Origin of the sequence: Stenotrophomonas sp. RS-48 (assembly GCF_030053245.1) — a bacterium.
Classification (GTDB): Bacteria; Pseudomonadota; Gammaproteobacteria; order Xanthomonadales; family Xanthomonadaceae; genus Stenotrophomonas; species Stenotrophomonas maltophilia_P.
On record NZ_JASGBV010000046.1, the window covers coordinates 1 to 53970 of the forward strand.

Below are 53970 nucleotides of genomic sequence, written 5' to 3' on the forward strand. Positions count from 1 at the left end.
TCTGTTGAGGGTATGGATCTCACTGACTTCAGTTCTTCAATGGTAGAGGATTACCTGCAGTCAATTGGGGCTGAAATTCTCGAATCTTCCACGCTTGTCGATCTTGCTCAAGTGCAAGACATGTATTTTGAGCGTCGTCCTCCATTTGAAGATAAGAAAAAGCATGAGTTCCCCGACGCCTTTGCACTGAATGCACTAGAAAGGTGGTCAGAGACGAACTCTACTGATGTCCTGCTCTTGTCCGAGGATAAGGGGTGGATCACGTACTCGGAGACTAGTTCCCGCCTTCATCACGGCGTCGAGGTGGCAGAGGCTCTTGCGGCCACCCAAGAGGCTGATCCAGTCTTCCTAGCAGCCCTAGCTGCTTCGCTCCGCGCAAGCACTGGGGAGCTAAAGGAGCTAATAGCGGACGATGTTGCAAGGCTTAGCGTGGAAGCGGATGGCAATGGCTCTTGGCCAGTAGACCTAACTGTGACCAGCGTGAGTTTGCAGGACGTTTCGCTCGAATACCTGCGCGACGGCGACTTAGAAATAGTGAGTCGGGAAGCAGGAGAGTGCGTAGTTCAGTGCATGCTGCATTGCGTGATCGGTGTCGATGCATCGATAACGGTACACCTTTTTGACCGATTTGACCGCACGTCAATGCGTGTGTCCGGCGGTTCGATGCACGCTGCAAAGAGAGTGAATCTGAATTGCTTGATTAAGCTGGTGTCTCCGTCTAGGTCGGAGGCGTTTCGCGTCGAGGCGGCAGATCTCATAGATCGCGATCTGCAGGTGGACGTTGGCGAAGTGCAAGTTGACTTCTCACTCGATTAGCCTTTGATAATTGCAAGAGGTTAGAAGGGGCCTTGCATCCCGGCAGCAACGCCTGTCGCTGCTGCGGCTGCCATCAGCCGTGCTGGTCCAGCAGTTCCCGCGCAATCATCGCCGTGGCATCCAACAGGTCGTGGCCGCTACCGGCCTGCACTACAACCGCCAGCAGATTGCGGCCCACCTCGGCATTGCCGCTGGTCAGTTCCATCTCGCCTTCAAAGCACAGATCGGCCAGCCATTCGTGGGCCTGTTGAAGCCCGCGCTTGCGGATGCGGCGAAATTCCGCCAGCAGCTTCGCCTGGCCGGCCTCCTGCTCACCCTCGGCCAGCAGGCCGATGGCACCGCCGTGCGCTGCGCGCCAGATGGCCGGCAGCGGGCGGCCGTTCGCGTCCACCACGTCCGCCGAGAACTGGGCGCAGTACATTTCGTAGCGTTTGCCCGCCGTACTGCGGGGCACGATGCCGGCCTCGGCGAGCAGGCACTCGGCTTCATCCAGTTTTCTGAACTTCAATCGCAGTAGTGCAGGGCGGCTCAGCTGTTGGGACAGCGCGTGCTGGTTGGCGGCAAACCATACGTTCCAACCCACGGTTGCGCGGCCTTCCAGTGCGGCCTTGAAGTACTCCAGGTGTTCGGCGTCCATTGCGGCCTCCTGCGATCCCTGCGCGATTGTAGCGGGAGGGCATCCGGGCCGGTCAGTCAGCGCCGGAGAGGCAATGATTCGCCTCGCGCACCAGCTGTCGTGCGGCCACGATAAGTCCGTCGGTGTGGAAAGCGCCCAGCTGTTCGTCCGGGCCGCCTTCGTTGCGCGCACGGTCGGCAGCCTGCAGCAGATCGAGCAACGCGGTAAGCCCAGACATCGAGCGGCGCAGCGAGGCGTGATTGCTGGCAACGAGGGTGAGGCTTTTGCACGGCTGTCCGTCATCGCCGTCGGCGCGGCTGATGGCATTGAGGTACGTGAAGAAGGCAGGCGACTGCACGGGCAGACTCTGTTCGTGCAAGGCGCACTCGATCTCGCGTGCGAGGTCCTCGGGCACGTCGGCGGCGATGTCGCCGATCAGGGCGTGCAGGCGGGGATGGACAGCGGTGCGGTTGGTCATGGCGAAACCCTCACTGGCGTGGGGCCACCTTCCGAAGCGAAGGTGGCGGACGGTGCGGGTTGGCGTACCAAGGCAAACGAACTTCCACCGAGAGGAAGGCCTGGCGGATCTGTCGATCCCCACGCACCGGCCGCCATGGAAGGCAATCGGTGCATTCTCTCTGCTGAGGCGTGAACCGCAGCGGTGGAAGTTCGTTCGTTTATTCGAGACGCCAATCCCGGCCAGGGCAACGCGCCTCGGCATGGAGATCATCCGGCCCACAATCACAGCGGTCCGTAAGGAAAGTTCTCAACTGCACGCAGGCGCACCAAGCGTTTCCAGTTCTGTGCCCTGCAGCACCCACTCGCTGCGAAGCTCGTCTCTAATGGCGCAATCCGCCGCCCCCTTCGACCGTGGACATGACGACTCTGGCGAGGCGCCGCCACGGCAATTACGTCAACCCGCGCAGTAGGCGAGTGACCATGTCATGGATGAAGGCAGAGGGTTCCATCCCTGCGCTGTCCCACCGCCCCGGGCAGGCGTAGTCTCAGCACAATGACCCCTCCACCCGGGAGCCCCACCATGCCGCTCGCCCGCATCGATCTCCGCAAAGGCCAATCCGCCGACTACCTGCAGCGCGTCGGCGAGGCCATCTACCAGGCCATGCGCGCTGTCGGCGTGCCCGAGAACGACCGCTTCCAGATCTTCCAGGAGCACGACGCCGCCACCCTGGTCTACGACCCCAGCTACCTGGGTGTGCAGCGCTCCGACGATTTCATCTGCATCCAGATCACCTGGAACGAGGGCCGCACCCTGGAGCAGAAGAAGGCGCTGTACGCGGGCATCGCTGACGGCCTGCATGCGGCAGTGGGCATCCGCCGCGAGGACGTGTTCATCAATCTGGTGGAAGTGAAGAAGGAGAACTGGTCGTTCGGACATGGCGTTGCCCAGTACGCGACGTGAGGCGCCTGCGTCACCCTGTCGCAGGGGCAAAACCCTGAACGTGGTCCAAGGTTGCGGCGCCGCGCCGTAGAATGCCCGGGTGCACCGCCCCCGATTCCACCGCCGGTTCCAGGCCCTGGCATGGCTCGCCCTGCTGCTGGTGCTGCTTGCCCCGCTGGTGAGCCGCTGGGTGGCGCATGGCCGCGTGGCAGCGGCGGCGCCGGTGGCGGCGATGGATCATTCGCTGCATGCGCAGCACACGATGGAAGCCCATCACGACCATCATGCGATGGCGACGCCGCACGATGAGGCCGCGAAGAATCCGCCCGCCGATCCGCACGCTGACCATGAAATGGGCGTGGATTGCGATTACTGCCTGATCGCGGCGCGGCTGATCACCCTGCTGGTGGCGACGTTCCTGCTGCTGGTGCCCTTGGCGCCGGTCTGCCGGGCGCGGCTGGGCGCTGTGCTGGCAGTGCCCGCGCGCCTGGCGGGAACCCTCGGGGCGCGGGGACCACCGGCGGCATTGGCGGGCTGAGCCGCGCACGCGGCCGTGCATTCCCTCTGATGGAAGCCGCCAGGCATGGCTTGGCGCTACCGCGTGCGCTTTCCTTCCTGCTGCCCCGCAGTGCGGGGTGGCATTGCATGCCGTGAAAAAATGAAAAGACATCCGAAGCGCGTTGCCCTGCGTTGGGCGACGCTGCCGGCGCTGTGCGCCTGCGCCCTGCCTGTTGCACCTGCCCGTGCCGAAGCGGCGGGCCCGACCACCCTGGACACCGTACGCGTAGTCGATACCCGGCACGGTGCGCTGTCGGCCACCCCCGGCGCAGGTTCCGCGCTGGGCCTGAACGTGCTGCAGACACCTGCGGCGCTCACCGTGATCGACCGCGACCAGCTGGAGCAGCGCGGTGACTCCAACCTCAACGATGCGATCAGCCGCGCGGGTGCGATCAGTGCGATGCCGCATCCGGGCAACGGCCTGAGTGCGCTCTCCAGCCGTGGCTTCACCGATGGCGCTTCGGTGATGCGCCTGTACGACGGGCTGCGTCAGTACGGCGGCGTGGGCATCACGTTCCCGTTCGATACCTGGTCCATCGAGCGCATCGAAGTGCTGCGCGGGCCGGCCTCGGTGATCCACGGCGACGGTGCGATCGGCGGTGTGATCAACATCGTGCCGAAGAAGCCTTCGCGCGGTGCCGTCGAGAACGAGATCAGTGTGACGGTGGGCAGCGAGGACACCGCGCGCCTGGGCTTCGGCAGTGGTGGCGCGCTGACCCCCGAGCTGGCCTACCGGCTGGATGTGAGTGGCAACTACAGCGGTGGCTGGGTCGACCGTGGCCGCAACAACGATGCGACGTTCTCCGGTGCGTTGTTGTGGCAGCCGCGTGCGGATCTGCAGCTGACGCTCACCCATGCGCAAGGCTACCAGCAGCCGATGCGCTACTTCGGCACGCCGCTGGTCGAGGGCCGCCAGCTGGAAGCGCTGCGCCACCGCAACTACAACGTGGACGACAGCGAGATCCGCTACCGCGACCGCTGGACCCAGCTTGATGCGCTGTGGACACCGAATGCGAACGTGGAATGGCGCACGCGCCTCTACCAGATCGACAGCCAGCGCGATTGGCGCAATGCCGAGGCCTATGTCTACAACCCACGCACCGGGCTGATCGATCGCTCCGGCAATACCCAGATCACCCATAACCAGGACCAGACCGGGCTGACCTCGACGCTGCGCGTGCAGGGTGAGGTGGGCGGTCTTGCCAACAGTTTCGCGCTGGGGATGGATGCCAACCGCGCGCACTTCAAGCACACCAACAACACCTATGCCGGCAGCTCCGGCCCGGTCGATCCGTTCCATCCGGTGCCGGGGCAGTTTGCCAGCGATGCGCCGAACCTGCCGCGCTACCGCAACAGTGCCGAGCAGTACGCTCTGTTCGTGGAAGACCGGCTGGCCCTGAGCGAGCGCTGGTCGGTACTGGGCGGGCTGCGCCACGACCGCGCGCGCATCGATCGTACCGATCTGATCAGCGGCCAGGAGGCATTCTCGAAGACCTACAGCAGCACCGGCTGGCGAGCAGGCACGGTATTCGCGCTGCAGCCGACGCTGAGCCTGTACGCGCAGTATTCGCAGGCGGCCGACCCGGTCAGCGGCCTGTTGATGATCAGCCCGGCCAACGGTGCCTTCGACCTGGCCAAGGGGCGTCAGGTCGAAGTCGGCCTGAAGCAGGTCTTCGACGGTGGCGAGTGGACGCTGGCGGCGTACCGGATCCGCAAGACCGGGCTGCTCAGCCGTGATCCGCTGCTGCCGGATCGTCGGGTGCAGGTGGGCGCGCAGACCTCGCGCGGAATCGAGGCGTCCTTGAACTGGAATTTCGCGCCGCAATGGACGCTCGATGCCAACGCGACGGTGCTGAAGGCCGAGTTCGAGGACTTCCTGGAAGCCACCGGTTCGCCGGCTGTGCTGGTCTCGCGCGATGGCAATGTGCCGCCGAACGTGGCAGAGCGGCTGGCCAACGTATGGCTGAGCTGGCAGTTCCTGCCGGACTGGACCGTGGCCGGCGGTGCGCGTTACGTCGGCAAGCGCTACGCCGACAACGCCAACACCCTGGAGCTGCCGGGCTACAGCACCACCGATCTGGCGCTGACCTGGCAGGCGGCACCGCGCACGCGGGTGAGCGCGCGCCTGTTCAACGTGTTCGACAAGGCGTACTACGCCACGGCGTACTACACCAGCACGCAGTGGCTGCTGGGTGCGGATCGCCGCGTCGAGTTCACCCTCGATCACCGCTTCTGAGGACGCACGCCATGTCGCTGCGATCCACTGCCAAGCGCTGGACCTACCTGGTGCACCGCTGGCTGGGCATCGGTGGATGCCTGTTGATGCTGCTGTGGTTTGTCAGCGGCATGGTGATGCTGTTCGTCGGCTACCCGAAGCTGACGCCCGGCGAGCGGCTGGCGGCGTTGCCGGTGCTGGGCGACGCGCATGGGCTGCTGGGACTGTCGGCGTTGCCAGCGGCCGTGCAGGCTGAGCCGGAAAGCGTGGCGCTGACCACGCTGCGTGGCGAGCCCGCCTATGTAGTGCGTAGTGGCAGCCACGTGGGAGCCTGGTCGGCGCGCACCGGGCAGGTCCTGCTGCCGGTATCGGCACAGCGCGCCGAAGCTTCGGCGGCGCAGTTTGCCGGCGGCCCGGCATTCGTGGGTGCGATGCGCGTGGATGAGGACCGCTGGACGCATTCGCGTGCGCTGGATGCGCATCGGCCGCTGTACCGGGTCGAGGTGGGCGGTGCGCGGCCGGGTGACCTGTATGTGTCTTCGCGCACCGGCGAGGTGGTGCTGGATGCACCGCATGTGCAGCAGCGATGGAACTATGTGGGCGCTTGGCTGCACTGGCTGTACTTCCTGCGCATGCAGTCGGTGGACCCGGTGTGGACGTGGGTGGTGATCGTGCTGTCCGCACTGTGCACGGTGGCGGCGGTGAGCGGCATCGTGGTGGGGGTGTGGCGCTGGCGCTTCGCTGGCCACTATCGTTCGGGCGCGAAGACGCCGTACGTCGAGCCGTGGATGCGCTGGCATCATCTGATCGGTCTGGCGGCTGCGGCGTTCGTGTTCACCTGGATCTTCAGCGGACTGATGTCGATGAATCCGCTGGGCGTGTTCAGCAGTACACGCGCGGCGATCGACACGGCGCAGTATCGCGGCGGTGCGGTGGCAGTGAATGGCCCACTGGGCGAACCGGCAGCGCTGCTGGCTGCGACCCATGGTGGGCTGTTCATGCCGGTGGAGATCCAGTGGCGGCGCATCGGCGGTGAGCTGTTCGCGCTGCTGCTGGACGGGCAGGGCGATACGCGCATCGTATCCGCAGACGAAGGGCATCTTCGGATGATGCCGCTGCTGCCGGTGGCATGGCTGCAGCAGAAGGCGCAGGCGATGTCTGCCGCGCCGATCCATCGGTTCGCGCTGCTGCATGCAGCGGATGCCTATTTCTATCCACGTGCGCCGGAGGCGATGAACGGCGCGGCGGTGCGCCGCTTCCCGGTGGCGGTGGCGGACTTCGGTGATGCCGAGGCGACGCGCGTCTACTTCGATCTGGCCAGCGGCGATCCACTGCTGACCCTGGGGCATCGTGAGCGCGTCGGGCGCTGGCTGTTCTACTTCCTGCACAGCTGGGACCTGCCGGCGATGCTGCGGCAGGAGACGGCCCGCCTGGGCGTGCTGCTGCTGTTGAGCACCGCCGGCACCGCGCTGTGCGCGACGGCTACGGTGATCGGCTATCGACGATTGCGGATGAAGGTCCAGCGTCGGCGCCGTTGATGCCGCGCGCTACACCCGCAGCCAGCGCGTGGACACCGCCACCAGCAGCAGCGCGATGGCCACACCGATGAATGCAGCGATCAGGCCGAAATGATTGGCGGCGAAGCCGATGAGTGCCGGGCCGGCAAGAATGCCGGCAAAGCCCAGCGTGGACACGGCGGTGATCGCCAGGGCGCCGGGCATGCGGGTCTGGTGGCCGGCCAGCGAGCACAGCGCCGGCGCGATGTTGGCGCAGCCGAGGCCGACCAGCACATAACCGGCCAGTGAGACCTGCCAGGGCGTGACAAGCGTCAGCACCAGCACGCCACTGGCCGCGAGCAGGCCACCGAACACGATGGCGCGTTCGCGTCCCACCCGCGCCACCAGTGCATCGCCGAGCAGGCGGGCCACGGTCATGGTCAGGGTGAAGATCACATAGCCGATGCCAGCCATGCGCGCATCGACGCTGCGCACGTCACTGAGAAAGACCGCGCTCCAGTCCAGCATCGCGCCTTCGCCGAGGAACGCGACGAAGGCCAGCACGCCGATGAACAGCACGATGCCGTGCGGCATGGCCAGCATCGGGGTGTCGTGCGGCATGCGCTCGCGGTGCCAGTACGACGCCGACAGCAGCATCGCCAGCAGCATCGCGGCCACGCCGATCAGCACCGATGCCAGCGGTGGCAGCTGCAGGGACAGCAGCACGGTCATCATTGCCGCGCCCAGGAAGCCGCCGATGCTGAAGAAGGCGTGGAAGCCGGACATCATTACACGTCGCGCTTCGCGCTCGACCACCACGGCCTGCACGTTCATCGTGCAGTCCATCGCGCCTACCGCGGCACCGAACACGAACAGCACCAGGCCCAGCAGCCACGCTGAACCGGCCAGGGCCAGGCCCGGCACGGTGAGGCAGATCAACAGCGTACTGGCCACCATCACCCGGCGGCAGCCCAGCCGCGCGGCCAGAACGCCCGCCACTGGCATCGCCAGCAGCGAACCGGCACCCAGGCAGAGCAGCACCACGCCGAGCGTGGCGTCGTTGAGGTCCGCGCGTGCCTTGGCGAACGGTACCAGCGTCGCCCACAGTGCCGTGGCGAAACCGGGAATGAAGAATGCAGCGCGGGTCGCGTGCTGTTCGGCACGCGCGCGGTAGGCAACGGACATGGGCGGTTCGGTCAGGGCGGGGTGGGGTGCACCGCAATACCGGCAGCGAGGAAGCGCGCTGCCAGTGCGGGCGGGGCTGATGTGGTCAGCACCAGGTCGTCGATCTCGTCGAGGCCGGCGATCTGCCAGTGGCCACGGGCACCGAGTTTTTCGGTGGTGGCGGCGACAATGACGCGGCTGCTGCAGGCCACCATGGCGCGCTTCAAGGTGGCTTCTTCGGCATCCATCGCCCACACACCAGTGTCGCCATCCACCGCGCACGGGCCGGGCAGGTACACGTCGGCGCGCAGGCGCTGCACCTGGGCCAGTGCTTCGGCACCGACCGCGCCGCCGCCGCTGGCCAGGCGGCCGCCGATCAGCTGCACGGAAGTGCCTTCATGCACACTGGCGGCGGTGGCGATCTGCGGCGCGTTGGTAATCACCGTCAGTGCCAGTTCGGGCGGCAACTGCTGGGCGATGGCCAGGTTGGTCGAACCGGCATCGAGCAGCACCACCTGCCCAGGTTGCAGCAGGGCACAGACGCGCGCGGCCAGTTCGGCCTTGTCGCCACGATCACGGGTCAGGCGCTCGCGCAGCGGGCGCTCCTTCGGCGGCGGCAGCACGGCGCCGCCGTACACGCGCTGGCACAGGCCTTGGGCGGCCAGTTCACGCAGGTCGCGGCGGATCGAATCTTCGGAAACCGCATAACGACGCGCCAGTTCCGCAGCGATCACGCGGCCCTGCTGGCGCAGTTCCTCGAGGATCTGCCGGGTACGTTCGGCGGGGAGGGGGCTGGAATCGGCGTTCATGGGATAAGTGTGCATATTCGTGCATGAACATGCAATAACGTGCATTCCGGGTCGACGCACGGGAGCCCCTTCTCCCGGGCGGCCCTGGAAAAGTGCGAGGTGCGGGGCTTGGCCGGGCGAGCGCCGGCTCTGCAGGTTCATCAGGCCGCGTAGGCGACCCAGCCCTTGAAGGTGAATCCGGCGTAGAACAGCTCGATGTCCTTGAAGCCTGCCTCCTGCAGCACCTCCACCTCCTGTTCCGGTGACAGCAGCGGCAGGCGCTCGGCGATGGCGGTGATCGCGCGCTGTGCATCCGCACGGGCAATGCCGGAAGCCTCGCCGAAGGCCGCATAGCGCCTCAACCAGCGCAGCTTCGCCTCCGGCTCCTGCGGGACGCTGTGGTGGGCCACCACCAATGGCGCGCCCGGACGCAGCCGCCTGCGCAGTTCGCGCAGGGTATGCCGGCGCTGGTCGATATCGAGGAAGTGCAGGGTCAGCAGGCAGCTGGCGCCATCGAAGATCGTGGCCGGGGCATCCTCGATGTAGCCCTCCATCAGCTCCACGTGGTTCATCCGTGTGCCGAGCGTTTCGCGGGCCAGCGCCAGCATCGGGCCGGCCGGATCGACTCCGAGCATGCGCCAGTGCGGGTGGGCGTCAGCGAAGGCCTTCAGCTCGAGGCCGCCACCGGCGCCGAGCACCAGCACGTGGCCGTGCTCGGGCACGTGCTCGGCCAGCAGCAGGTGGGCCATCTGTTGCAGACCGAGGAATCCAGGTACCTGCCGCAGCGGTCCCTCGTGATAGCGGGCCGCAGCCTGGGGATCGGAGAACGAAGGCATCCGGAGGCGACCTGCAGCAGGAGGGGAATTGTCACTGTAGCGCAGGCGTCAAGAGGTGCCGCCCAGTCCGCGATGCGGCTGCGGCGTGGTGCGAGCGCAGGGCTTGGCCGCCTGTCATCGTGGTGTCGTCGATGCCTCACGCCGGCTATGCAGGCCAGCGTCCACGCTTGATCGTCCCCGCCCCCACGGAGACCGACCATGTGGCTGCTTGATCATCTCTGGACTGCACGCCGGCCCGCGCCTCCGCCGCGCCCCGTTCAAGCAGAGTCCGCGCCACGCCGGCCCTGGCGCAAACGCCCCGCGCGGGCCGGCCGCAGCGGCATGGCGCCCTGGCAGAAGGTCACCGCGCCGACACGCCGTACCCGGCACTAGGCCGGGCGGTCGGCCGGATGGTTCACGCCATCGCTGACCGGAATCACGCCCAGCGCGAAGGGATCGATGCCCTCCAGGCAGGCGACGTTGTAGCCGTACTGGTCGGGGTTGGAACGCCGACGGTGGTGGGTGTAGATGCCGCACACATCGCAGAAGTAGTGCTCGGCCACATGCGTGTTGAACTGGTACAGCCGCAGATGGTCCCGCCCTCGTACCACCTGCAGCCCTGCGAGGGCGACGCTGGCGGCGATGGCGCCGCGGCGGCGGCACATCGAACAGTCGCAGCGGCGCGGGTCGACGATGCCGTCCGGCAGGTCCAGCAGCAGTTCGACCGTACCGCAATGACAGCGGGCGCTGTGCTGGGGTTGGACCGCAACACCGGCCACGGAGGTAATGCCCATCGATGCTCCTGGAAGAGGGAACGGTATGTGGAAAACCGCGTTGCAGACGGTGCACCCAGCAGCCTGAACGGGCCGTAGATGCCAGGGCGAACCCGCTTGTGGCTAACTATGCGCCCCCGGGACCACGACAGGACGCCAGTGAAAGCCGCAGGACGTTGGATGACAGGAAGTGTGATGGCACTGCTGGCACTGTGGGTGGCTGGCCTGCTGCTCTATCAGCTGCCGGGGCCGGGCTGGCTGGCGTCGGCCGTGGCGGTACTGTGGGTGCTGTCCGCCCTGTGGGCGTCCTGGCGGGTTGCCCGTGGCCATGGCACGCGACGGCTCGGCATGGCCTTCGGCGTGGCGCTGGCCCTGGCGCTGGGGTGGTGGATGCTGCTGACCCCGCGCCAGGATCGCGTCTGGGCCGATGACGTAGCGCAACGCCTGCACGTGGTCTCCTTCGATGGGCGGCATGTGGTGCTGGACAACGTGCGCGATTTCACCTGGCGCAGCGAAACCGACTATGACGCGCGCTGGGTGCGCCGCACGTACGACCTGGACCAGCTGCGTTCGGCCGACCTGGTGCTTTCGTACTGGATGGGGCCGGCGATCGCCCACACGCTGATCTCGTTCGGCTTCGACGATGGCCGCCATGTCGTGTTCTCGCTGGAGATCCGCAAGGAACGCGGGGAATCGTTCTCGGCACTGGGGGGATTCTTCCGCAAGTTCGAGATGACCCTGGTGGCCTCCGAAGAGACCGACATCATCCGCACGCGTACCAACGCGCGTGGCGAGGATGTCTATCTGTACCGCCTGCATGGGATGGACCGCGCACAGTTGAAGGAACTGTTCGCTGCCTACATCGCGCAGGCACGCGAGCTGGATGCGAAGCCCGGCTTCTACAACACGCTGACCAGCAACTGCACCACCATCGTCTTCGATCTGGCCAGGCATATCGCGCCGCGGTTGCCGCTGGACTACCGCCTGCTGCTGTCCGGCTATCTGGCCGAGTACGCGCAGGAGGTCGGGGCATTGACGCCGGGGGTGCCGTACGCAGTGCTGCATGCCAAGGGCCGGATCACCCAGCGCGCGCTGGACCTGGGTGACGGCGGCAACTTTTCCACCGTGATCCGCCAGGGCGTGCCCGGCACCGAGCAGGACCCGCAGTGATGCTCATGTCCATACTTTCCCGCTGGCAGCGCGTGCTGCCGGCGTCGCTGGCGATCTTCATGCTGCTGGCCGGCAGCGGCTGCGCGATGGTCACCGTCAAGCAGGTGAAATCCAGTGACTCGCTGGTCAACAAGCGTGCCGATGTGCTCAACACCGGCAAGCTCAGCCCGGCGGCCCGGGAAACGCTGAGTGCAGCCGGGCTGGATGAGTCGCAGTGCGAGAAGGACTTCGTGGTCTGTCGCAGCACGCTGTTGATGACCGACGATCTCAACGTCGAACAGCGGCTGTCTGCGCTGTCGGAGCTGTGGGTGAAGGCAGCGTTGGCGCTGACCCCGAAGAAGACGGCGGCGGGCGATCCACCGATGAGCGATGCCGCACTGGATGCATGGCTGGAAGCGGCGCGCTATGCCTACGCCTACCTGTTCTACAGCGGCCGTTCGCCGTCCGATCGGGCGTTCGAGGACCGGCAGACGCAGGTGCGCGACTACTACAACTATGCAGCCGAGAAGGCCGCGGTGGTTCTGTTCGTGCGGGCGCGCGCCGCCGCGCTCGCCGGCGAGGACTATACGAAGCCGATCACGGTCGGCAGCTGGTCGCTGGCCTCCAACTACCAGCAGCTGGCCCTGAAGAGCATTCCGGCGCAGCTGGTACCCGCTGGCACGGTCAGCTTCGTCGGCCTGCGCAGTACCTATCGACGCGACGGTTTCGGTGCGGAGCTGGTGATGGTGATGGACCCGCCGAAGCTGGTTGCTCCGGCGGTCTCCGCAGATGGCCCGAAGGCGGACGGCGGGCAGGACGACGACAGCGATGCGCGTCGTGGTCGCCGCCATCGCCATGATGATGCGGTGCCGGAGTTCAGCGAGATGTCCTCGATCAACGTCACCGCGCTGCTGCGCTTCGAGGGCAGCACGCTGGAGGACGTGATGCGTACCCGCCGGGTCGAGCTGGACGCCTATTCGCCCGAAGCGACCGAGCGCATCACCCTGCACGGCGAGCAGGTACCGCTGGCCGGCAACTTCACTGCCGCCTACGGCCTCTGGCTGGCGCAGAGTGGCTTCGCCCGGCAATCGCTGCGCACGCTGTTCGGCATGAGCGAGGGTATCGGTGAGCCGCACATCTACCTGATGCAGCCGTGGGATCCGAACCGCCGCATCATCTTCATGCTGCATGGCCTGGCCAGCAGCCCGGAAGCGTGGGTGAACCTGGCCAACGAGATCATGGGCGATCCCGAGCTGCGCCAGCAGTTCCAGGTGTGGCAGGTGTATTACCCGACCAACGCGCCGATCGCGCTGAACCGCTATGAGATCGCTACTGCATTCAACGACACGCTGAAGCATTTCGACCCGGATGGCAGCACGCGCGCATCGAAGGACATGGTCTACATCGGTCACAGCATGGGCGGCGTGCTGGCCCGCCTGCTGGTGAGCGACTCGGGCGATGTGCTGTGGAACGACCTGCTGGCCAACTATGACCTGAAGGGTGAACGACTGAAGCGGGTGCAGAACAAGCTGGGCCCGCTGCTGCACTTCAAGGCGCAGCCGAATGTGGAACGGGCGATCTTCATCGCCGCCCCGCATCAGGGCACCGACATCGCCGGCAACAGGGTCGGCCGCCTGATCGGCCGCCTGGTGCGCCTGCCGCTGACCATCCTGGGCAAGTTCGAGGATGTGTTCCTGGCGCTGGCGCAGGCCGAGCAGCAGGTTGACGGCACCGCCAAGCCGAAGATTCCCAACAGCATCGACAACCTCAAGGCCAGCGATCCGTTCGTGAAGGCGGCCGCACAGCTGCCGATCGAAGCGGGCCTGAAGTACCACTCGATCATCGCCCAGCGCAAACCGGAACTGCCGTTGGAGAAATCCGACGATGGGCTGGTGCCGTATTGGAGCGCGCACCTGCCGGGGGCGCTGTCGGAGAAGGTCATCATCTCCGGACACAGCGTGCAGGAATCGCCGCAGGCCGTGCTGGAGGTGCGCCGCATCCTGCACCGGGACATCGATGACGTGGACGCGGCGGCCACGCCATGACTGCACTGATCGCCGGGCCACGCCCGGCCGAATCAACCGGTGGCGTTACACCCGGCGTGCAATCAGCGTGGACAGCAGAGCCAGGCCCAGGGTGATCGCCAGGCACAGCACGTAGCCGTTGTGCGGCCTGTCGTCCACGAACAGGGCAAACAGCGCGCCGGAGACGGCCAGTGCGGTGGTGACCGCCAGCGCCTCGCTCAACTGCAGCGCCGAGGTGTTGGCTCCCTGTTCGTGCGGTGCCGAAAGGGACAGGGTCAGTACCGAAAGACTGGCGTAGATCATGCCCATGCCGAAGCCGGTCAGCGTCCAGCCGATCAGAGCCACCGGCAGCGGTACCGTGCGGAACAGCACCGCCAGCGTGGCCGCGATACCGATCGCCATCAGCGGCGTTCCCGCGCGCAGCAGCTGCTGGCGTGACCAACCATTGCGCTGGTGGCCCTGCAGCCACGACCCGGCGAACCAGCCCAATGCCCCCAGGCTCAACACCGCGCCGGCCCCGCTGGGTGACAGCCCGCGCTCGCGCTGCAGCAGCAGTGGCAGGTAGGCCTCGCAGGCGAAGAATGCCGCAGCGGCGATGCCGCGCAGGGCGATCACACTGGGCAGGCCGCGATGCAGGCGCAAGGTACCGGCGGGCAGCAGCCGCTGCACGCAGAACAGCAGCGCGAGCATCGCCACAGCGATGCACAGCACTGCCGCCATCCCTTGCTGCTGCCCGCCGAGATACAGCAGCAGCGCTGCCAGCGACGCGCCGCTGGCCCAGCGCACCACCCGGCTGCGATTGCCGCTGTCGCCCGCAGGCGATGGCTGCAGGCGTGACAGTGCAGGTCGCAGCAGCAATGCAGCGGGTAGCGCCAGCAGCGGCACGGCCAGGAACACCCACCGCCAGCCCAGGTGCTGCACGATGAGCCCGCTCGCAGCCGGGCCGATCATCGACGGCACCACCCAGCCAGCGGAGAATGCTGCGAACACCTTCGGCCGCAGCGGTTCGGGGTAGGTACGGCCGACCATCACATACAGCGAGACCGAGATCGCACCCGCGCCCAGGCCCTGCAGCAGCCGCCCGGCCACCAGTATCCCCATGTGCGTGGCCAGGCCGGCCAGCAGCAGGCCCAGTACGAAGCACGCCAGGCCCCACCACAGCGGCCGCGCGGGCCCGTGCCGGTCGGCCCAGAGGCCAGCGAGTGTCATGCCGATGACGCTGGTGGCGAGGGTCCCGCCGAAGGCCAGCGCGTACAGGCGAAGCCCGTCAAGCGCGGCGGCGACGGTGGGCATGGCTGCGGCCACCGCCAGCGCTTCGAAGGCGTGCAGCGAAACCAGGGCGACCATGCCGAGGGTGGTCGCACGATAGCGCGCGGAGAGGATGGAGGTTTCGGCAGGAGGGGCGGCGTCGGCAGCGGATGGCGTCGGGGTCATGCGGAAAGTCTGGGAGGCCGCGCTTGTCATCCGGCGGCGAAGACCGCAGCATGACACCTGAACTATAGTTGAGGTCAAGCAATGGTGTCGCAGGAACTGAGTGTGGGTGAGGTTTCGCAGCGCAGCGGCGTGGCCGTATCCGCTCTGCACTTCTATGAGCGCAAGGGCCTGATCAGCAGCCTGCGCACCTCGGGCAACCAGCGCCGCTTCAGCCGCGACGTGCTGCGCCGGCTGGCGGTGATACGCGTTGCACAGCGCGTGGGCATGCCGCTGGAGGCGGTGGCGCGTGCTTTCGAAAGCCTGCCGCAGGGCAGGGCACCGACCAAGGCCGACTGGGCCACGCTGTCTGCACGCTGGCGGACCGAGCTGGATGAGCGCATCCACATGCTGCAGCTGCTGCGTGACGAGCTGACCGGGTGCATCGGTTGCGGCTGCCTGTCACTGAAGCGCTGCCGGCTGGCCAACCCCGACGATGTCCTCGGGGAACGGGGTGACGGTCCGATGCGCTGGGGCTGAGGCCCCGGCACATCGGACGGCACGCCAGGCTGGATCATGCATCACCAGACGGTGATTGTTTCACCGCTCAGGATGCCTTCCACCGCGCGCTGGTACGCCAGTGCCGCGCGCTGGGCGGTGACCGCTTCAAAGCCGGGGAAGTAGGGCGCGTAGGCATCCATTGATTCGACCAGCACATTCGGGCTGACGACATTGATGCGCAGCCCGCGGGGCAGCAGCTCCAGGGCCGCTGCGCGCACGAATCCTTCCAGCGCGGCGTTCACCGAGGTTGCATTGACGCCGTCGCGGATCGGCTGGGCACTGACGATGCCGCTGGTCAGGGTGATCGAGCCACCGGCGGTGAGGTGATGCTGGGCGGCCAGTGCCAGCCGTACCTGCCCGAGCAGCTTGTCCTGCAGGCCGACGTTGAACCGTTCGGGCGTCATGTCACGCAGGGGACCAAAATGCAGTTTGCCTGTTGTGGAAATCACCGCATCGACCGCGCCGGTACGGGCAAACAGTTCGTTGACGCTGGCATCGTCGGTCAGATCGACGCGCAGCGTGCCGCTGCTGCGCCCTGCGTCCAGGATCTGGTGCTGCTGGCCGAGCTGGCGCGCGACGGCCTGGCCGAGCGTGCCTGTGGCGCCCACGAGAAGAATCTTCATGACGGTTCCTTGCTTTGGGGAGATGAAGCGCAGTCTGCGCCGTGACGACGCGGTTTGGTAAGCCGCGTATGATTTGCTGATTACTAATCAGGACTTAGCAATGGACATGCTGCGCTGCATGCAGGCCTTCGTCGCCGTGGCCGAGCGCGGGAGTTTCGCCGCTGCCGCCGAGCACCTGCAGGTGTCTGCGGTGATGGTGGGCAAGTACATCCAGCAGCTGGAAAGCCACCTCGGCACCGCGCTGTTGCAGCGGAACACGCGGCGGCAGCGCCTGACCGAAGCGGGCAGCGCCTATCTGGCCGGTTGCCGGCAGGTGCTGGAACAGGTGCAGCAGGCCGAGGCGGACGTGGCCGGCCTGCAGCTGCAGCCGCGCGGTGTGTTGCGGGTCAGTGCTCCCACCACCTGGGGCAGTTGCGTGCTGGCGCCCCGGTTGGCCGAACTGCTGCGTGCGCAGCCGCTGCTGAACATCGAACTGGATCTGAGCAATCGCCGGGTGGACCTGATCGAAGACGGCTTCGACGCGGCGATCCGGGTCGGTCCGCTGCCCTCGGCGGACATCGTGGCGCGTCCGCTGCCCCCCTATGCGATGAGCCTGTGCGCAGCGCCGTCGTACCTTCGCCGTCGAGGCACGCCGCGGACGCCCGCGGATCTGCAGGGGCACGATTGCCTGAGCCACCTGGCGTGGCGTGGCGGGCACGGTTGGCAGCTGGCCAGTGGCGAGCATGTAGACTGGGAGGCACGGCTCACCAGCAATGACGGTTTCGCGCTGCGCGAGGCTGCCGTGGCGGGTGCCGGATTGATTCTGCAACCGACGGCGCTGCTGGCCACTGAGATCGCTGCGGGCCGGCTGAAGCCGCTGCTGCGCGACCATCTGCCGGCGCCGCGGCCGATGCACCTGATCTATCTGCCGGACCGTCGCCCGCGCCCGCGCCTGCAGTGCTTCGTCGACTTCGTCATGACCACGTTGGGGCAATGAGCATCGGGGGAGATGGGGTCGGATCCCTTTGCCCCGGCAGAGGGATCTGACCCCAAGGAATCAGTCGTTTGCCGCTGACAGTGCCTGGCCGCGCACCTGTGCGGCGCGCAGCGCGGCATCCACCAGTGCCTCGAAGCCGCCGGCCTGGAAGCTTTCGATCGCAGCCTGGGTGGTGCCGTTGGGCGAGGTCACGCGGCGGCGCAGCTCGGCGGGACTTTCTCCCGCTTCATCGAGCATGCGCGAGGCGCCCAGCAGCGTCTGCACCACCAGCGTGCGTGCGGCGTCGGCGGGCAGACCCTGGGCGATGCCTGCCGCTTCCATCGCTTCGGCGAGCAGGAACACATAGGCCGGACCGCTGCCGGAGACAGCGGTGACCGAATCCATCAACGGCTCGCTGTCGATCCATACCGTGCGTCCGGCACTGGCCAGCAGGTGCTCGGCCTGGGCCCGCTGCGGTGCATCCACTGCCGGTGTTGCGTACAGGCCGGTGACGCCGGCACCGAGCAGCGCGGGCGTGTTGGGCATCGCGCGCACCAACGGCAACGTGCCGCCCAGCCAGCGCTGCAGCTGCGTGCTGGTGATGCCCGCGGCGATCGAGACCACCAGCGGTCGGTTGTCCTGCGCCAGCGGCTGCAGCGACTGGCAGACGTCGCGCAGTACCTGTGGCTTGACCGCCAGCAGCCAGGTCTGGCCCTGCGCGGCGGCCGCGCTGGCGCTGTCGTGGGTATGCACGCCGAAGTCGCTGGCAAGCGCATCGCGCACGGCGGCGACCGGCTCGGCCACGTGGATGCGCGTGGCAGGCACGCGCTGGCGGATCAGGCCGGCGATCAGGCTGCGCGCCATGTTGCCGCCGCCGATGAAGGTGATGGAATCTGCTGCCATGGAAGTCTCCTCGGAATGTCAGGCCGGCCGCGGACGGGCGCCGAACAGGGCGGTGCCGATGCGCACCAGGGTGGCGCCTTCGGCGATGGCCTCGGTGTAGTCGCTGCTCATGCCCATCGAAAGGGTATCGACCTGCGGGAAGCGGTCGGCCAGTGTCTGGAAAAGTGTGCGCATGCGCACGAATGCGTCGCGGCGGCGTTCCGCCTCCGGCCACGGCGCCGGGATCGCCATCAGACCCCGCAACCGCAGGCCAGGCTCGGCGGCGATGGCCTCGGCCAGGGCCTGGACGTCCTCTGGCGCGCAGCCGTGCTTGCTCGATTCATCATCGATGTTGACCTGGATCAGCACGTTCAGCGCTCCGCGCGCCGCCGGTCGATGGCGGGCCAGCGCGGTCACCAGCTTGGGACGGTCCACGCTCTGTACCCAGTCGAAATGCGTGGCCACCGCTTCGGCCTTGTTGGACTGCAGATGGCCGATCAGGTGCCATTCCAGGTCGAGGTGCTGCAGCGCCTGCATCTTGGCCAGCGCCTCCTGCACGTAGTTTTCGCCGAAGGCGCGCTGGCCCTGTGCAGCAAGGGCGGCCACGGCCTCGGCCGGTTGGGTCTTGGAGACCGCCAGCAGGCGCGGCGGCGCACGTCCGGCGGCCTCCGCCGCAGCGTGCAGGGTGCTCAGGATCTGGGGCAGGGCAGTGGCCACGTAACGCGTTCCAATCGATCAGGAGGCTATACTGCCGCCCGGGGAAAGATCCTTCCAGTCGAAGCCGTTATTGGGGAGTAGCCGCTCATGGATATCGCCGAGCTGTTGGCGTTTTCCGTAAAGAACAAAGCGTCCGACCTGCACCTGTCCGCAGGCCTGCCGCCGATGATCCGCGTGGACGGCGACGTTCGCCGCATCAACATCCCGGCACTGGACCACAAGCAGGTCCATGCGCTGGTGTACGACATCATGTCCGACAAGCAGCGCCGCGACTACGAGGAATTCCTCGAAGTGGACTTCTCGTTCGAGATCCCGTCGCTGGCACGTTTCCGCGTGAATGCGTTCAACCAGAACCGGGGTGCGGGCGCGGTGTTCCGTACCATTCCGTCGGAGGTGCTGACACTGGAGGATCTGGCCTGCCCGCCGATCTTCCGCGAACTGATCCAGCAGCCGCAGGGCCTGATCCTGGTGACCGGCCCGACCGGTTCGGGCAAGTCGACCACGCTGGCCGCGATGATCGACTACATCAACAAGAGCGAATACGGCCACATCCTCACCGTCGAGGATCCGATCGAGTTCGTGCACACCTCGCAGAAGTGCCTGATCAACCAGCGCGAAGTACACCGCGATACGCATGGCTTCAACGAGGCACTGCGCTCGGCACTGCGAGAAGACCCGGACATCATCCTGGTCGGCGAACTGCGCGACCTGGAAACCATCCGCCTGGCACTGACCGCCGCGGAGACCGGCCACCTGGTGTTCGGCACCCTGCACACCAGTTCGGCGGCCAAGACCATCGACCGCATCATCGACGTGTTCCCGGCCGGCGAGAAGCCGATGGTGCGCTCGATGCTGTCCGAGTCGCTGCGCGCGGTGATCTCGCAGGCACTGTTGAAGAAGGTGGGCGGCGGCCGTACCGCAGCGTGGGAGATCATGGTGGGCACGCCGGCCATCCGCAATCTGATCCGCGAAGACAAGGTGGCGCAGATGTACTCGGCGATCCAGACCGGTCAGCAGCAGGGCATGATGACGCTCGACCAGCACCTGCAGGACCTGGTCAAGCGCAGCCTGATCACCCGCAACCAGGCGCGCGAGTACGCCAAAGACAAGCGACTGTTCGAGTAAGGCAAGGCAGAAGCGGGCCCCGGCGCGCGACCGCGCCGGCGACTCCGCGATGTTCCGACCATCGACTGAAGCCTGGCACATGCCTCCTGGGAGCCTGCCGTGAACACCACCGCCACCACCATCGATTTCACCTCCTTCCTCAAGCTGATGGCGCACCAGCGCGCCTCGGACCTGTTCATCACCGCGGGCATGCCGCCGGCGATGAAGGTCAATGGCAAGATCGCGCCGATCACGCAGACACCCCTGACGCCGCAGCAGAGCCGCGACCTGGTGCTGAACGTGATGACGCCGGCACAGCGCGAAGAGTTCGAGAAGACCCACGAATGCAACTTCGCCATCGGCCTGTCCGGTGTCGGCCGTTTCCGCGTGAGCTGCTTCTATCAGCGCAACCAGGTGGGCATGGTGCTGCGTCGCATCGAGACGCGCATCCCGACCGTGGAAGAACTGAGCCTGCCGCCGATCATCAAGACGCTGGCGATGACCAAGCGCGGCATCATCCTGTTCGTCGGTGCGACCGGCACCGGCAAGTCGACGTCGCTGGCAGCGATGATCGGTTATCGCAACCAGAATTCCACCGGCCACATCATCACCATCGAGGATCCGATCGAGTTCGTGCACAAGCACGAGGGCTGCATCATCACCCAGCGCGAAGTGGGCATCGATACCGACAGCTGGGAGGCCGCGCTGAAGAACACGCTGCGCCAAGCGCCGGACGTGATCATGATTGGTGAGGTGCGTACCCGCGAAGGCATGGACCACGCCATCGCCTTCGCCGAGACCGGCCACCTGGTGCTGGCGACGCTGCATGCCAACAACGCCAACCAGGCGATGGACCGCATCATCAACTTCTTCCCGGAAGACCGTCGCAACCAGCTGCTGATGGACCTGTCGCTGAACCTCAAGGGCGTGGTCGCCCAGCAGCTGGTGCCGTCCCCGGATGGCCGCTCGCGCAAGGTTGCAATGGAGATCCTGCTGGGCACGCCGCTGGTGCAGGACTACATCCGCGACGGCGAGATCCACAAGCTGAAGGAAGTGATGAAGGAATCGGTCCAGTTGGGCATGAAGACCTTCGACCAGAGCCTGTTCGAGCTGTACCAGGCCGGTGAGATCAGCTACGAGGATGCGCTGCGGTATGCCGATTCGCAGAACGAAGTGCGGCTGCGCATCAAGCTGAGCCAGGGCGGTGACGCGCGCACCCTGTCGCAGGGCCTGGACGGCGTGGAAATCTCCGAGATCCGCTGAAGCAGCAGAGGACGGCAGCCGGGCGTCGCCCGGCGCCGCGGAAGATCACCGGGACGGCCGGATTCATGAAATCCAGTCATGACCGACTGCGGCGCAGCCGGTTCAATCCGATGGCGCCGCAGGCGTATCGTCAGCGCTCCCCCTCTGGAGCATGACAATGCAGACACGTGAACTCGGCCGCAGCGGCCTGAAGGTTTCCGCCCTCGGCCTGGGCTGCATGGGCCTGAGCCACAGCTACGGCAAGCCCGTGGAACTGGAGCAGGGCGTCGCGCTGCTGCACGCAGCCGTGGAGCGCGGGGTCACCTTCTTCGACACGGCCGAGGTGTACGGCCCGTACACCAACGAGGCACTGCTGGGCAGGGCGCTGGCGCCGCATCGGGACCGGCTGGTGATCGCCACCAAGTTCGGTTTCCGCAATGCCCAGGCCGATACCGGGCTGGACAGCCGCCCGGAGAACATCCGTGCCGTGGCCGAAGCCAGCCTCAAGCGCCTGCGTACCGACCACATCGATCTTTTCTACCAGCACCGTGTCGATCCCAACGTGCCGATCGAGGACGTCGCCGGTACCGTGCGCGACCTGATTGCCGAAGGCAAGGTCGGCCACTTCGGGCTCTCCGAAGCGAGTGCCGCCACCGTGCGCCGCGCACATGCCGTGCAGCCGGTGGCTGCGGTGCAGAGCGAGTACTCGCTGTGGTGGCGCGAGCCGGAGCGCGAACTGCTGCCGACCCTGCAGGAGCTGGGCATCGGCTTCGTACCATTCAGTCCGCTGGGCCGGGGCTTCCTGACCGGTACGATCAATGCAGAGACCACGTTCGAGGCCGACGACTTCCGCAACACCGTGCCGCGGTTTGAAGTCGAAGCGCGCCGGGCGAACCAGGTGCTGGTGGACCGGATCGGCGCCATTGCCGCCGCCCGCGGTGCCACCCCGGCACAGGTGGCATTGGCCTGGCTGCTGGCGCAGGCAGACTGGATCGTGCCGATTCCGGGTACCACCAAGGTGCATCGCCTGGAAGAGAACCTGGGAGCGGTGGACCTGCAGCTGTCGAGCGAAGAACGGCAGCGCATCGCGCAGGCGCTGGATGAAGTGTCGATCGTCGGCGAGCGCTACAACGCCCAGCGTGCGGCGCAGGTCAAGGGCTGATCGTGGTGGGTGCGGGCCTTGGGCCCGCACTCATCGGTCCATCATCGGCCCGCGCAGGGCATCGAGCACCGTGCGCATCGCCAGGGTCACGTGGTGGCGCGAGGGGTAGTACGCGTAGTAGCCATCGAACGGCGGGCACCAGTCGTCCAGCACCGATTGCAGGCGCCCATCGTCCAGCATCGGCAGGACCTGGTCTTCCGGCAGCCAGGCCAGCCCGCTGCCGGCCAGTGCCGCGCTGCGGGTCATGCCCATCGTGTTGAAGGTCCACTGCCCGCTCACGCGCACGCTCAGTTCGTGGCCATCCTGGCCGAAGTCCCATGGCATCAGGCCGCCATGGGTGGGCAGGCGCAGGGTGATGCAGTTATGGCTGGCCAGGTCGTGCGGATGCGCGGGGGCGGCGTGCTGACGGAAGTAACCCGGGGCACCGACCACGCGCATCCGCAGCGGGGGGCTGATGGGCACGGCGATCATGTCGCGTGCCAGGCGCTCGCCGAGGCGGATGCCGATGTCATAGCGCTCGGCGACGATGTCGGCCAGGCCATAGTCGGTGGTCAATTCGATCTTCAGGTCGGGTAAGCGCTGCAGCAGGGGGGCCAGCCGCGGCCACGCCAGATACTCAGCGGCGTGGCCGGTGGCGCTGATGCGGATGGTCCCGGCGGGGCGGTCGCGGTACTCGGCCAACGCGGCCAGTTCGTGCTCGATCTCGGCCAGGCGTGGTGCCAGCGTGGCGAGCAGGCGGGCGCCAGCCTCCGTGGTGGAGACGCTGCGGGTGGTCCGGGTCAGCAGGCGCACCCCGAGCCGCTCTTCGAGGCCGCGCATGGCGTGGCTGAGCGCGGACTGGGAGACACCCAGCTGGGCGGCCGCGCGGGTGAAGCTGCCCTCGCGGGCGACGTGGACAAAGGCCTGCAGGTCGTTGAGGTTTTCGCGCGGCATGCGGGAATGATACGGCGCCGCCGCTGCCCGCTGCCGCGCAGGCTGATGCTTTCCGGGGAGCCCTCAGGCAGGGCGGCGCATCCAGCTGAACGATTTCATCTGCAACTGTCATGCGGATCGTGTCTAATACCGCCTCCCCCCGCTGTCCCCCCACCCGCATGTCCCATCCTTCCCATGGCCCCGCGCCGTGCGACGACGCTGACGGCCACCTGGTCACGGCCGGTCCGTTGACTCCGCCGCCGGACAGCGCCGGTACCACCGCCGACGAGAAAGCGCTGCGCCACTCGGTGGCCGAGGACGTGCAGGGCATGGTGCTGGCGACGATGGTGGCCTCGCTGGGCCTGGCCATCTTTGCCAAGGGCGGGCTGATGATCGGCGGCATGGCCGGCATGGCCTTCCTGCTGCACTACTCCATGGGCTGGAACTTCGGGCTGGTGTTCGTGCTGGTCAATCTGCCCTTCTACTGGGTGGCGCTGCGGCGCATGGGCTGGGAATTCACCCTGAAGACCTTTGCCGCGGTTACCGCCTGCGGCGTACTGACCGATCTGCTGCCGCGCTGGATCGATTTCTCGCACATCCATCCGCTGTACTCGGCGCTCGTCGGCGGCGCGCTGTCGGGGCTGGGCATCCTGTTCTTCATCCGCCACCGCGCCAGCCTGGGCGGCATCGGCATCCTGGCGGTCTACCTGCAGCGCACCCGTGGCTGGAGCGCCGGCAAGGTGCAGATGTCCTACGATGCCTGTCTGATGATCGCCGCGTTCTTCGTGCTTTCACCGTCCAAGGTGATGTATTCGGCGATCGGCGCGGTGGTGCTCAGCCTGGTGCTGATGTTCAACCACCGGCCCGGCCGTTACATGGGCGTGTAAGCGCGCCTTCCGCGTTCGCCGGGCATGGCCCGGCGCTACCGGAACCGGTACGTGGTAGCGCCGGGCCATGCCCGGCGGGTCCGGTTCAGCGGGCGACGGCCTGCAGCCAGGGCGGTGACAGCTTCAGCAGCCGCGCATGCACCGGGCAGTCTGCGGCGTGCGCACCCGGCAGGTAGCCCAGGCTCATCAGGAATTCGCCGGTGATCTCGCCGCCGGTGAAGCGGAAGGTCTTCTTGAACAGCTTCACCCAGTCAGCCTTGCTGCGTGGGTGATGCGCGTCCAGCCAGGCGGCGAAGCTGCCGTGGTCCGCACGCAGCTGCTGGATCACCTGTGCGTTGTGGATCGCGGCAAGCACCTTCAGGCGGTTGCGGATGATGCCCGGGTCCGAGAGCAGGCGCTCGATGTCCTGCTCGGCATAGGCCGCGACCCGGTCCACGTCGAAGGCATCGTAGGCCGCGCGGAATCCTTCCCGCTTCTTCAGGATGGTCTCCCAGCTCAGGCCGGCCTGGTTGATCTCCAGCACCAGCCGCTCGAACAGCTCGCGTTCGTCGCGCTGCGGGAAGCCGTACTCGTGCGCGTGGTAGTAGTCGTGCACCGGGTGGCCGGGGGCGATCAGGCAATATCCGGACAAGGCGAACTCCTGCGGTACGGGGTGGTCATTATGCGCGCCGTGACCGGCAGGTGCAGGCATCGGGGGCGACCAGCGGCTAGAATGGCGGCATGCCCGCAACTCCCACTTCCCTTGCCGATCACCTGCTCGTCGCGCTGCCGTCGCTGCTCGACGCGACCTTTGCCCGCAGCGTCGCGCTGATCTGCCAGCACGACGAGAACGGGGCGATGGGCGTGCTGGTCAACCAGCCGTCCGAGTACACGCTGGGCGAGGTGCTGTCGCAGATGGACATCGCCACCAGCGATGGCGACCTGCAGGCGCGCATGGTGCTCAACGGGGGGCCAGTGCATCCCGAGCGCGGGTTCGTCATCCACGACGATGCGCGGCCCTGGGATTCGAGCCTGACGGTGGGCGATGGCCTGTACCTGACCACGTCGCGCGACATTCTCGAAGCAATGGCCCGCGGCGAAGGCCCGGCCAATGCCGTGGTGACCCTTGGCTGCGCCGGATGGGGCGCTGGGCAGCTGGAAAGCGAGCTTTCCGAGAACAGCTGGCTGACCGTGCCGGCCGACGCCGAACTGGTGTTCCAGCTGCCGCTGGAGCAGCGCTGGCAGGGCGCGGCCTCGCGCATCGGCGTGGATCTGTTCCGGCTCACCGATTACAGCGGCCATGTCTGAGCCGGCCGCCCTCCGTCGCGATGGCACCGTGCTCGGCTTCGATGTCGGCGCGCGACGGATCGGTGTGGCCATCGGCAGTGCCTTCGCCGCGCACGCGCGTGCCGTGGCCGTGGTCGACGTGCACGGCAACGGCCCGGACTGGGCGGCGATCGAACGCCTCATCAAGGAATGGAAGCCCGATGGCCTGGTGGTCGGCGATCCGCTGACGCTCGACGGCCAGGACCAACCCAACCGCAAGCGCGCGCAGGGCTTCGCCCGCCAGCTGCGGGAACGATTCAAGCTGCCGGTGGTGATGATCGACGAGCGCTCAAGCTCGGTGGAAGCCGCCCGCCGCTTCGCCGTCGAGCGCGCCGAAGGGCGCAAGCGCCGCCGTGATGCGGCCGCGCTTGATGCGGTGGCTGCGGCGGTGATCATCGACCGCTGGCTGTCCTCGCCGGACGACGCCACTCCCATTCCCTGACTGCACGATTCCCGCCATGACCGCCCAGCAACTCGATGCCTCCGGCCGCCTGCGCCACCTGCTGACTCTTGAGGGCCTGCCCCGCGACACCCTGCTGCAGCTGCTCGACCGCGCGGGGCAGATCCGCGACGCGGCGGTCGGCCGCGTCGGCAACAAGCGGCACGTGCTGGCCGGTTCCGCGGTGTGCACGCTGTTCTTCGAACCGTCCACCCGCACGCGCAGCTCGTTCCAGCTGGCCGCGCAGCGCCTGGGCGCCGACGTGCTGAACTTCGATGCGTCGACCTCGTCCACGCGCAAGGGCGAAACCGCCTGCGACACGCTGCGCAACCTGGAAGCGATGGGCGTGCGCGGTTTCGTGGTGCGCCATCCCGATGATGGTGCCGTGGCCGCACTGGCCGAAGCGGCGGGCGAGGGCACCGCCCTCATCAACGCCGGCGATGGGCGCAGTTCGCACCCCACCCAGGGCCTGCTGGACATGCTGACCCTGCGCCAGGCCAAGGGCCCGGATTTCTCGAAGCTGAAGGTGGTGATCGTCGGCGACGTAAAGCACTCGCGCGTCGCCCGCACCGACCTGCACGCACTGCGCACGCTGGGCGTGGGCGAGATCCGCGTGTGTGGCCCGCAGTCGCTGCTGCCGGACGACGAAACCCTGAAGGGCTGCGTGGTGGGCGAAGATTTCGACGCGATGCTGGAAGGGGTCGACGCACTGATGATGCTGCGCCTGCAGCGCGAGCGCATGGAAGAAGGGCTGGTGCCGTCGCTGGAGCAGTATCACGACCAGTACGGCCTGACCCGCGAACGCCTGGCCCGCGCCGGCAAGGACGCCGCGGTGCTGCACCCCGGCCCGATCAACCGCGGCGTGGAAGTGACCGACGATGTAGCCGATGGCCCACAGTCGTGGGTGCTGCGCCAGGTCGCCAACGGCGTCGCCGTGCGCATGGCCGTGCTGGAAACCCTGCTGGGCTGAACCCCGCTTTGGCAGGTGCCAGCCTTGGTTGACACACTTACCGCGCGGCTTGTCCGCGCACCGCTCTGGTAGATGCCAACCTTGGTTGGCACTATCCATCCGCGCCCAAGTTGTCGAGCGGATCACACGAAGCGCCAAGCTCCCATTCGCACCATGCATGGGGATATTGCCCAAGCCGCGTCGTCAGCCCGGCCCTGATCGGATTTCCCATCAGATACATCGCATGCCGGTGCAACGATTCGTCAGAGCGGATCGCATGATCGTGATAGCAGGCCTGCCAGAAGCGCCCGACTCGCCCCAGCAACCGGTTTACCTGCTGGGCGGTGCGCGACTTGAAACGCTTCATGACGGTTTCCAGCGTTCCCGCACGTAGTTCGACCAGCCAGTGGATGTGGTCGGGCATGACCACGTACGCAATCGAGCGGGTGAAGCCTTCCTGATCCAGTCGCTGGAATTCGCGGACTGCCAAGGCGGCCGCTGCGGCGTTGGTGAAGAGCGGCGCGCGGTCATGGACGACGGTGGTGAGGATATAGCTGAGGCCGATGCTGGAGCGACGACCGAGCAGGAGACGTGTGTTCTGCATGGAGCAAGCATGGACGGGCCTGCTTCCAGTGAACATCGGGGAATGGGTTGGTTTCAGGTAGGCCAGTGCCAACCAAGGTTGGCAACTACCGAAGCTATGGCTCATCGCTTCTGCGCGAACAACCACGCCCACATTGCCGGGTCGGCGTAGGTGGCATCCCAGGCGTTGTGGTTACCTTGCGGATACTCGGTGTAGCGTACGTCGGCGGCGCCGGTGGCCTGGAACGCGGCGTGCAGGCGGCGGTCGTCGTCTGGTGGCACCACATCGTCAAGCGCACCATGGAAGATCCAGATCGGCGTGTGCCGCAGGCGCTGTGCAATCGCGGCATACGGATCGGCTTCGTTGGCGACCTGTTCCACGAACAGGGTCGGCCGCACCGCGCGGGGGGCCAGCACCGCGCCGCAGACCGGCACGATCGCCGCGAAACGGCGCGGGTCATCCAGTGCGATGTTCCAGCTGCCGTAGCCGCCCATCGACATGCCGGTCAGGTACTGCCGGGCCGGGTCGGCACCGAACTCGGCGAGGGTGGCATCGAGTGCGGCCAGGGCCACCCGGTTGTTGCGGCCGCTCCATTCCTCGTGCCCGGGAACCTGTGGGAACACCACCAGCGCCGGGAAGTCGCGGTGGTCGCGCAGGTAGGGGCCGAGCCCGGCGTGAGTCTGCTTCACGCCATCGCCGCCACGCTCGCCAGAGCCGTGCAGGAACAGGATGACGGGCACATCGACCGGCGCGGCACCCTGCTGCGCCGGACCACGCGGCTGCAGGCCCGCGGGAATGAACACCTGGTAATAGGCCGTCCGGCCATCCACCTTCACCGCACGCGCCTCGAAGCGTCCGTGCGTCCGTTCGGCGGTGCTGGCGCAGCCTCCTACCATCAGGACCAGCAGCAGCGGCAACCAGCGTGCAAGCAGACGAACCATGAGCGCGTTTCCTGATCTGGAATCGTTTTCATGGTAGTCCAGTCGCGCCTGGCCAGCATCGTGCAGCGCGTCACTCGGGCCGGGGGGCGCTGGCGACGATGTCCAGCTGCTCCTGCGCTTCAGCGTTGCCTTCGGCGGCGGCGGCCCGTACCTGTGCCAGATCCGGGTGCAGCACCACCAGCAGCGGGTTCTCGCACACCGGGCAGTCGTACTCGGTGGCGTCCTCGTCCAGCTCCATCACCATTGCCCGCGAACTGCCCTTCCATTCGCACGCGGCACAGGTATGCAGCTGGTCGCGCCAACCCGGCTGGAAGTAGTTTTCGATCGTGGTTGCCATGGGGTGTTCCAGTGGGAATGGGCGCCGCGCCCCGACCGGCGGCAGGGCGCAGGTCGGTCAGTGCAGCAGCACCAGGGTGGCCAGGCCGAGGAAGGTGAAGAAGCCCATCGAATCGGTCACGGCGGTCAGGAAAATACCGCTGGCCAAGGCCGGATCGAAGCCGAAACGTTTCAGGGTCAGCGGCACCAGCACACCGGCCAGCGCGGCGAACAGCAGGTTGAAGGTCAGCGCGATGGCGATCACCGCCGACAACCCCGGCGAATGGAACCAGGCCAGCACGATCAGGCCCAGCACGGAACCCAGCAACAGGCCGTTGAGCAGTGCCACCCGCACTTCCTTCCACAGCAGGGTGCGTGCATTGGATGCGCCCACCTGGCCCAGCGCCAGGCCGCGCACCATCAACGCCAGCACCTGCGTGCCTGCGTTGCCGCCGAGGCCGGCGACGATGGGCATGAGCACCGCCAGCGCCACCAGCTTGTCGATCGTGCCTTCGAAGTGACCGACCACGCTGGAGGCGAGGAAGGCGGTACACAGGTTCACCGACAGCCACATCAGGCGACGGCGCATCGCGCGCCACACCGGGCTGAACAGATCCTCGTCCTCGTCCAGGCCGGCGGCGCCCAGCGCCTGGTGCTCGGCCTGGCCACGGATGATGTCGACCACGTCATCGATGGTGATGCGGCCGACCAGAATGTTGTTGTCGTCCACCACCGGCGCGGAAATCCAGTCATGGTCGGAGAACTGGCGGGCGACCTCCTGGTCGCTCTCGCCGACATCGATCGCCGGCTGTTCGTCGTCGATCAACCGGTTGATCGGCGTGGTGTCTTCATGGGTGACCAGCGCTGCAAGCGAGACACGGCCAAGATACTGATGGCGGCGGCTGACCACGAACAGGTGGTCGGTATGGTCCGGCAGTTCGCCGCGCAGGCGCAGGTAGCGCAGCACCACGTCGACGTTGACGTCGGCGCGCACGGTCACCACGTCCGGGTTCATCAGGCGGCCAGCGCTGTCCTCGGGGTAGGACAGGACCTGCTCGAGGCGCTCGCGGTTCTCGCGGTCCATCGACTTGAGGACTTCGTCGATGACCGTGTCCGGCAGGTCCTCGACCAGATCGGCCAGGTCGTCGATGTCCAGGTCTTCGACCGCGGCGATGATCTCGTCCGGGTCCATGTCCGCGAGCAGGCTCTCGCGCACGTCGTCGCCGACGTGGACCAGCACCTCGCCGTCATCTTCCGGATCGACCAGGCCCCACACGACTTCGCGCTTTCCCGGCGGCAGCGATTCGAGCAGGTTGCCGATCTCGGCGGGGGCCAGAGTATTGACCAGGCGACGCACCGGTCCCAGCCGGCCACTGTCCAGTGCATCGGACAGCATCCGCAGTTGGCGCGCAGTCTTGTCGTGGCGTACAGCTTCAGCCATCGCAGCTCCCGCGGGATAAGAAAAGCCGCGATCCTGGCAAGGATGCGGCAACAAGGGTGTTCAGCGCGTCATTATCGCAAGGGGATGTTTCAACGCATACCCCGGTGTCTGCGGCCAGCGGGGTCCATGAATTCCGCCGGGCATGGCCCGGCGCTACCGGGAAGGTACACGCGGCGGTGCGCCGGGCCATGCCCGGCGAGCGCGCAGCGCGGCCGTCAGGGCGTATCGGCCACCAGTGCCAGCCAGCGCTCGATGCCGCGACGGTCCCGCGCGGCCAGCAGCTTCGGAGCGCGGGCGCGCAGGGATGCCAGGTCGGCCTCGCGGATCGCGCGGCGGACTTCCAGCAGCGTGCCCGGATGCAGGCTGAACTCGGTCAGGCCCAGTGCCAGCAGCAGCGGCGCCATGCGTGCGTCCCCCGCGATCTCGCCGCACACCGCCACCGGCACACGATGGCGTGCGCCGGTCTCGATCACCATCTGCAGCAGGCGCAGCACCGCCGGGTGCAGCGGCGAGTAGAGTTCGCCCAGCGCCTCGTTGTTGCGGTCGGCCGCGAGCAGGTACTGCACCAGGTCATTGGTGCCGATCGACAGGAAGTCGACCAGGTCGATGAAGCTCTCCAGCGCCAGAGCAGCGGCGGGTACTTCGATCATCGCCCCCAGCGGCACGTGGTCGGCCACCATGTGCCCTTCCGCGCGCAGTTGTTCGGACAGCTTGAGCATGCGCCGACGCACGGCCAGCAGCTCTTCGCGCGTGCTGATCATGGGCACCAGCACCCGCAGCTTGCCATAGGCCGAAGCACGCAGAATCGCCCGCAGCTGGGTGTCGGCCACTTTCGGCCGTGCCAGCGACAGGCGCACGCCCCGCAGGCCAAGCGCCGGGTTCTCTTCGTTGCTCAGGGTCAGGCCGGTACGATCCGCTTTGTCCGCACCCAGATCGAGGGTGCGGATGGTCACCGGCCGCCCGCTCATGCCCAGCGCGGCGTCGCGGTAGGTCCGGAACTGTTCTTCCTCGTCCGGCAGCTCGTTGCGCTGCAGGAACAGGAATTCCGTGCGGTACAGACCCAGTCCCTGCGCGCCGAGGGCGTGGGCCTGGGTTACGTCCTCCAGCGATTCGGCGTTGGCCAGCAGGGCGATGTCGACCTGGTCGCGGGTACGGCTGGGTTTGCTGCGCAGGCGTCCGAGCTCCCGCTGCTCGCGGGCGTGTTCCTTCAGTCGTGCGCGATAGTCACGCAGGTTGTCGGCCTGCGGGTTGACGGTGATGCTGCCGTCGGCGCCATCGACGATCAGCACGTCGCCATCGGCAACGCGGCTGAGCAGCTGCGGAACGTTGACGATCAGTGGCAGGTGCAGACTGCGGGCGAGGATGGCGCTGTGCGACAGCGCGCTGCCGGCGGCGGTGACGATGCCTACGACGCCCTGTGCCTGCAGCTGTGCCAGCTCGGACGGCGCGATGTTGTCGCAGACCAGGATCTCGCCGGCCAGCCCCTTCATCACCGGCGCACGCTCCGGCTGCAGGAAGGCGTGAATGCGGCCGATCACATGATCCAGATCGTCCATGCGGCTCTTCAGGTAGGCATCGTCCATGCCATCGAAGACCTTGGCCAGGCGGTCGCGCTGCAGGCGCAGGGCGTATCCGGCGCTGTACGGGCCGCTGCGGATCAGCTCATCCAGGCCGAACAGCAGCTCCGGGTCGTCCAGCAGCAGCGCGTGCAGATCGAGGAATTCGCCTACTTCCTGGTTCAGTGCGCCGTGCAGGCGCTGCCGAAGCTCATGCATCTCCGCGCGCGCGGCATCCACGGCGTGATGCAGGCGCGTCAGCTCGGTTTCGATCTGCTGCGGTGCCACGCGCTGTTCGGCAACGTCCAGCGCATGCGGCAGGCGCACGCGTGCACGCCCCATCGCCGAACCCCGCGCAGCGCCATGACCAGCCAGCAGCTGGACCGGCCGTTGGCCGGAAGGGAGCTGGCCGGCGCGGGCGCGCGGCACGATCAGCTGTCCTCGTCGAAGCGGCGTTCGAACAGGTCGACCACCGCGTCCATCGCGGCGGCTTCGTCTTCGCCACTGATGCGCACGGTGACCGGGGTGCCCTGGCCGGCAGCGAGCAGCATCACGCCCATGATGCTCTTGGCGTTGATCTCGCGGCCCTTGGCAGCCATGGTCACGTTGCACCGGAACGGTGCCAGGGTCTGCACCAGCTTGGCGGTGGCCCGGGCATGCAGGCCCAGGCGGTTGCTGACGGTGAGTTCTCGTTCAAGCATCGTCGACTATCGCTCCATTACGGGTACCCGCCGCAGCGGTGGCGGGCAGTTGATCCAGTGCCTGTTCCGGATAATTCATCACCCGCAGCAACATCGGCAGGCTCAGCGCCGACACCCGGCGAACCGGGGTCCCCAGCCGGGCCAGCTGCCCGGCAAGGTTGGCGGGGCTGGCGCCGTACAGGTCGGTCAGGATCAGCACGCCTTCTCCACCATCAACCCGCCGCAGCGCGGCCGAGGCGAGGGGGAGCAGAGCATCCAGGTCTGCGTCGAACGGTACTTCGAAAGCTTCGGTCTTCAACGGCAGCTGCCGCAGGAGCCGGGTCGCCACGTCAAGCAGGGCGGCGCCGACCCCGGGATGTGTTACGAGGAGAATGCCACAGGTCATTACTGCACGTTAACAGGTCAAGGTGAATTGGCGATAGCCGCAGATGAGGGGCACTGTGTCCCGTATTCAGCGTCCCCCGCCTGCCGGCCCATCCCGCCTCTCCGCGGGGCGGTCGGGCGCACCCCGGCCGGGCCTCTCAATCCTGCTCGCGGTGATAGGTGGCCACGTCTTCCCAGCCCATTTCGCGGGCATGCCGGGCCATCCGTTCGGCCAGATAGACCGAGCGGTGCTTGCCGCCGGTGCAGCCGAAGGCCACGGTCACGTAGCTGCGTGTGCCGTCGCCCAGCTTCGGCAGCCAGGTGTCGAGAAAACCCATCAGCTGTGCGAGGTAGCACTGCACGTCCGGCTGGGCTTCCAGGTAGTCGCGCACGCCCGGCTCGCGGCCACTGAGCGCACGCAGCTCGGGATCCCAGTGCGGATTGGGCAGCACCCGCGCATCGAAGACGAAATCCGCTTCGGCCGGCACGCCACGCTTGTAGGCGAACGATTCGAACAGCAGCGACAGGCGGGTTGCATGGTCCAGCGTGAACTCGGTGATGATGCGGCGGCGCAGCTGGTGCACGTTGAGCGCGCTGGTGTCGATGATGGCGTCGGCCTCCTGGCGCAGCGGTGCGATCAGTTCGCGCTCGCGGGCGATCGCTTCCGGCAATGACAGACCGAGCTGGCTGAGTGGATGGCGGCGACGGGTGTCGGCATAGCGCTTGAGCACCGCCTCGTCGCTGGCTTCAAAGAACAGCACCTTGGTTTCCACGCCAGCATCGGTGGCCAGTTGCCGCCAGTTGGCCAGCTGGCTCAGGTCGGCCTGGCCGCGCACGTCGATGCCGACCGCCAGCCGGCGCGGCGCGGCGCCGTCATGGTGGGCCAGCAGGCTGCGCACGAAGTCCGGCAGCAGCTGGATCGGCAGGTTGTCCGAGCAGTAGTAGTCCTGGTCCTCGAACGTCTTCAGGGCGACGGATTTACCCGAGCCGGACAGGCCGCTGACGATGATCAGGGTCGGGGCGGTGGGGGCAGCAGTGCTCATGGACAGACTCTTCGAAGGCCAGGGAAATCAGGGTGTTCGCCGTTCCAGCAGGTTGCTGTGGCGCGCGATGAACATCGCGGCCGGGTCGATGCCCTTGGTCCGCAGGATATGCAGGCGGGTGGCCGCCTCGGTCAGCACGGCCAGGTTGCGGCCGGGCATCACCGGCAGCGTGATCAGCGGCACGTCCAGGTCCAGCACATGGCGGGTACCGGAATCGCCGGTCAGTCGTTCGTAGCCATGTGGAGTGGGCTCGGTCATCGGCTTGGTCAGGTGGACGATCAGCCGAAGGTACTTGTTCTTCTTTACAGCCGTGTCGCCGAACATCTCGCGCACGTTCAGCACGCCCAGGCCGCGTACTTCCAGCAGGTCCTGCAGCAGTTCCGGGCAGGTGCCGTCGAGCACGTCCGGCGCGATCTGGGTGAATTCAGGTGCATCATCTGCCACCAGGCGGTGGCCACGGCTGAGCAGTTCCAGCGCCAGCTCGCTCTTGCCCGACCCGGCTTCGCCGGTGATCAGCACGCCGATGGAGTAGATCTCCATGAACACGCCGTGCAGGATCACGCGCGGCGCCAGCGTGCGTGCCAGGTGGTAGGACAGATGATTGAGCAGTTCGTGGCCGCGCTTGGGAGATACCCACAGCGGCGTGCCCGACTCGTCGGCGGCCGCGCGCAGGTCTTCCGGACAGGGCTGGTTGCGGGTAATCACCAGCGCCAGCGGGTGCGACTGCATGAGCTTTTCGATCGTCTCCCAGCGCTGGCGCGGCTCCAGCGCGTCCAGCCAGGACAGTTCCTCGGTGCCCAGGATCTGCACCTTGTTGGGGTAGATCGCATTGAGGTAGCCCGCCAGCGAGGGCCGGCGGGAGACGGTGTTGCCGGCCTCGAGCTCGCGCTTCTCGCCGGATTTTCCCGCCACCCAGCGCAGGCCCAGGCGTTCGCGCTGCTGTTCGAACAGTTCGCGTGCGGTGATGCTGGTATTCATGCGGCACTCGCCGGGGGCGTGAGATCCAGGGCCTGACGCAGTGCCCGCGCGTCGCCGGCGGCGCGCAGCGCCTCGCGGATGGCGGGGGCGGAGAACAGTTCGGCCAGTTCGGACAGCAGCATCAGGTGCTGATGGGTGTAGTGGGCCGGAACGGCCATCGCGAACACCAGGTCGACCGGCTCGTCGCCCCCGAAGTCGACGGGGGTCTCCAGTCGCAGCAGGGCGCCGCGTGGGCGGTCCAGGGTCGGCGCGCGGCCATGCGGAATGGCGATGCCGCAACCGATCGCGGTGCTGCCCAGCGCCTCACGCTGGCACAGGTTCAGATAGATCTGTTCGGCATTGGCCTGGCGGCAGGCCAGCAACCCGGCCGCGGCCTTGAGGACGCTGTCGCGGTCGGCGGCCGTGCAGAGCTGGGTCTGCACGGCCGCCAGGAGGTCAGTCAGGGGCATGTCTGCGGGGAACGGTGGCGATCAGCCGCCATTGTCACCCACCGGCAGCGGTGCGTGCTGCTGTTTTTTCTCCTTGTGCTTGATCACCAGGCGGTCAAGCTTGTCCGCCAGCAGGTCGATCGCGGCATACATGGTCTGGCCGCCGGCCTCGGCGTGCAGGGTCTGGCCGGGAATGTTGAGGCTGGCGTCGACGTGGTGTTCGGTCTTCTGCAGCTTGAGGGTCACCCGCGCTTCGCAGTGCTGGTCGAAGTGCTTTCCGATCCGGGCCAGCTTCTCCTCTACATAGGACTGCAGGGCCGGGGTGACTTCGACGTCTTTGCCAAACGTTTCGATGCGCATCGGGTTTCTCCTGTGTTCGGATGTGCCAATGAACCTCTCCGCCGGGCGCGGCGGTGCGTCAAGCGATTCTGACCCTTTCGTGCGAGGCGGAAATGTTCATGGCTTCACGATACTTCGCCACGGTGCGTCGCGCCACTGGAATTCCCGACGATTTGAGCAGGTCAGCCAGCTTGGCGTCAGAAAGGGGCTTGCGCGGGTTTTCGTCATCGATCAGGCGCCGGATCATTGCCTGGATGGCGGTGCTGGATGCCTCACCGCCGCCTTCGGTATCGATGCCCGACGCGAAGAAGGCGCGCAGCGGCAGGGTGCCGCGTGGGGTCCGGACATGCTTGCGGGCGATCGCCCGCGAAATGGTGGATTCGTGCAGGCCCAGTTCGGCGGCGATCTCACGCAGGGTGAGCGGGCGCAGTGCCTGTTCGCCGAACTCCAGGAAGCCGGACTGCTGCAGGATCAGGCAGCGCACCACCCGCAGCAGGGTCTCGCCACGCTGCTGCAGACCTTTCAGCAGCCAGCGCGCCTCCTGCAGCTGGGCGCGCAGGTAGCCGGCGTCGGCCTCACCGCAGCGGCGGATCATCTGTTCGTAACCGCGGTGGATGACCACCTTCGGCCCGGCATGGCCGGCCAGCGCGGCGCGCCACACGCCGTTCTGCCGCCAGACGACTACGTCCGGCACCACGTAGGTGTCCGGCGACAGCGGCGCGATCTGGGTGCCTGGGCGCGGGTCCAGCGACCGCAGCAGGGCCACGGCGGTCTCGACATCGGCCAGGGGCTGCCGGAGTTCGTGCGCCAGCCCAACCACGCCGCTGCGCGGCAGCCGCTCCAGCGGCCCGGCAGCGACCTGGCGTGCCAGGGCAAGGCCAGGTGTGTCGGCCGCCAGTACGTCCAGTTGCAGCTGCAGGCATTCGCCCAAGCTGCGTGCCGCTACTCCGACCGGATCGAAGCGCTGGATCTGGTGCAGTACGGTGAGGATCTCGTCCTCGCCGGCGTGGATCGCCGGCAGCAGGGTCTCGGCGATGGTGGACAGCGGTTCGCGCAGGTAGCCATCGTCGTCCAGGGCGTCGATCAGGGCAGCCCCGATGCTGCGGTCGCGTGCGGACAGATGCGACAGGTGCAGCTGCCACAGCAGGTGGTCGGCCAGGGTCTCGGTTTCGGCCACGCGTTCGGCCGCGCTGCCGCTGTCGTCATCGTCGTCGAAGCTGCCGCCGCTGCCGGCGGTGCTCCAGTCCGGTTCGGCCGATGCCCAGTCGTCCTCCTGGCCGGCGTCGGTGCGTTCGGGCGGGGCGTCATCGCCGTTGCCATCGTCGCCGGCAGCGGCATCGCTCTCGTTGCCTTCGGCCCAGTCCAGCAGCGGATTGCTCTCCACCGCCTGGGCGATCTCCAGTTCCAGCTCGGTGCTGGACATCTGCAGCAGCTTGATCGCCTGCTGCAGCTGGGGCGTGAGCACCAGCTGCTGTCCCAACGATGTCTGCAGCCGAGTCTTCATGCCTGTGCCGAAGAGGGGGAATGGAACCCGGCAGCTGCGGTCACAGCTTGAACGAGTCCCCAAGGTAGACGCGACGTACGTCGGCATTGTCCAGGATCGATTCCGGCGAACCCTGGGCCAGTACGGTGCCCTCGGCGAGGATATACGCGCGGTCGCAGATTCCCAAGGTCTCGCGCACGTTGTGGTCGGTGATCAGCACACCGATGCCGCGCTGCTTGAGGTGGGTGACGATGCGCTGGATCTCGCCAACCGAGATCGGATCGACACCGGCAAACGGTTCGTCGAGCAGGATCAGCCGGGGTTGCGCCGCCAGCGCGCGGGCGATTTCGCAGCGGCGGCGCTCGCCGCCGGACAGGCTGGCGCCAAGCTGTTCGGACACATGGCCCAGCTGCAGTTCGTCCAGCAGGCTGCTCAACTCGCGCTCGCGGCCCGCCGAGTCCAGATCCTCGCGCAGTTCCAGCACCAGGCGGATGTTGTCGGCCACGGTCAGCTTGCGGAACACCGAAGGCTCCTGCGGCAGGTAGCCCACGCCCTGCTTGGCACGGGTGTACATCGGATCGCCGGTGATGTCCTTGCCATCGAGCACGATGCTGCCGGCATCGGCGGCAACCAGGCCGACGATCATGTAGAAGCAGGTGGTCTTGCCGGCACCGTTGGGGCCGAGCAGGCCGACCACTTCGCCCGCTTCGAGGGTGAGCCCGAAGTCCTTGACGACCTCACGTTGCTTGTAGCGCTTGCGCAGGCCCTTGGCGACGAGCATTACTTCCGGCTCCCGGCCGGCTGCGCCGGCGTGGTGGTGGCGGCAGGCGTCTTGTTCTTGGGCGGGATAACGGTGCGCACGCGGCTGCCGTCGCCGCCGGAGTTCATCTCGCCGGTACGGGTGTTGTAGACCATGCGCTGGCCGGCGTTGGTGCCGCGCGCGCTGGTGACCTTGTAGTTGCCGGTGAGGGTGATGATCTCGGTCTTGATGTCGTAGTCGATGCGGTCGGCGAGCGCATCCATCCAGGTGCCGTCATCAAGCTGCTGCTTCAACTTCGCCTGCTTGCCGGTGAACACCACACGCACCGGCTCGCCGTCCTTGAGATAGATCTCCGCTTCGGACGAGCGCAGGTCCAGCGTGCCCTGGGTGATGATCACGCCCTGCGACAGCACGGTTTTGCCGTCGCCGGTGAGCATGCCGTTCTGTGCACCGGCATCGATGTTCATGGGCTCGTTGCGGTCGGTCGACTTCGCCTGCGCGAGGGCGGGGACAAGAAGACTGAGTGCGAGCATGGCTGCAAAGGGGATCTTCATCGGGGTCCGTTCTGCCGGTGGTGGCTGCCCGGTCAGGAGGGCAGCAGCGGGTGGGGGCTGCCGGCGCCGCGCCTGTCCAGGGACGTCGCGGGCCGGGCGGCGGAATCAGCGTCTGGGCGTGTAGCGACCCTTGGACTGGCTGAGGAAATGATACGTGTTGTTCTTCGAATCCACCTCGAACCCGACGCCGGACTGCTCCATGCCGGGGCGGGTCATGGTCACCAGGGCGTCGGTCCGGGCCCGGCTCTCCTTGGGGAACACGTCCAGGTGGTCGGTGCGGAAGGTGGTCGGCACGACGCCCGGGGCAGCCGGACTGTCACCCGCCACCTTGCCGCGCAGCTTCAGTTCGTCACCCTTGGCGCTCAGCCAGCCGGTCTCCGCGCGCAGTGTCCAGTGCCTGCCGTCCTTGTCGGGCATCTCGAACAGTGGCGTGGCGATGTTGATGGTCTGGTCGCCGCGCTGCCGCTCCAGCCGCGGCGCGCGCAGGGTGGTCGATTCCTTGCCCTGCTCGTCCAGGGCGACGATCTGGAAGTCGTGCAGGATGTAATCCACGCCGACTTCCTGGCCGCTCTGGGCCGGGCCTTTGTCGCGGTTGCGCAGCGCGGCCCAGCTGCTGAGCAGGGCCGCCAGCAGCAGGCCGATGCCTAGCACGGTGCGCCAGTTCACGGTCGGTGCGTTCATGCGCCGTACCTCGCCAGGACCGACGCGACATGACCCTGCGCGGCCAGCAGAACGTCGCACAGCTCACGCGCCGCGCCGCGCCCGCCTTCGGAACGGGTCTGCCAGTGCACGCGTTCGGCGATCCACGGATGGGCATTGGCCGGCGCCACGGCCAGGCCGACCGCACCCAGGGGCGCCAGATCCGGCAGGTCATCGCCAAGGAAGGCGACCTGTTCCAGGCCGATGCCGCGCTGGGCACACAGAGCCTGCACGCTGGCCAGCTTGTCGCCCACGGCGATGTGGGTATCAATGCCGAGATCGGCACCGCGCCTGAGCGCGGACTGGCTGTTGCGCGCGGTGATCAGCACGGGGTGGATGCCGTGCTGCTGCAGCAGTTTCAGGCCCAGGCCATCCTGCACGAAATACGCCTTGCTCTCGTTGCCGTCCTGGTCGTAGTACAGCCGACCGTCGGTGAGGGTGCCGTCCACGTCGAAGCAGGCCATGCGGATCCGCGCCGCAGCGGCATGCAGGTGGGCGGGGAAGGCGGGCAGGGGGGACCAGGGCATCAGGACGTTGAACTCGATCAGGGCAGGTGTGGGGTTACAGACTGAATGGGGTCTACGGACTGTCGGTTAAACCACCCGGGCCCGCAACAGGTCATGAATGTTCAGGGCGCCGACGGCGCGGCCCTGGTCATCGACCACGATCAGGCCGTTGATCTGCTGGGTTTCCATCTGGCGGGCGGCCTCCACCGCCAGCTGGTCGGCTCCGATGGTGCGGGGGTTGCGCGTCATCACATCGGCGATCTTTGCCGTGCGCACGTCCAGCGCACTGTCCAGTGCCCGGCGCAGGTCACCGTCGGTGAACAGGCCGATCAGCACGCCCTCGGCATCGACCACGGCGGTCATGCCCAGGCGCTTGCGGCTCATCTCCACCAGGGCCTCGCTGAGGCTGGCGCCGGCATCGACCTTGGGCAGATCGGCACCGGTATGCATGACGTCGGTGATATGCAGCAGCAGGCGACGGCCAAGGCTGCCGGCCGGATGCGAGCGGGCGAAATCGTCAGCGGTGAAGCCGCGCGCATCCAGCAGGGCCACCGCCAGCGCGTCGCCCATCGCCAGCGAGGCGGTGGTGCTCGAGGTCGGAGCCAGCGCCAGCGGGCAGGCCTCGGCCGGCACGCTGACGTCCAGGTGGACGTCGGCGGCGGTCGCCAGGCTGGACTGCGGGCGGCCGGTCATGGAGATCAGCACGTTGCCCTGGCGCTTGAGCACCGGCAGCAGCATCAGCACTTCGTCCGATTCGCCCGAATAGGACAGGGCCAGCACCACGTCGGCTTCGGTGATCATGCCCAGGTCGCCATGGCCGGCTTCGCCCGGGTGCACGTAGAACGCCGGGGTACCGGTGGACGCCAGGGTTGCGGCGATCTTGCGCGCCACATGGCCTGACTTGCCCATGCCGGTGGCGACCACCCGCCCGCGGCTGCCCAGGATCACCTGGCAGGCCTTCTGGAACGGCTCGCCCAGGCGCTCGGCGACCGCCTGCAGTGCCTGCTGCTCGATCTCGAACACGCGGCGGCCGCTGGCCACCAGGGCGGCCGGCTCGACGGAACGGGGGGGCGGGAGGGACTCGGCCATGCGGACGCCACGCAGCGGAAGTAGAATGAGGGTTCATTTTATTAGGAAAGCCCGTTGGACGCCGACACCATCCGCAACCTGATCGAAACCGGCCTGCCTGGCGCCCGCGCCGATGTGCGGGGCGACGATGGCGTGCATTTCGAAGCGACCGTGGTCTGCGACGCCTTTGCCGGCAAGATGCCGCTGGCCCGCCACCGCATGGTCTATGCCACGCTGGGCGACCTGATGGGCGGCGCGATCCACGCGCTGGCGCTGAAAACCGTGACCCCGGCCGAAGCCGGCTGAACCGCAGAAGATCCCGAACCCCATGGCCAAGATCGTTGTGACCGGCGGCGCTGCGCTGCACGGTGAAGTGAGCATCTCCGGCGCCAAGAACGCCGTCCTCCCCATCCTCTGCGCGACCCTGCTGGCCGATGAGCCGGTGGAGATCACCAACGTGCCCCACCTGCACGATGTGGTCACCACGGTGAAGCTGCTGGGCGAACTGGGCGCCAAGGTCACCATCGACCAGGGCACGCTGTCGCGCGGCAGCGCGATCGTGGTCGACCCGCGTGCGGTGAACCAGCATGTGGCGCCGTACGAACTGGTCAAGACCATGCGTGCGTCGATCCTGGTGCTGGGTCCGCTGCTGGCCCGTTTCGGTGCGGCCGAAGTGTCGCTGCCCGGTGGCTGTGCCATCGGCTCGCGTCCGGTCGACCAGCACATCAAGGGCCTGCAGGCGCTTGGTGCCGACATCGTGGTCGAGAACGGATTCATCAAGGCTTCGGCCAAGCGCTTGAAGGGTGGCCACTTCACCTTCGACATGGTGAGCGTGACCGGGACCGAGAACGTGCTGATGGGCGCGGTGCTGGCCGAAGGCACCACCATCCTCGACAACTGCGCGATGGAGCCGGAGGTGACCGATCTGGCCCATTGCCTGATCGCTCTGGGTGCGAAGATCGAAGGCCTCGGCACCGCCCGTCTGGTGATCGAAGGCGTGGAGCGCCTCTCCGGTGGCCGTCATGAAGTGCTGCCCGACCGCATCGAGACCGGCACCTTCCTGGTGGCCGCCGCGATGACCGGCGGCAAGGTCACGGTCAACCGTGCGCGTCCGAACACCATGGACGCGGTGCTGTCCAAGCTGGTCGAGGCGGGTGCCCGGATCGAGACCACCGAGGACAGCATCACCCTGGACATGCAGGGCAAGCGGCCGAAGGCGGTCAACCTGACCACCGCGCCGTATCCGGCATTCCCGACCGACATGCAGGCGCAGTTCATGGCGCTCAACTGCGTGGCCGACGGCGTCGGCGTGATCAACGAAACGATCTTCGAGAACCGTTTCATGCACGTCAACGAGCTGCTGCGCCTGGGCGCGGACATCCAGGTCGAAGGCCATACCGCGATCGTGCGTGGCAGCGAGCACCTGAGCGGCGCGCCGGTCATGGCCACCGACCTGCGTGCATCGGCATCGCTGATCCTGGCGGGCCTGATGGCCAGCGGCGATACCACCATCGATCGCATCTACCACCTCGATCGCGGCTACGAGAACATCGAAGAGAAGCTGTCTTCGCTCGGTGCCACCATCCGGCGCGTGCCATGATCCTTCGCGGAAAATTCAGCCCGCGTCGCAAGGCGCTGCTGGCGCTGGTGCTGATCGTGCTGGCGTGGCTGGGGTATGCCTGGTACGCCGATATCGCCATCACCCGCGGCATCGAGCAGAAGGACATGGACTGGAACGGTGACGGCACGGTATCGCGTGACGAGATCATCCAGTCGTTCTATGCCGTGTCGGTGAACGACAGCCAGGAAGGCAACCGCCATTGCCGCACTTTCGTCTGGCGCGGAAGCGGTGAGCAGATCCGGGTGGACTGCCGCACCGAGTTCAAACCGGCCGAAGAGAAGAAATGAAAAACGCCCGCGCAAGCGGGCGTTTTCCTTGTGCGGGGCCCGGGGTCAGAGCCCATCCCCGAGGGGATGGGATCCGACCCCGGCACTCAGTTCATCGATCGGATGGTCAGGTCCAGCGCGTCGCGGCCGCTTTCCCGCTGCAGCATGCGCGCCGGCACCGGAAACTCCGGCACGATCCAGGCGATCAGCTCCTTGTTGCCATCGGCACGCGACACCTTGGTCGCCTCGTAGCTCTTGCCGCCCACGGTGATCGATTCCTTGCCGATCACACGGTAGGTCATGTTCTTGATCCGGCCCTCGTCGACCATGCGGTAGGTCAACGGCTTGCCGGCTGCCAGGTCGCGGGCGATGGCCAGATTGATCAGCAGCGCATCCATGTCGCCGGCCTTCAGGGCGATCGGTCCGGCGCGGTCCGGCTTGATGTCGCCGGTCCAGGTGGCCTGGTTGCTGGTCCAGTTGTAGTTGGCCTGCACGTTGCGCTTCTTCACCAGCAGCGCCGAGCGGTCCTGGCTGCTGAGCGGACGCAGCTGGCCGCGCACTTCCTCGAACACGGTGCTCTGGCTCAGGTCGGCCAGCTGGTTTTTCACCTGCAGGCTGTAGCGCCACTTGTTGCTGCCTTCACTGGCCAGCGTCATGGTGCCGTTGGCCTGCATGCCCATGTAGCTGGCCAGATAGTCGGCCTTGAACGGCTCCAGGGCCATCGCCGGCAGGCTGGCCATCGACAGGGTGGCAGCGGCGATCCACGTCAGGGGGCGGGACAGGGTGTTCATGCTCAGACTCCTTGGTATTCGATCAGGCGGAGATCGACGCGGTCTTCGCCATCTTCGCGTTGCAGGATGCGCACCGGGGTGGGGACACCGTTGGCGATCCAGAGAATGGTTTCGTTGTTGCCGCCGTTGCTGCGGTATACCCGCAGCGCGTTGTAGGACAGGTCGCCGACCTCGACGTTCTCGGTCTGCGGCGCGGCCTGGTAGTCGTGCTGGCGCACCTTGCCCATGTCGACGTAGCGGTAGTGCATGGCCACGCCCGGGCGGGCATCACGCATGATCGCCAGGTTGATCAGCAGGGCGCTCTGATCGCCGGCCTGCAGCGGAATGGGCTGCGCGCGATCCTTTTTCACATCGCCGGTCCACTGCGCGGTGCCGGCCTGCCAGTTATAGGTGCCGACGGCCTTCTTGCCCAGGAACAGGCCCTTGCGCACCGTGCTCTGGCTCAGCGGCGCATAGACGCCGCCGCGCTCCTCGAACACCGTGCTCTGCTCGATGTTCAGGCCGAGCACGCTGGCAAAGCCGCGGCGGCCCACCACCTGCATGTCCACCCGCCACTGGTTGCCGCCGGTATGGGTGACCTGCATGGTGGCATCGCCGGCTTCCTTGCCCTTGTAGAAGGCCTGGTAGGTAGCGGTGAACGGTTGCAGCGGCGGCGGTTCCCAGGCCAGCGCGGGCAGCATGGGCACGGCCGGTGCGGCCGGGGCCTGCGACGGAGCTGCCGGTTCGGCAGAGGGCTGTACCTGGCCCCAGCCGACGCCAGGCAACACGGCAAGCGACAACAGCAGGGGCGTGCACAGCAGCGTCGTGGTCTTCATGGGGGACAGGGGCCGCAGGAGTGGGGCAGGATGCCAGCCCCGCAGTCAGCGGGGCGTGTGCAGAACGTTATCGGTTCAGGTTTCCGGCGGAATCTAGGGCCAGCGGCCTAAACAGGGGGTGACCGTCGAAGATCGCCTGTCCTTCCCGTTCAGCCAGCCGGCCATCGCACAGCAGCTGCAGGCTGGCGATCAGCAGCGGGTGTTCCACCGCCAGCACGCGCTCGGCAAGGGTCTGTGCATCGTCGCCTGCCAGCACCGGCACGCGCGCCTGCGCCAGCACCGTACCCGCGTCCAGCTCCGGCACCACCAGATGCACGCTTGCGCCATGCTCGGCATCGCCGGCTTCCAGCGCCCGGGCGTGCGTATGCAGGCCTTTGTACAGCGGCAGCAGCGACGGGTGGATGTTGACCAGGCGACCGTTGAAGCGCTGCACGAAGCCAGCGCCGAGAATGCGCATGTAGCCGGCGCAGACGATCCAGTCCGGGGCGGAGGCGGCAACCGCGTCGCCCAGGGCCAGCTCATAGGCGGCACGATCGCTGAATTCCTTCGGTGCATGCGCCCAGCGCCGGGAAGGATCGACCCGCTGCAGGGCCGCGGCATCGGGGCGGTCGGAGAACACGCCCACTACGTCGGCCGGCAGGCGGCCCGACGCGATGGCATCCAGGATGGCCTGCAGGTTGCTGCCGCGCCCGGAGGCGAGCACGGCGATGCGGCGGGGTGCGTTCATTACCGGCAACCCAGGCGGCTCAAACGCTTGCCGACGGAGTGTCGAACACGGCTTTCACCTGGGGGCGGAGCAGCGCGATCAGGGTGAACACCCCCAGGACCGTGCCCACCGGGGTGAACAGGCAGGACAGGCCCGCGACCACCAGGCACAGCACGTAACGGCGGCGCTGCGCCAGGCAGCGCCCGGCGTAGGCGACGAAGGCCCCCAGGGTGACGCCGCCCACCACGATCACGCTGCCGATGATGGTGAACATCCAGCCGAACATCCGCTGCTCTGCGGGCGATGAGGGCTGCCCCTCCGAGCTCAGCGGCAATGCCCCGGTCAGGGCGCTCACGCCCAGCACGATGTGGATGATGAAGATCAGCGAGAACAGTGCGATGAGCGCACCAACCACGTAGTGGCCGATGGACAGCGCCCGCAGATGGCTGGCGTCCTGCGGGCCGAATACGGGTGCCGTCAGCAGCGGCGGCGGCACCGGGTTCGAAGGGGATGGGGGCATTGCGTCCATGCGGGCTCCTCTGCAGGGGTCAGGCGATGCGGACGCGCTCGGCGCCTTCGGTGGTGACGACCTGGCCGATGGTCCAATGATCCAGGCCCTGGGCCGTGACCGCGGCGGACACCGCCTCGACCTGGTCCGGCGCGACGATCAGCACGAAGCCGATGCCGCAGTTGAAGGTGCGCCACATTTCGCTGTCGGCGACCGCGCCTTCCTTCTGAAGCCACTGGAACACCGGCGGCAGCGTCCACGAGGCCGCCTGGATGTCCAGGCCGAGGCCGTCCGGGACCACCCGGATGATGTTCTCGGTCAGTCCGCCACCGGTGATGTGGGCCATGCCATGGATGGCATCGCCGTGCGACTTCAGCAGCGACAGGATCGGCTTGACGTACAACCGGGTCGGTGCCATCAGCGCGTCGACCAGCTTCACGCCGCCTTCCAGCTCAAGATCGGCCGGACGCCCGGCGCGGTCGTAGATGCGGCGGACCAGCGAGTAGCCGTTGGAGTGCGGGCCGGACGAGGCGATGCCGATCAGCACATCGCCGGCCGCCACGCTGGCGCCATCCTTCAGTTCGCTCTTTTCCACCGCGGCCACGGTGAAGCCGGCCAGATCGTACTCGCCCGGGGCATACATGTCGGGCATTTCAGCGGTCTCGCCGCCGATCAGTGCGCAGCCGGCCTCGGTGCAGCCGTTGGCGATGCCGCCCACGACCGCCGCGGCGGTATCCACGTCCAGCTTGCCGGTGGCGAAGTAGTCCAGGAAGAACAGCGGCTCGGCGCCCTGCACCAGCACGTCGTTCACGCACATCGCGACCAGATCGATGCCGATCGTATCGTGGCGGTTCAGCTGGTGGGCCAGCTTCAGCTTGGTGCCGACACCGTCGGTACCCGACACCAGCACCGGTTCGCGGTACTTGTTGGACAGGTCGAACAGGGCGCCGAAACCGCCCAGGCCGCCCATCACTTCCGGACGGAAGCTGCGCTTGACCAGGGGCTTGATCCGCTCGACCAGCTCGTTGCCGGCGTCGATGTCGACGCCCGCGTCACGGTAGGTGAGGGGGGAGGGGGCGGAAGACGGGGTGTTGGTCACGGGCGTCGGCGCTGGCAGGGGTTGAACGGGCGATTTTAACAGGCCGCATTGGCGCACAGGCCGTATTCGGGCAACAATTCCCCCCGGATACGTCGAGCCAATGGATGTCCTGATGCGCCGCAGCCTGATTCTCACCCTGCTTCTTGCGTTGAGCCTGCCGGTGGCCACGATGGCCCAGAGCGGCCTGCGCACCGAGGGGGATGTCGCCACCGCCAGTGGGGCCTACGAGGCCGAAGTGCCGGTCAACAGCCAGGCCGAGGCCGACCGCAATGGCGGGCTGGCACGCGCCCTGAGCGTAGTGCTGGGCAAGCTGTCGGGCGACCGCAGCGTGATGTCCCGGCCCGGCGTGGTGCAGGCCCTGCGCAATGCCAAGGATTACGTGGCCAGCTACGACTACAAGCAGGACCAGAGCCTCAGCGCCAGCGGTGCGCCCAGTTTCCGCACCCTGCTGGTGGCCCGTTTCCGCGAGGACGACGTCGATTCGCTGGTCGCCGCGCTGGGCCTGCCGCTGTGGCCGCAGCCCCGACCGAAGCCGGTGCTGTGGCTGGCCGTCGATGACGGCAGCGGCCCGCGCCTGGTCAGCGTGCAGCAGGCCAATGCCGCGCGCCCGCTGCTGAACCGCGCCATCGAGCGCGGCTACAAGCTGGGCCTGCCCAGTGGGGGCGCTGCCGAACAGGCGCTGGCCGGTGCCATCTGGCGCCAGGACAGCGCCGCCGTGGCCCGCGCCTCTTCGCGCTACTCGCCGCCGATGCAGCTGATCGGCAAGCTCTACCGTGCCAATGGTGGCTGGCAGGCGGACTGGGTGTTCGTCGACGATGGCCGTGAACTGAACAGATGGACCAGCAAGGACGCCAACGCCATGCGCGCGATGGCCGCGGGTGCCGACGGCGCGGCCGACGCGCTGGTCAAGCGTTATGCCAAGGCGGGTGTGGCCACCGGCCAGGCGGGCAGCTACCGGGTGGTGGTCACCGGCATCAACAGTGCCGATGACTACCTGCGACTGGCCGCAGGCCTGCGCGACGTGCCGGTGGTGCGCAATGTCACTCCGCTGCACGCCAGCGCGGGCCGGCTGGAGCTGACCGTGGAAATGACCACCGGCCTGGCCGGCTTCAACCGCATGCTGGGTGACAGCGGCGTACTGGTTCCGAACGCCCCGCTGCCTGCCCTTCCGACACCGATCGATGACACCACCGGCGTGCCGGTGCAGGCGCCGGTCAGCAACGAGTACCGACTGCGATGACCCTGACGCCGGAAGCTGAAATCGCGCAGTTCCTGCGCCGGGTCAAATACATCCTGCTTGCCGGCCTGATCGGCTGGATCGTGTGGCTGCTGGCGCCGATCCTGACGCCGTTCGTGCTGGCGCTGGCGCTGGCCTGGCTGGGTGATCCGCTGGTGGACCGCATCGAGGCCACCGGGCGCTCGCGCATGACCGGCGTGGTGCTGGTGTTCGTGGCCATGGTGCTGGTGATCGTCGCCGCGCTGCTGGTGCTGGTGCCGATGATCGAAAAGCAGATCACCACCCTGGTGGCGGCCGTGCCGCAGGCGCAGGCCTGGCTGATGCAGACCGGCATTCCGTGGTTCGAGCAGAAGACCGGCCTGGAGGTGATGCAGTGGCTGGACCCGGATCGCCTGATCGAATGGGTGCGCAGCCATTGGCAGCAGGCGGGCGGCTTCGCCAAGACCTTCATGGGATATGTCTCGCGCTCGGGCTTCACGATGGTGACCTGGGTGGTCAACATCCTGCTGCTGCCGATCCTGGCGTTCTACTTCCTGCGCGACTGGGACAAGCTGGTGGAGCGGGTCGCCTCGGTCATTCCGCGCAACCACATCGGCACCATCACGGCGCTGGCGCGCGAATCCAACGAGGTGCTGGGGGCCTTCATCCGCGGCCAGTTCCTGGTGATGCTGGCACTGGGCGTGATCTATGCCGGCGGCCTGTCGCTGGTGGGGCTGAAGCTGGGGCTGCTGATCGGCATGATCGCGGGCCTGATCAGCTTCATTCCGTACCTGGGCGCGACCACCGGCATCCTGATGGCGATCATCGCCGCGCTGGTGCAGGCGCAGGGTTTCGACCTGAAACTGCTGATACTGGTCGGCGTGGTGTTCACGGTCGGCCAGTTGCTGGAGAGTTATGTACTGACGCCGCGCATCGTCGGCGACAAGATCGGCCTGCATCCGGTGGCGGTGATCTTCGCGGTGATGGCAGGCGGCCAGCTGTTCGGCTTCCTCGGCATGCTGCTGGCGCTGCCGGTGGCTGCCGTGTCCAACGTGCTGCTGCGCTATGCGCACCAGCGCTATCGGCAGAGCGATCTTTACGCGGGTGAGAAATCGGCGATCGTGCTTGACGGTGTGGTCGAGCCGCCCCACATCATCCTCGACACGAACGACAAGGGCCCCGACCTGAAGTGATGGGTGTGCCGCAATTGCCGCTGGCCCTGCACTACCCGCGGGACCAGCGCCTGGAGACCTTCATCGGCGCACCGGATGGTGCGCTGGCGCAGCTGCGCGCGATCGCGGTCGGTGCCAGCCACGACTGGGTCTACCTGGAAGGCGCGGCAGGCACGGGCAAGACGCATCAGGCGCTGGCGATGTGTTCCAGCGCCGAGCAGGCCGGGCGGCTGCCGACCTATGTGCCGCTGGCCAGTGCGGCCGGCCGTGTGCGTGCAGCGCTGGAGGGGCTGGAGGCGCGCGAGCTGGTCGCGCTGGACGGACTGGACGAGATTGCCAGCAACCGCGAGGACGAGATTGCCCTGTTCGATTTCCATAACCGTGCGCGCGCTGCCGGCGTGACCGTGCTCTACACGGCGCAGAAGGCGCCGGGCGAACTCGGACTGGTGCTGCCGGACCTGCGCTCGCGGCTGGGCCAGTGCGTGCGGGTGCTGCTGCAGCCGCTGGACGAGGAAGGACGCGCGGCGGTGCTGCGCGAGCGCGCGCTGCGACGGGGGCTGGCCATCGACGAGGCGGCGATCGAGTGGCTGCTGTCGCACACCGGGCGCGAGCTGGGCGGGCTGATCACGTTGCTGGACTGGCTGGACCGCGAATCGCTGGCGGCCAAGCGTCGGATCACCGTGCCGTTCCTGCGCCAGGTGCTGGAAGAAGGCCGCCCTCGCTACTGAGGTTGGGGTTTGTTTTGCAGGGCTGCCGCCCTGCACCCGCCGAAGCCAGTGCCGAAGCCGGAGCAACGTCAACGTCAAACGCTGGCTTCCTCAGGGGAGGCGGGGTGGCTCAGGTTGCGGGGGACGGCGCAAGCAGGTTCCCGCAATCTGCCGGGACTGCGTACTGCACTGTTGTTGGTGGGTGTCGACCTTGGTCGACACGGTAGATCCACGCTACGCGTGGATGCGCTTTCGCTTCGTGAGCGAAGCGACCTGCTTCTGCTTTTCTTTCCTTCTTCCGTGGCTGGACGCGCACGGAAACTGCCAGAGGCCGGGCGGGGTGGGTTCGCGGCCAAGCCCCCATGGATGGGTTCACGGCGTCCCCCGCGAATCCACCCCGCCCGGCCAGGCACGGCTTTGATTGGAGCGACCAACCACGAGGGGCTCAGCCGTTCGCCGCCAACTCAACATCCAGCGCGCGCAGGCGATCCACCGTGCCGACGTCGGTCCAGCGCCCGCGATGGTGCTGCCCCGTCATCAACCCCTGCGCCATGAAGTGCTTCTGCAGTGGCACCACCGAGAACTTCGGCGGCAGCCGCTCGCTGCCCGGCGCATCACCAATCACCGTGCGCCAGTCGGCCACGATTGAAGGGCGGTACACGCCGATGCCGGCATAGGTCAGGCACGGTCCTTCGCGGTCATGGTGCAGCAGGCCCTGTGTGTCCAGCCGGTAATCACCGTGCGGATGCTGCGCGGGGTTGTCGACCAGCACCAGATGCGCCTGGCCCTGCGGCTCGCGCGGTAGTGTGGCGAAATCGAAATCGGTCCAGATGTCGCCGTTGACCACCAGGAACGGATCCTCACCCAGTGCCGGCAGAGCATTGAGAATGCCTCCGCCGGTCTCCAGCGGGGTATCGCCTTCATGCATGAAGTGCAGGCGCACACCCCATCGGCTGCCATCGCCGAGCATCGCCGGGAACTGTTCCGCCAGCCACGCGGTATTGACCACGATATCGCGCACGCCGCAGGCGGCCAGGCGCTCCAGGTGCCAGACGATCAGCGGCTTGCCGGCCACTGCGAGCAGCGGCTTGGGTGTGTGCAGGGTCAGCGGGCGCATGCGTTCGCCCAGGCCGGCGGCGAAGATCAGCGCCTTCATCGGGCCACGCGCATCGGTGTGCCGAGCTCGGCCAGCGCCGGCTTGATGCGTGTGTCCAGCAGCTGCCGCAGGGGGGCCAGCTCGCGGTAGCGCGGCAGTACTTCTTCCAGATAGGTGATGAAGCGCGGCGCATCGTCCAGGTAATGACCCTTGTTGTCGCGGTAACGCAGGCGGCAGAACAGGCCCAGGATCTTCACGTGGCGCTGGATGCCCATCCAGTCCGCGTCACGCAGGAAGGTCGCACGGTCGGGCACCGGCAGGCCCGCAGCGTGCGCGCGCGCGTGGTACTGCGCGAGCCACTCGTCCACGCGCTGCAGCGGCCAGCTCAGGAACGCGTCCTTGAACAGGCTCACGGCATCGTAGGCGATCGGGCCCCGCACCAGGTCCTGGAAATCCAGCACGGCCGGACCGTCGGCAACGGGCATCAGATTGCGGGGCATGTAGTCGCGGTGGGTCATCAGCTGCGCCTGGCCCAGTGCGTTGTCCATCAACCGGCGATGGACCAGCTGCAGGCCCTCGATTTCGCCGCAGTCCAGCTGCAGGTTGAGATGGCGCTGCAGGAACCATTCGTCGAACAGGCCGGCATCGCGCTGCAGCAAGGCTTCGCCGAACTGGCCGAAGTCGGCCGGCACCGGGATCGCCTGCAGGCGCAGCAGCTGATCGATGGCGCGGCCGAACCATTCATCGGCGTTGCGCTCGTCGAGGATTCTCGCCAGGGTCGGACCGCCGAGATCCTCCAGCAGCAGGAAGCCGGCGTCCAGATCCTGCGCAAGCAGGGCCGGCACACGCAGGCCATGGTCGTGCAGCAGGCCGCGCATGCGCAGCCAGGGGCGGGGGTCTTCCAGTCCCGGCGGAGCATCCATCACGATGTGGCTGCCGCGTGTACCGGTGACGCGCCAGTAGCTGCGCATGCCCGCATCGACCGAGGCACGTTCAACCACGGCCTGTGCATCGCCAAGCTGGATACGGGCCCACTGCAGTCGCTGCGCGCGGCGCTGGGGATCGGAGGCGGGTTCGGTCATGCGGGCATATCCGGGCGCGCGGGGCGCGCCGACGTCGGGGACAGGAGGGAAAGGTGGGGCCGTTTCAGCGGCGACCGCTGAACAGGCGCAGGATCGCCAGCACGGCCACCGCGCCGACCACGGCACCGAGGAATCCAGCCGGTTCGCCTGGGGCGTACCAGCCCATGTACTGACCAAACCAGCCGGCCAGCAGGGCACCGAGGATGCCCAGCACGATGGTCAGCAGGCAGCCCATGCGGTTGTTGCCCGGCATGACGAAGCGCCCGAGCAGGCCGACGAAGAACCCGACCAGCAGGATGTACAGCCAGCTGCTGCTGCCGAACAGACCATTCATGCGTGTGCGTTCCGCTTGAGAAGAACGCAGCCTAGCAAGGCCGGGCTGCGTCCGTCACGGTGTGCCGGATCAGCAGCAGCCGTGGTCGCCATGGCGCGTGCCGCTGTCGGCGGCCACCGGCGAACCACTGGTCTCGCCACGCAGGCTGGCGGCGTAGTGCTCGCTGATCACCTTGGACACGCAGGCGGTGACCTTCTTGCCCATCGGAATGTGCAGGAACTCGTTCGGGCCATGCGCGTTCGAGTGCGGGCCAAGCACGCCGGTGATCATGAACTGGGCACCGGGGAACTTCTCGCCCAGCATGCCCATGAACGGAATCGAGCCGCCTTCGCCCATGTACATCGCCGGCTTGCCGAAGAAGGTCTGGCTGGCTTCGTCGATGGCCCGGGTCAGCCACGGCGCCATGGCCGGGGCATTCCAGCCGGTGGAGGCCTTTTCCAGATCCAGGGTGACCTGCGCGCCGTTCGGCGGATCGCGCAGCAGCGCTTCTTTCAGCAGCTCGCCGCAGGTCTTGCCATCGGCGGTGGGCGGCAGGCGCAGCGACAGCTTTACCGAGGTCTGCGGGCGCAGCACGTTGCCGGCCGATTCCAGCGGCGGCATGCCGCCGATTCCGGTGACCGACAACGCCGGGCGCCAGGTGCGGTTGAGCACCAGCTCGGTGAGGTCTTCGTTCATCGGGCGCAGGCCATCGACCAGCGGGAACTTCTCGAAGATGGCCGTATCGACCACTTCGGCGGCACGCTTGGCCTGTTCCTGGCGCTCGGCCGGGATTTCCACGTTCATGCCGTCGATCAGGATGCGGCCGGTGTCCTGGTCCTCGATGCGCGACAGCAGCTGGCGCAGCAGGCGGAAGCTGGACGGCACCACGCCGGAGGCATCGCCGGAATGCACGCCTTCGTTGAGCACCTTGACGGTGAAGTTGCCCCCGGTGAGGCCGCGCAGCGACGTGGTGCACCACAGCTGGTCGTAGTTGGCGCAGCCCGAATCCAGGCAGACCACCAGCGACGGCTTGCCGATGCGGTCGGCCAGATGGTCCACGTAGGCGGGCAGGTCGTAACTGCCGGACTCTTCACAGGCTTCGATCAGGACCACGCAGCGCGCGTGCGGCAGGCCCTGGGCCTGCAGGGCCAGCACGGCGGCCAGCGAACCGAAGATCGCGTAGCCATCGTCGGCGCCGCCGCGGCCATAGAGCTTGTCGCCACGCAGGACCGGGGTCCACGGGCCCAGGTCGTCGTCCCAGCCGGTCATTTCCGGCTGCTTGTCCAGGTGCCCGTAGAGCAGGATGGTGTCGTCGCCGGTTTCACTGCCGGTGGCGGGAATTTCCAGAAGAATCAGCGGGGTACGGCCTTCCAGGCGGACCACTTCGACCTTCAGGCCCGGCAGCTCCTGTGCCTTGGCCCAGGTCTCCATCAGGGTGACCGCCTGTTCCATGTAGCCGTTCTGCACCCAATTGGCGTCGAACATCGGCGACTTGTTGGGAATGCGGATGTAGTCGACCAACTGCGGGACGATTTCGCTGTCCCACTTGTCATTCACGAATTGGCCGAGCTTGGCGCTGTCCATCTGAAACTCCGGTTGCATGGCTGATCCAGCCATTCTACGCCTGCGCCGGGGGTAGGGTTTTTCCTACATCACGTCGGGTATTTGGCTGGCTTTTAGAAATCCACGAAACCGATAGTCTGTGTGTATGTGGTGACGGACACTGTTCCTACCGACGGGATTGCCGGTCGGGGCGGCCAGAACCACAAGGAGTTATACGTCGTGCCTTGGTTAGTCGTGTTGAGGGCACTGGTACTGGCAATGGGGATCGCAGGGGCGCATGCCGCCGAACCGATCGA

General features: G+C 67.2%; 61 protein-coding genes (1 of these 61 only partly in view). 23 read left to right on the forward strand and 38 right to left on the reverse strand.

Annotated elements, in window-relative coordinates; genetic code table 11:
* A partial coding sequence (locus QMZ25_RS09435) for a PIN domain-containing protein (protein WP_283219515.1) occupies window positions 1-816 on the forward strand: 816 nt, incomplete at its 5' end.
* Window positions 817-889: 73 nt separating this feature from the next.
* On the opposite strand, the gene QMZ25_RS09440 is transcribed toward QMZ25_RS09435, so the two are convergent.
* Together QMZ25_RS09440 and QMZ25_RS09445 are read right to left on the reverse strand one after the other, a co-directional pair.
* Window positions 890-1453 (reverse strand): hypothetical protein, encoded by a 564-nt coding sequence (locus QMZ25_RS09440; protein WP_283219516.1) that lies wholly within the window; start codon window positions 1451-1453, stop codon window positions 890-892.
* Between the two features lie 52 nt (window positions 1454-1505).
* Window positions 1506-1910 carry a hypothetical protein gene (locus QMZ25_RS09445; RefSeq protein ID WP_065175962.1) on the reverse strand — a complete coding sequence of 135 codons (405 nt, stop codon included), beginning with the start codon at window positions 1908-1910 and terminating at the stop codon, window positions 1506-1508.
* Window positions 1911-2471: 561 nt separating this feature from the next.
* Between QMZ25_RS09445 and QMZ25_RS09450 the strand changes: the two genes are divergently transcribed.
* The 4 genes from QMZ25_RS09450 (at window position 2472) to QMZ25_RS09465 (ending at window position 7142) form a co-directional block, all read left to right on the forward strand.
* Window positions 2472-2852, forward strand: coding sequence for a tautomerase family protein (locus tag QMZ25_RS09450; protein ID WP_053519221.1), 381 nt, complete (start codon window positions 2472-2474; stop codon window positions 2850-2852).
* 130 nt (window positions 2853-2982) lie between these two features.
* Window positions 2983-3369, forward strand: coding sequence for a DUF2946 family protein (locus QMZ25_RS09455; RefSeq protein ID WP_283219540.1), 387 nt, complete (start codon window positions 2983-2985; stop codon window positions 3367-3369).
* A gap of 120 nt (window positions 3370-3489) precedes the next feature.
* On the forward strand, window positions 3490-5625 hold the full coding sequence (locus QMZ25_RS09460; protein ID WP_283219517.1) for a TonB-dependent receptor: 2136 nt from the start codon (window positions 3490-3492) through the stop codon (window positions 5623-5625).
* A gap of 11 nt (window positions 5626-5636) precedes the next feature.
* Complete coding sequence (locus QMZ25_RS09465) at window positions 5637-7142, forward strand: PepSY domain-containing protein (protein ID WP_283219518.1); 1506 nt, start codon at window positions 5637-5639, stop codon at window positions 7140-7142.
* Window positions 7143-7151: 9 nt separating this feature from the next.
* On the opposite strand, the gene QMZ25_RS09470 is transcribed toward QMZ25_RS09465, so the two are convergent.
* From QMZ25_RS09470 to QMZ25_RS09485, 4 genes are all read right to left on the reverse strand, one after another.
* On the reverse strand, window positions 7152-8285 hold the full coding sequence (locus QMZ25_RS09470; RefSeq protein ID WP_283219519.1) for an MFS transporter: 1134 nt from the start codon (window positions 8283-8285) through the stop codon (window positions 7152-7154).
* Window positions 8286-8296: 11 nt separating this feature from the next.
* A complete protein-coding gene (locus QMZ25_RS09475; RefSeq protein WP_065175969.1) occupies window positions 8297-9073 on the reverse strand; it encodes a DeoR/GlpR family DNA-binding transcription regulator in 777 nt (258 codons plus the stop codon).
* A 140-nt stretch (window positions 9074-9213) separates the two neighbouring features.
* Window positions 9214-9888, reverse strand: a complete 675-nt coding sequence (locus QMZ25_RS09480) for a class I SAM-dependent methyltransferase (RefSeq protein ID WP_283219520.1) — start codon at window positions 9886-9888, stop codon at window positions 9214-9216.
* Window positions 9889-10256: 368 nt separating this feature from the next.
* Window positions 10257-10661, reverse strand: coding sequence for a GFA family protein (locus QMZ25_RS09485; protein ID WP_053519241.1), 405 nt, complete (start codon window positions 10659-10661; stop codon window positions 10257-10259).
* 174 nt (window positions 10662-10835) lie between these two features.
* Between QMZ25_RS09485 and QMZ25_RS09490 the strand changes: the two genes are divergently transcribed.
* Window positions 10836-11810 carry a DUF4105 domain-containing protein gene (locus tag QMZ25_RS09490; protein ID WP_053519243.1) on the forward strand — a complete coding sequence of 325 codons (975 nt, stop codon included), beginning with the start codon at window positions 10836-10838 and terminating at the stop codon, window positions 11808-11810.
* Window positions 11810-13834, forward strand: coding sequence for an alpha/beta hydrolase (locus tag QMZ25_RS09495; RefSeq protein WP_180875361.1), 2025 nt, complete (start codon window positions 11810-11812; stop codon window positions 13832-13834). The genes QMZ25_RS09490 and QMZ25_RS09495 overlap by 1 nt, the downstream gene beginning before the upstream one ends.
* 45 nt (window positions 13835-13879) lie before the next feature.
* On the opposite strand, the gene QMZ25_RS09500 is transcribed toward QMZ25_RS09495, so the two are convergent.
* Window positions 13880-15247 carry an MFS transporter gene (locus tag QMZ25_RS09500; protein WP_283219521.1) on the reverse strand — a complete coding sequence of 456 codons (1368 nt, stop codon included), beginning with the start codon at window positions 15245-15247 and terminating at the stop codon, window positions 13880-13882.
* A gap of 81 nt (window positions 15248-15328) precedes the next feature.
* Here QMZ25_RS09500 and soxR point away from each other — a divergent pair, with 81 nt between their 5' ends.
* Window positions 15329-15763: a redox-sensitive transcriptional activator SoxR gene (gene soxR / locus QMZ25_RS09505; protein WP_253118890.1), complete on the forward strand. Its 435-nt coding sequence runs from the start codon at window positions 15329-15331 to the stop codon at window positions 15761-15763.
* Window positions 15764-15804: 41 nt separating this feature from the next.
* Here soxR and QMZ25_RS09510 read toward each other — a convergent pair whose 3' ends face one another.
* On the reverse strand, window positions 15805-16407 hold the full coding sequence (locus tag QMZ25_RS09510; protein ID WP_053519252.1) for a short chain dehydrogenase: 603 nt from the start codon (window positions 16405-16407) through the stop codon (window positions 15805-15807).
* Between the two features lie 100 nt (window positions 16408-16507).
* Here QMZ25_RS09510 and QMZ25_RS09515 point away from each other — a divergent pair, with 100 nt between their 5' ends.
* Window positions 16508-17383, forward strand: coding sequence for a LysR family transcriptional regulator (locus QMZ25_RS09515; protein WP_111187135.1), 876 nt, complete (start codon window positions 16508-16510; stop codon window positions 17381-17383).
* Between the two features lie 60 nt (window positions 17384-17443).
* On the opposite strand, the gene proC is transcribed toward QMZ25_RS09515, so the two are convergent.
* Together proC and QMZ25_RS09525 are read right to left on the reverse strand one after the other, a co-directional pair.
* Window positions 17444-18265, reverse strand: coding sequence for a pyrroline-5-carboxylate reductase (gene proC / locus QMZ25_RS09520; protein WP_065175973.1), 822 nt, complete (start codon window positions 18263-18265; stop codon window positions 17444-17446).
* A gap of 18 nt (window positions 18266-18283) precedes the next feature.
* Window positions 18284-18961 carry a YggS family pyridoxal phosphate-dependent enzyme gene (locus QMZ25_RS09525; RefSeq protein ID WP_128989763.1) on the reverse strand — a complete coding sequence of 226 codons (678 nt, stop codon included), beginning with the start codon at window positions 18959-18961 and terminating at the stop codon, window positions 18284-18286.
* Window positions 18962-19048: 87 nt separating this feature from the next.
* On the opposite strand from QMZ25_RS09525, the gene QMZ25_RS09530 reads away from it, so the two are divergent.
* From QMZ25_RS09530 to QMZ25_RS09540, 3 genes are all read left to right on the forward strand, one after another.
* Complete coding sequence (locus tag QMZ25_RS09530; protein ID WP_053519259.1) at window positions 19049-20086, forward strand: type IV pilus twitching motility protein PilT; 1038 nt, start codon at window positions 19049-19051, stop codon at window positions 20084-20086.
* Between the two features lie 99 nt (window positions 20087-20185).
* Window positions 20186-21328 carry a PilT/PilU family type 4a pilus ATPase gene (locus QMZ25_RS09535; protein WP_074900446.1) on the forward strand — a complete coding sequence of 381 codons (1143 nt, stop codon included), beginning with the start codon at window positions 20186-20188 and terminating at the stop codon, window positions 21326-21328.
* 157 nt (window positions 21329-21485) lie between these two features.
* The gene (locus QMZ25_RS09540; protein ID WP_053519261.1) at window positions 21486-22469 is read left to right on the forward strand and encodes an aldo/keto reductase; all 984 of its coding nucleotides are present in this window, start codon (window positions 21486-21488) and stop codon (window positions 22467-22469) included.
* Between the two features lie 30 nt (window positions 22470-22499).
* On the opposite strand, the gene QMZ25_RS09545 is transcribed toward QMZ25_RS09540, so the two are convergent.
* A complete protein-coding gene (locus tag QMZ25_RS09545; protein ID WP_283219522.1) occupies window positions 22500-23402 on the reverse strand; it encodes a LysR family transcriptional regulator in 903 nt (300 codons plus the stop codon).
* A gap of 158 nt (window positions 23403-23560) precedes the next feature.
* Here QMZ25_RS09545 and QMZ25_RS09550 point away from each other — a divergent pair, with 158 nt between their 5' ends.
* On the forward strand, window positions 23561-24268 hold the full coding sequence (locus QMZ25_RS09550; RefSeq protein ID WP_283219523.1) for a YitT family protein: 708 nt from the start codon (window positions 23561-23563) through the stop codon (window positions 24266-24268).
* A gap of 85 nt (window positions 24269-24353) precedes the next feature.
* Here QMZ25_RS09550 and QMZ25_RS09555 read toward each other — a convergent pair whose 3' ends face one another.
* Window positions 24354-24899, reverse strand: a complete 546-nt coding sequence (locus QMZ25_RS09555; RefSeq protein WP_053519397.1) for a DNA-3-methyladenine glycosylase I — start codon at window positions 24897-24899, stop codon at window positions 24354-24356.
* 89 nt (window positions 24900-24988) lie between these two features.
* Here QMZ25_RS09555 and QMZ25_RS09560 point away from each other — a divergent pair, with 89 nt between their 5' ends.
* From QMZ25_RS09560 to QMZ25_RS09570, 3 genes are read left to right on the forward strand one after another with little or no spacing between them, the layout of a single operon-like run.
* Window positions 24989-25555 (forward strand): YqgE/AlgH family protein, encoded by a 567-nt coding sequence (locus tag QMZ25_RS09560; RefSeq protein WP_065182436.1) that lies wholly within the window; start codon window positions 24989-24991, stop codon window positions 25553-25555.
* Window positions 25548-26015: a Holliday junction resolvase RuvX gene (gene ruvX, locus QMZ25_RS09565; protein WP_053519401.1), complete on the forward strand. Its 468-nt coding sequence runs from the start codon at window positions 25548-25550 to the stop codon at window positions 26013-26015. Before QMZ25_RS09560 ends, ruvX begins: the two co-directional genes overlap by 8 nt.
* Window positions 26016-26031: 16 nt before the next feature.
* Window positions 26032-26982 carry an aspartate carbamoyltransferase catalytic subunit gene (locus tag QMZ25_RS09570; RefSeq protein ID WP_074900463.1) on the forward strand — a complete coding sequence of 317 codons (951 nt, stop codon included), beginning with the start codon at window positions 26032-26034 and terminating at the stop codon, window positions 26980-26982.
* A gap of 91 nt (window positions 26983-27073) precedes the next feature.
* Here the strand turns inward: QMZ25_RS09570 and QMZ25_RS09575 are convergent, their stop codons facing one another.
* From QMZ25_RS09575 to QMZ25_RS09655, 17 genes are all read right to left on the reverse strand, one after another.
* The gene (locus QMZ25_RS09575) at window positions 27074-27565 is read right to left on the reverse strand and encodes a transposase (RefSeq protein WP_065174527.1); all 492 of its coding nucleotides are present in this window, start codon (window positions 27563-27565) and stop codon (window positions 27074-27076) included.
* Window positions 27566-27666: 101 nt separating this feature from the next.
* A complete protein-coding gene (locus tag QMZ25_RS09580) occupies window positions 27667-28485 on the reverse strand; it encodes a prolyl oligopeptidase family serine peptidase (RefSeq protein WP_197600954.1) in 819 nt (272 codons plus the stop codon).
* 70 nt (window positions 28486-28555) lie between these two features.
* The gene (locus QMZ25_RS09585; protein ID WP_053519409.1) at window positions 28556-28822 is read right to left on the reverse strand and encodes a hypothetical protein; all 267 of its coding nucleotides are present in this window, start codon (window positions 28820-28822) and stop codon (window positions 28556-28558) included.
* 57 nt (window positions 28823-28879) lie between these two features.
* The gene (gene mgtE / locus QMZ25_RS09590; RefSeq protein ID WP_053519410.1) at window positions 28880-30241 is read right to left on the reverse strand and encodes a magnesium transporter; all 1362 of its coding nucleotides are present in this window, start codon (window positions 30239-30241) and stop codon (window positions 28880-28882) included.
* A gap of 215 nt (window positions 30242-30456) precedes the next feature.
* On the reverse strand, window positions 30457-32226 hold the full coding sequence (gene ptsP / locus QMZ25_RS09595) for a phosphoenolpyruvate--protein phosphotransferase (protein WP_065174530.1): 1770 nt from the start codon (window positions 32224-32226) through the stop codon (window positions 30457-30459).
* Window positions 32227-32228: 2 nt separating this feature from the next.
* Window positions 32229-32498 (reverse strand): HPr family phosphocarrier protein, encoded by a 270-nt coding sequence (locus QMZ25_RS09600; RefSeq protein WP_053519412.1) that lies wholly within the window; start codon window positions 32496-32498, stop codon window positions 32229-32231.
* Complete coding sequence (locus QMZ25_RS09605; protein ID WP_065174531.1) at window positions 32491-32883, reverse strand: PTS fructose IIA subunit family protein; 393 nt, start codon at window positions 32881-32883, stop codon at window positions 32491-32493. The genes QMZ25_RS09600 and QMZ25_RS09605 overlap by 8 nt, the downstream gene beginning before the upstream one ends.
* A 136-nt stretch (window positions 32884-33019) precedes the next feature.
* Complete coding sequence (rapZ, locus tag QMZ25_RS09610; protein WP_053519414.1) at window positions 33020-33904, reverse strand: RNase adapter RapZ; 885 nt, start codon at window positions 33902-33904, stop codon at window positions 33020-33022.
* 27 nt (window positions 33905-33931) lie between these two features.
* On the reverse strand, window positions 33932-34882 hold the full coding sequence (gene hprK, locus QMZ25_RS09615) for an HPr(Ser) kinase/phosphatase (RefSeq protein ID WP_053519415.1): 951 nt from the start codon (window positions 34880-34882) through the stop codon (window positions 33932-33934).
* Window positions 34879-35331, reverse strand: coding sequence for a PTS sugar transporter subunit IIA (locus tag QMZ25_RS09620; RefSeq protein ID WP_283219524.1), 453 nt, complete (start codon window positions 35329-35331; stop codon window positions 34879-34881). The genes hprK and QMZ25_RS09620 overlap by 4 nt, the downstream gene beginning before the upstream one ends.
* 21 nt (window positions 35332-35352) lie before the next feature.
* Window positions 35353-35670, reverse strand: coding sequence for a ribosome-associated translation inhibitor RaiA (gene raiA / locus QMZ25_RS09625; protein WP_005415556.1), 318 nt, complete (start codon window positions 35668-35670; stop codon window positions 35353-35355).
* 58 nt (window positions 35671-35728) lie between these two features.
* Window positions 35729-37153, reverse strand: coding sequence for an RNA polymerase factor sigma-54 (locus tag QMZ25_RS09630; protein WP_283219525.1), 1425 nt, complete (start codon window positions 37151-37153; stop codon window positions 35729-35731).
* A gap of 40 nt (window positions 37154-37193) precedes the next feature.
* On the reverse strand, window positions 37194-37913 hold the full coding sequence (gene lptB / locus QMZ25_RS09635; RefSeq protein WP_065174533.1) for an LPS export ABC transporter ATP-binding protein: 720 nt from the start codon (window positions 37911-37913) through the stop codon (window positions 37194-37196).
* A complete protein-coding gene (gene lptA, locus QMZ25_RS09640) occupies window positions 37913-38446 on the reverse strand; it encodes a lipopolysaccharide transport periplasmic protein LptA (protein WP_065174534.1) in 534 nt (177 codons plus the stop codon). Before lptA ends, lptB begins: the two co-directional genes overlap by 1 nt.
* A 105-nt stretch (window positions 38447-38551) precedes the next feature.
* Window positions 38552-39127, reverse strand: a complete 576-nt coding sequence (gene lptC, locus QMZ25_RS09645) for an LPS export ABC transporter periplasmic protein LptC (protein ID WP_053519420.1) — start codon at window positions 39125-39127, stop codon at window positions 38552-38554.
* The gene (locus QMZ25_RS09650) at window positions 39124-39672 is read right to left on the reverse strand and encodes an HAD hydrolase family protein (RefSeq protein WP_053519421.1); all 549 of its coding nucleotides are present in this window, start codon (window positions 39670-39672) and stop codon (window positions 39124-39126) included. The genes lptC and QMZ25_RS09650 overlap by 4 nt, the downstream gene beginning before the upstream one ends.
* A 66-nt stretch (window positions 39673-39738) precedes the next feature.
* Window positions 39739-40740 (reverse strand): KpsF/GutQ family sugar-phosphate isomerase, encoded by a 1002-nt coding sequence (locus tag QMZ25_RS09655; RefSeq protein WP_065174535.1) that lies wholly within the window; start codon window positions 40738-40740, stop codon window positions 39739-39741.
* 54 nt (window positions 40741-40794) lie between these two features.
* Here QMZ25_RS09655 and QMZ25_RS09660 point away from each other — a divergent pair, with 54 nt between their 5' ends.
* The 3 genes from QMZ25_RS09660 to QMZ25_RS09670 are packed head-to-tail and all read left to right on the forward strand — an operon-like array spanning window position 40795 to window position 42627.
* Window positions 40795-41025: a BolA family protein gene (locus QMZ25_RS09660; RefSeq protein WP_053519423.1), complete on the forward strand. Its 231-nt coding sequence runs from the start codon at window positions 40795-40797 to the stop codon at window positions 41023-41025.
* 22 nt (window positions 41026-41047) lie between these two features.
* Window positions 41048-42319 (forward strand): UDP-N-acetylglucosamine 1-carboxyvinyltransferase, encoded by a 1272-nt coding sequence (murA, locus tag QMZ25_RS09665; RefSeq protein WP_053519424.1) that lies wholly within the window; start codon window positions 41048-41050, stop codon window positions 42317-42319.
* Window positions 42316-42627, forward strand: a complete 312-nt coding sequence (locus QMZ25_RS09670; protein ID WP_053519425.1) for a hypothetical protein — start codon at window positions 42316-42318, stop codon at window positions 42625-42627. The genes murA and QMZ25_RS09670 overlap by 4 nt, the downstream gene beginning before the upstream one ends.
* Before the next feature lie 86 nt (window positions 42628-42713).
* Here QMZ25_RS09670 and QMZ25_RS09675 read toward each other — a convergent pair whose 3' ends face one another.
* The 5 genes from QMZ25_RS09675 to purM all read right to left on the reverse strand — a co-directional run bounded on the left by QMZ25_RS09675 (window position 42714) and on the right by purM (window position 46525).
* On the reverse strand, window positions 42714-43397 hold the full coding sequence (locus QMZ25_RS09675) for a DUF3108 domain-containing protein (protein ID WP_053519426.1): 684 nt from the start codon (window positions 43395-43397) through the stop codon (window positions 42714-42716).
* 2 nt (window positions 43398-43399) lie between these two features.
* Window positions 43400-44212 carry a DUF3108 domain-containing protein gene (locus tag QMZ25_RS09680; protein WP_283219526.1) on the reverse strand — a complete coding sequence of 271 codons (813 nt, stop codon included), beginning with the start codon at window positions 44210-44212 and terminating at the stop codon, window positions 43400-43402.
* A gap of 67 nt (window positions 44213-44279) precedes the next feature.
* Entirely contained in the window at window positions 44280-44939 is a 660-nt protein-coding gene (gene purN / locus QMZ25_RS09685) for a phosphoribosylglycinamide formyltransferase (RefSeq protein ID WP_065174537.1), read from the reverse strand.
* A 19-nt stretch (window positions 44940-44958) separates the two neighbouring features.
* Complete coding sequence (locus QMZ25_RS09690) at window positions 44959-45447, reverse strand: hypothetical protein (protein WP_053519429.1); 489 nt, start codon at window positions 45445-45447, stop codon at window positions 44959-44961.
* A 19-nt stretch (window positions 45448-45466) separates the two neighbouring features.
* Entirely contained in the window at window positions 45467-46525 is a 1059-nt protein-coding gene (purM, locus tag QMZ25_RS09695) for a phosphoribosylformylglycinamidine cyclo-ligase (protein ID WP_053519430.1), read from the reverse strand.
* 112 nt (window positions 46526-46637) lie between these two features.
* Between purM and QMZ25_RS09700 the strand changes: the two genes are divergently transcribed.
* Genes QMZ25_RS09700 through hda form a run of 3 tightly spaced genes read left to right on the forward strand, consistent with a single transcriptional unit; the run spans window position 46638 to window position 49641 of the window.
* Window positions 46638-47765 (forward strand): DUF2066 domain-containing protein, encoded by a 1128-nt coding sequence (locus tag QMZ25_RS09700; protein ID WP_283219527.1) that lies wholly within the window; start codon window positions 46638-46640, stop codon window positions 47763-47765.
* Entirely contained in the window at window positions 47762-48934 is a 1173-nt protein-coding gene (locus QMZ25_RS09705) for an AI-2E family transporter (RefSeq protein ID WP_065174539.1), read from the forward strand. Before QMZ25_RS09700 ends, QMZ25_RS09705 begins: the two co-directional genes overlap by 4 nt.
* Window positions 48934-49641, forward strand: coding sequence for a DnaA regulatory inactivator Hda (gene hda / locus QMZ25_RS09710; RefSeq protein WP_111186712.1), 708 nt, complete (start codon window positions 48934-48936; stop codon window positions 49639-49641). The genes QMZ25_RS09705 and hda overlap by 1 nt, the downstream gene beginning before the upstream one ends.
* A 424-nt stretch (window positions 49642-50065) precedes the next feature.
* On the opposite strand, the gene murU is transcribed toward hda, so the two are convergent.
* The 4 genes from murU to QMZ25_RS09730 all read right to left on the reverse strand — a co-directional run bounded on the left by murU (window position 50066) and on the right by QMZ25_RS09730 (window position 53695).
* Entirely contained in the window at window positions 50066-50776 is a 711-nt protein-coding gene (gene murU / locus QMZ25_RS09715; protein WP_283219528.1) for an N-acetylmuramate alpha-1-phosphate uridylyltransferase MurU, read from the reverse strand.
* A complete protein-coding gene (locus tag QMZ25_RS09720) occupies window positions 50773-51798 on the reverse strand; it encodes a phosphotransferase (protein ID WP_283219529.1) in 1026 nt (341 codons plus the stop codon). The genes murU and QMZ25_RS09720 overlap by 4 nt, the downstream gene beginning before the upstream one ends.
* 64 nt (window positions 51799-51862) lie before the next feature.
* Window positions 51863-52132, reverse strand: coding sequence for a GlsB/YeaQ/YmgE family stress response membrane protein (locus QMZ25_RS09725; RefSeq protein ID WP_065174540.1), 270 nt, complete (start codon window positions 52130-52132; stop codon window positions 51863-51865).
* A gap of 69 nt (window positions 52133-52201) precedes the next feature.
* On the reverse strand, window positions 52202-53695 hold the full coding sequence (locus QMZ25_RS09730) for a M20 family metallopeptidase (protein ID WP_193396426.1): 1494 nt from the start codon (window positions 53693-53695) through the stop codon (window positions 52202-52204).
* A 126-nt stretch (window positions 53696-53821) separates the two neighbouring features.
* Between QMZ25_RS09730 and QMZ25_RS09735 the strand changes: the two genes are divergently transcribed.
* Window positions 53822-53970, forward strand: the 5' end (the start) of a protein-coding gene (locus QMZ25_RS09735; protein ID WP_053516696.1) for a helix-hairpin-helix domain-containing protein. Its footprint extends 250 nt past the window's final position; the window shows 149 of its 399 coding nt (coding positions 1-149); its start codon is at window positions 53822-53824; its stop codon lies beyond the right edge, outside the window.

Excerpts from the sequence above, each read along its gene's own strand:
- QMZ25_RS09440 (WP_283219516.1), bottom strand. The coding sequence starts at position 1,453 with ATGGACGCCGAACACCTGGAGTACTTCAAGGCCGCACTGGAAGGCCGC.
- QMZ25_RS09445 (WP_065175962.1), bottom strand. The coding sequence starts at position 1,910 with ATGACCAACCGCACCGCTGTCCATCCCCGCCTGCACGCCCTGATCGGC.
- QMZ25_RS09450 (WP_053519221.1), top strand. The coding sequence starts at position 2,472 with ATGCCGCTCGCCCGCATCGATCTCCGCAAAGGCCAATCCGCCGACTAC.
- QMZ25_RS09460 (WP_283219517.1), top strand. The coding sequence starts at position 3,490 with ATGAAAAGACATCCGAAGCGCGTTGCCCTGCGTTGGGCGACGCTGCCG.
- QMZ25_RS09465 (WP_283219518.1), top strand. The coding sequence starts at position 5,637 with ATGTCGCTGCGATCCACTGCCAAGCGCTGGACCTACCTGGTGCACCGC.
- QMZ25_RS09470 (WP_283219519.1), bottom strand. The coding sequence starts at position 8,285 with ATGTCCGTTGCCTACCGCGCGCGTGCCGAACAGCACGCGACCCGCGCT.
- QMZ25_RS09475 (WP_065175969.1), bottom strand. The coding sequence starts at position 9,073 with ATGAACGCCGATTCCAGCCCCCTCCCCGCCGAACGTACCCGGCAGATC.
- QMZ25_RS09480 (WP_283219520.1), bottom strand. The coding sequence starts at position 9,888 with ATGCCTTCGTTCTCCGATCCCCAGGCTGCGGCCCGCTATCACGAGGGA.
- QMZ25_RS09485 (WP_053519241.1), bottom strand. The coding sequence starts at position 10,661 with ATGGGCATTACCTCCGTGGCCGGTGTTGCGGTCCAACCCCAGCACAGC.
- QMZ25_RS09490 (WP_053519243.1), top strand. The coding sequence starts at position 10,836 with ATGGCACTGCTGGCACTGTGGGTGGCTGGCCTGCTGCTCTATCAGCTG.
- QMZ25_RS09495 (WP_180875361.1), top strand. The coding sequence starts at position 11,810 with ATGCTCATGTCCATACTTTCCCGCTGGCAGCGCGTGCTGCCGGCGTCG.
- QMZ25_RS09500 (WP_283219521.1), bottom strand. The coding sequence starts at position 15,247 with ATGACCCCGACGCCATCCGCTGCCGACGCCGCCCCTCCTGCCGAAACC.
- soxR (WP_253118890.1), top strand. The coding sequence starts at position 15,329 with ATGGTGTCGCAGGAACTGAGTGTGGGTGAGGTTTCGCAGCGCAGCGGC.
- QMZ25_RS09510 (WP_053519252.1), bottom strand. The coding sequence starts at position 16,407 with ATGAAGATTCTTCTCGTGGGCGCCACAGGCACGCTCGGCCAGGCCGTC.
- QMZ25_RS09515 (WP_111187135.1), top strand. The coding sequence starts at position 16,508 with ATGGACATGCTGCGCTGCATGCAGGCCTTCGTCGCCGTGGCCGAGCGC.
- proC (WP_065175973.1), bottom strand. The coding sequence starts at position 18,265 with ATGGCAGCAGATTCCATCACCTTCATCGGCGGCGGCAACATGGCGCGC.
- QMZ25_RS09530 (WP_053519259.1), top strand. The coding sequence starts at position 19,049 with ATGGATATCGCCGAGCTGTTGGCGTTTTCCGTAAAGAACAAAGCGTCC.
- QMZ25_RS09540 (WP_053519261.1), top strand. The coding sequence starts at position 21,486 with ATGCAGACACGTGAACTCGGCCGCAGCGGCCTGAAGGTTTCCGCCCTC.
- QMZ25_RS09545 (WP_283219522.1), bottom strand. The coding sequence starts at position 23,402 with ATGCCGCGCGAAAACCTCAACGACCTGCAGGCCTTTGTCCACGTCGCC.
- QMZ25_RS09550 (WP_283219523.1), top strand. The coding sequence starts at position 23,561 with ATGTCCCATCCTTCCCATGGCCCCGCGCCGTGCGACGACGCTGACGGC.
- QMZ25_RS09560 (WP_065182436.1), top strand. The coding sequence starts at position 24,989 with ATGCCCGCAACTCCCACTTCCCTTGCCGATCACCTGCTCGTCGCGCTG.
- ruvX (WP_053519401.1), top strand. The coding sequence starts at position 25,548 with ATGTCTGAGCCGGCCGCCCTCCGTCGCGATGGCACCGTGCTCGGCTTC.
- QMZ25_RS09570 (WP_074900463.1), top strand. The coding sequence starts at position 26,032 with ATGACCGCCCAGCAACTCGATGCCTCCGGCCGCCTGCGCCACCTGCTG.
- QMZ25_RS09575 (WP_065174527.1), bottom strand. The coding sequence starts at position 27,565 with ATGCAGAACACACGTCTCCTGCTCGGTCGTCGCTCCAGCATCGGCCTC.
- QMZ25_RS09580 (WP_197600954.1), bottom strand. The coding sequence starts at position 28,485 with ATGGTTCGTCTGCTTGCACGCTGGTTGCCGCTGCTGCTGGTCCTGATG.
- QMZ25_RS09585 (WP_053519409.1), bottom strand. The coding sequence starts at position 28,822 with ATGGCAACCACGATCGAAAACTACTTCCAGCCGGGTTGGCGCGACCAG.
- mgtE (WP_053519410.1), bottom strand. The coding sequence starts at position 30,241 with ATGGCTGAAGCTGTACGCCACGACAAGACTGCGCGCCAACTGCGGATG.
- QMZ25_RS09600 (WP_053519412.1), bottom strand. The coding sequence starts at position 32,498 with ATGCTTGAACGAGAACTCACCGTCAGCAACCGCCTGGGCCTGCATGCC.
- QMZ25_RS09605 (WP_065174531.1), bottom strand. The coding sequence starts at position 32,883 with ATGACCTGTGGCATTCTCCTCGTAACACATCCCGGGGTCGGCGCCGCC.
- rapZ (WP_053519414.1), bottom strand. The coding sequence starts at position 33,904 with ATGAGCACTGCTGCCCCCACCGCCCCGACCCTGATCATCGTCAGCGGC.
- hprK (WP_053519415.1), bottom strand. The coding sequence starts at position 34,882 with ATGAATACCAGCATCACCGCACGCGAACTGTTCGAACAGCAGCGCGAA.
- QMZ25_RS09620 (WP_283219524.1), bottom strand. The coding sequence starts at position 35,331 with ATGCCCCTGACTGACCTCCTGGCGGCCGTGCAGACCCAGCTCTGCACG.
- raiA (WP_005415556.1), bottom strand. The coding sequence starts at position 35,670 with ATGCGCATCGAAACGTTTGGCAAAGACGTCGAAGTCACCCCGGCCCTG.
- QMZ25_RS09630 (WP_283219525.1), bottom strand. The coding sequence starts at position 37,153 with ATGAAGACTCGGCTGCAGACATCGTTGGGACAGCAGCTGGTGCTCACG.
- lptB (WP_065174533.1), bottom strand. The coding sequence starts at position 37,913 with ATGCTCGTCGCCAAGGGCCTGCGCAAGCGCTACAAGCAACGTGAGGTC.
- lptA (WP_065174534.1), bottom strand. The coding sequence starts at position 38,446 with ATGAAGATCCCCTTTGCAGCCATGCTCGCACTCAGTCTTCTTGTCCCC.
- lptC (WP_053519420.1), bottom strand. The coding sequence starts at position 39,127 with ATGAACGCACCGACCGTGAACTGGCGCACCGTGCTAGGCATCGGCCTG.
- QMZ25_RS09650 (WP_053519421.1), bottom strand. The coding sequence starts at position 39,672 with ATGCCCTGGTCCCCCCTGCCCGCCTTCCCCGCCCACCTGCATGCCGCT.
- QMZ25_RS09655 (WP_065174535.1), bottom strand. The coding sequence starts at position 40,740 with ATGGCCGAGTCCCTCCCGCCCCCCCGTTCCGTCGAGCCGGCCGCCCTG.
- murA (WP_053519424.1), top strand. The coding sequence starts at position 41,048 with ATGGCCAAGATCGTTGTGACCGGCGGCGCTGCGCTGCACGGTGAAGTG.
- QMZ25_RS09670 (WP_053519425.1), top strand. The coding sequence starts at position 42,316 with ATGATCCTTCGCGGAAAATTCAGCCCGCGTCGCAAGGCGCTGCTGGCG.
- QMZ25_RS09675 (WP_053519426.1), bottom strand. The coding sequence starts at position 43,397 with ATGAACACCCTGTCCCGCCCCCTGACGTGGATCGCCGCTGCCACCCTG.
- QMZ25_RS09680 (WP_283219526.1), bottom strand. The coding sequence starts at position 44,212 with ATGAAGACCACGACGCTGCTGTGCACGCCCCTGCTGTTGTCGCTTGCC.
- purN (WP_065174537.1), bottom strand. The coding sequence starts at position 44,939 with ATGAACGCACCCCGCCGCATCGCCGTGCTCGCCTCCGGGCGCGGCAGC.
- QMZ25_RS09690 (WP_053519429.1), bottom strand. The coding sequence starts at position 45,447 with ATGGACGCAATGCCCCCATCCCCTTCGAACCCGGTGCCGCCGCCGCTG.
- QMZ25_RS09700 (WP_283219527.1), top strand. The coding sequence starts at position 46,638 with ATGCGCCGCAGCCTGATTCTCACCCTGCTTCTTGCGTTGAGCCTGCCG.
- QMZ25_RS09705 (WP_065174539.1), top strand. The coding sequence starts at position 47,762 with ATGACCCTGACGCCGGAAGCTGAAATCGCGCAGTTCCTGCGCCGGGTC.
- hda (WP_111186712.1), top strand. The coding sequence starts at position 48,934 with ATGGGTGTGCCGCAATTGCCGCTGGCCCTGCACTACCCGCGGGACCAG.
- murU (WP_283219528.1), bottom strand. The coding sequence starts at position 50,776 with ATGAAGGCGCTGATCTTCGCCGCCGGCCTGGGCGAACGCATGCGCCCG.
- QMZ25_RS09720 (WP_283219529.1), bottom strand. The coding sequence starts at position 51,798 with ATGACCGAACCCGCCTCCGATCCCCAGCGCCGCGCGCAGCGACTGCAG.
- QMZ25_RS09725 (WP_065174540.1), bottom strand. The coding sequence starts at position 52,132 with ATGAATGGTCTGTTCGGCAGCAGCAGCTGGCTGTACATCCTGCTGGTC.
- QMZ25_RS09730 (WP_193396426.1), bottom strand. The coding sequence starts at position 53,695 with ATGGACAGCGCCAAGCTCGGCCAATTCGTGAATGACAAGTGGGACAGC.